General features: G+C 61.7%; 56 protein-coding genes. 17 read left to right on the top strand and 39 right to left on the bottom strand.

What is annotated here, in order from left to right:
• Window positions 1-113 precede the first annotated feature (113 nt).
• The 6 genes from fabG to OOZ63_RS25260 form a co-directional block, all read right to left on the bottom strand.
• Window positions 114-851: a 3-oxoacyl-ACP reductase FabG gene (fabG, locus tag OOZ63_RS25285; RefSeq protein WP_266008434.1), complete on the bottom strand. Its 738-nt coding sequence runs from the start codon at window positions 849-851 to the stop codon at window positions 114-116.
• A gap of 4 nt (window positions 852-855) precedes the next feature.
• A complete protein-coding gene (gene fabD, locus OOZ63_RS25280; protein WP_266008433.1) occupies window positions 856-1,797 on the bottom strand; it encodes an ACP S-malonyltransferase in 942 nt (313 codons plus the stop codon).
• A gap of 22 nt (window positions 1,798-1,819) precedes the next feature.
• On the bottom strand, window positions 1,820-2,815 hold the full coding sequence (locus tag OOZ63_RS25275) for a beta-ketoacyl-ACP synthase III (RefSeq protein ID WP_266008432.1): 996 nt from the start codon (window positions 2,813-2,815) through the stop codon (window positions 1,820-1,822).
• On the bottom strand, window positions 2,812-3,921 hold the full coding sequence (gene plsX, locus OOZ63_RS25270) for a phosphate acyltransferase PlsX (RefSeq protein ID WP_266008431.1): 1,110 nt from the start codon (window positions 3,919-3,921) through the stop codon (window positions 2,812-2,814). The genes OOZ63_RS25275 and plsX overlap by 4 nt, the downstream gene beginning before the upstream one ends.
• Window positions 3,922-4,130: 209 nt before the next feature.
• A complete protein-coding gene (rpmF, locus tag OOZ63_RS25265) occupies window positions 4,131-4,313 on the bottom strand; it encodes a 50S ribosomal protein L32 (protein ID WP_137943039.1) in 183 nt (60 codons plus the stop codon).
• 225 nt (window positions 4,314-4,538) lie between these two features.
• A complete protein-coding gene (locus OOZ63_RS25260) occupies window positions 4,539-5,108 on the bottom strand; it encodes a YceD family protein (protein WP_266008429.1) in 570 nt (189 codons plus the stop codon).
• A gap of 41 nt (window positions 5,109-5,149) precedes the next feature.
• Between OOZ63_RS25260 and OOZ63_RS25255 the strand changes: the two genes are divergently transcribed.
• Both OOZ63_RS25255 and OOZ63_RS25250 read left to right on the top strand, forming a co-directional pair.
• The gene (locus OOZ63_RS25255; RefSeq protein ID WP_266008428.1) at window positions 5,150-5,764 is read left to right on the top strand and encodes a Maf family nucleotide pyrophosphatase; all 615 of its coding nucleotides are present in this window, start codon (window positions 5,150-5,152) and stop codon (window positions 5,762-5,764) included.
• Window positions 5,761-6,534, top strand: coding sequence for an SAM-dependent methyltransferase (locus OOZ63_RS25250; RefSeq protein ID WP_266008427.1), 774 nt, complete (start codon window positions 5,761-5,763; stop codon window positions 6,532-6,534). Before OOZ63_RS25255 ends, OOZ63_RS25250 begins: the two co-directional genes overlap by 4 nt.
• A gap of 4 nt (window positions 6,535-6,538) precedes the next feature.
• Here the strand turns inward: OOZ63_RS25250 and OOZ63_RS25245 are convergent, their stop codons facing one another.
• The 3 genes from OOZ63_RS25245 to OOZ63_RS25235 all read right to left on the bottom strand — a co-directional run bounded on the left by OOZ63_RS25245 (window position 6,539) and on the right by OOZ63_RS25235 (window position 11,262).
• Window positions 6,539-8,026, bottom strand: coding sequence for a DEAD/DEAH box helicase (locus OOZ63_RS25245; RefSeq protein ID WP_266008426.1), 1,488 nt, complete (start codon window positions 8,024-8,026; stop codon window positions 6,539-6,541).
• A gap of 57 nt (window positions 8,027-8,083) precedes the next feature.
• Entirely contained in the window at window positions 8,084-9,178 is a 1,095-nt protein-coding gene (locus OOZ63_RS25240; RefSeq protein ID WP_266008425.1) for an MraY family glycosyltransferase, read from the bottom strand.
• A 95-nt stretch (window positions 9,179-9,273) separates the two neighbouring features.
• Window positions 9,274-11,262, bottom strand: coding sequence for an SLBB domain-containing protein (locus tag OOZ63_RS25235; RefSeq protein ID WP_266008424.1), 1,989 nt, complete (start codon window positions 11,260-11,262; stop codon window positions 9,274-9,276).
• A 721-nt stretch (window positions 11,263-11,983) separates the two neighbouring features.
• Between OOZ63_RS25235 and OOZ63_RS25230 the strand changes: the two genes are divergently transcribed.
• The 10 genes from OOZ63_RS25230 (at window position 11,984) to OOZ63_RS25185 (ending at window position 21,738) form a co-directional block, all read left to right on the top strand.
• Complete coding sequence (locus tag OOZ63_RS25230; protein WP_266008423.1) at window positions 11,984-13,099, top strand: Wzz/FepE/Etk N-terminal domain-containing protein; 1,116 nt, start codon at window positions 11,984-11,986, stop codon at window positions 13,097-13,099.
• Between the two features lie 64 nt (window positions 13,100-13,163).
• On the top strand, window positions 13,164-14,300 hold the full coding sequence (locus OOZ63_RS25225) for an NAD-dependent epimerase/dehydratase family protein (protein ID WP_266008422.1): 1,137 nt from the start codon (window positions 13,164-13,166) through the stop codon (window positions 14,298-14,300).
• Window positions 14,300-15,643 (top strand): lipopolysaccharide biosynthesis protein, encoded by a 1,344-nt coding sequence (locus OOZ63_RS25220; protein WP_266008421.1) that lies wholly within the window; start codon window positions 14,300-14,302, stop codon window positions 15,641-15,643. Before OOZ63_RS25225 ends, OOZ63_RS25220 begins: the two co-directional genes overlap by 1 nt.
• Window positions 15,640-16,284 carry an acyltransferase gene (locus OOZ63_RS25215; RefSeq protein ID WP_266008420.1) on the top strand — a complete coding sequence of 215 codons (645 nt, stop codon included), beginning with the start codon at window positions 15,640-15,642 and terminating at the stop codon, window positions 16,282-16,284. The genes OOZ63_RS25220 and OOZ63_RS25215 overlap by 4 nt, the downstream gene beginning before the upstream one ends.
• Window positions 16,281-16,877 (top strand): acyltransferase, encoded by a 597-nt coding sequence (locus OOZ63_RS25210; protein WP_266008419.1) that lies wholly within the window; start codon window positions 16,281-16,283, stop codon window positions 16,875-16,877. Before OOZ63_RS25215 ends, OOZ63_RS25210 begins: the two co-directional genes overlap by 4 nt.
• 19 nt (window positions 16,878-16,896) lie before the next feature.
• The gene (locus OOZ63_RS25205; RefSeq protein WP_266008418.1) at window positions 16,897-17,808 is read left to right on the top strand and encodes a glycosyltransferase family 2 protein; all 912 of its coding nucleotides are present in this window, start codon (window positions 16,897-16,899) and stop codon (window positions 17,806-17,808) included.
• Window positions 17,805-19,085 carry a hypothetical protein gene (locus OOZ63_RS25200; RefSeq protein WP_266008417.1) on the top strand — a complete coding sequence of 427 codons (1,281 nt, stop codon included), beginning with the start codon at window positions 17,805-17,807 and terminating at the stop codon, window positions 19,083-19,085. Before OOZ63_RS25205 ends, OOZ63_RS25200 begins: the two co-directional genes overlap by 4 nt.
• Before the next feature lie 61 nt (window positions 19,086-19,146).
• Window positions 19,147-20,172 carry a glycosyltransferase family 4 protein gene (locus OOZ63_RS25195; RefSeq protein WP_266008416.1) on the top strand — a complete coding sequence of 342 codons (1,026 nt, stop codon included), beginning with the start codon at window positions 19,147-19,149 and terminating at the stop codon, window positions 20,170-20,172.
• Window positions 20,173-20,200: 28 nt separating this feature from the next.
• The gene (locus OOZ63_RS25190; protein WP_266008415.1) at window positions 20,201-20,746 is read left to right on the top strand and encodes a serine O-acetyltransferase; all 546 of its coding nucleotides are present in this window, start codon (window positions 20,201-20,203) and stop codon (window positions 20,744-20,746) included.
• On the top strand, window positions 20,746-21,738 hold the full coding sequence (locus OOZ63_RS25185; RefSeq protein ID WP_266008414.1) for a hypothetical protein: 993 nt from the start codon (window positions 20,746-20,748) through the stop codon (window positions 21,736-21,738). Before OOZ63_RS25190 ends, OOZ63_RS25185 begins: the two co-directional genes overlap by 1 nt.
• A 1-nt stretch (window position 21,739) precedes the next feature.
• Here the strand turns inward: OOZ63_RS25185 and wecB are convergent, their stop codons facing one another.
• The 5 genes from wecB to OOZ63_RS25160 all read right to left on the bottom strand — a co-directional run bounded on the left by wecB (window position 21,740) and on the right by OOZ63_RS25160 (window position 27,233).
• Window positions 21,740-22,864 carry a non-hydrolyzing UDP-N-acetylglucosamine 2-epimerase gene (gene wecB / locus OOZ63_RS25180; RefSeq protein WP_323055787.1) on the bottom strand — a complete coding sequence of 375 codons (1,125 nt, stop codon included), beginning with the start codon at window positions 22,862-22,864 and terminating at the stop codon, window positions 21,740-21,742.
• Window positions 22,865-22,868: 4 nt separating this feature from the next.
• A complete protein-coding gene (locus OOZ63_RS25175) occupies window positions 22,869-23,879 on the bottom strand; it encodes a polysaccharide biosynthesis protein (protein WP_266008412.1) in 1,011 nt (336 codons plus the stop codon).
• 10 nt (window positions 23,880-23,889) lie between these two features.
• Window positions 23,890-24,780 carry a dTDP-4-dehydrorhamnose reductase family protein gene (locus tag OOZ63_RS25170; RefSeq protein WP_266008411.1) on the bottom strand — a complete coding sequence of 297 codons (891 nt, stop codon included), beginning with the start codon at window positions 24,778-24,780 and terminating at the stop codon, window positions 23,890-23,892.
• A gap of 75 nt (window positions 24,781-24,855) precedes the next feature.
• A complete protein-coding gene (locus tag OOZ63_RS25165; RefSeq protein ID WP_266008410.1) occupies window positions 24,856-25,779 on the bottom strand; it encodes a glycosyltransferase family 2 protein in 924 nt (307 codons plus the stop codon).
• Window positions 25,776-27,233 (bottom strand): flippase, encoded by a 1,458-nt coding sequence (locus OOZ63_RS25160; RefSeq protein ID WP_266008409.1) that lies wholly within the window; start codon window positions 27,231-27,233, stop codon window positions 25,776-25,778. The genes OOZ63_RS25165 and OOZ63_RS25160 overlap by 4 nt, the downstream gene beginning before the upstream one ends.
• A 164-nt stretch (window positions 27,234-27,397) precedes the next feature.
• Between OOZ63_RS25160 and OOZ63_RS25155 the strand changes: the two genes are divergently transcribed.
• Genes OOZ63_RS25155 through OOZ63_RS25145 form a run of 3 tightly spaced genes read left to right on the top strand, consistent with a single transcriptional unit; the run spans window position 27,398 to window position 30,520 of the window.
• Window positions 27,398-27,601: a hypothetical protein gene (locus OOZ63_RS25155; RefSeq protein WP_266008408.1), complete on the top strand. Its 204-nt coding sequence runs from the start codon at window positions 27,398-27,400 to the stop codon at window positions 27,599-27,601.
• Between the two features lie 32 nt (window positions 27,602-27,633).
• Window positions 27,634-28,977, top strand: coding sequence for a class I SAM-dependent methyltransferase (locus OOZ63_RS25150; RefSeq protein ID WP_266008407.1), 1,344 nt, complete (start codon window positions 27,634-27,636; stop codon window positions 28,975-28,977).
• Between the two features lie 4 nt (window positions 28,978-28,981).
• A complete protein-coding gene (locus OOZ63_RS25145) occupies window positions 28,982-30,520 on the top strand; it encodes a sulfatase-like hydrolase/transferase (protein ID WP_266008406.1) in 1,539 nt (512 codons plus the stop codon).
• On the opposite strand, the gene OOZ63_RS25140 is transcribed toward OOZ63_RS25145, so the two are convergent.
• From OOZ63_RS25140 to OOZ63_RS25030, 25 genes are all read right to left on the bottom strand, one after another.
• Complete coding sequence (locus tag OOZ63_RS25140) at window positions 30,497-31,714, bottom strand: type II secretion system F family protein (RefSeq protein WP_266008405.1); 1,218 nt, start codon at window positions 31,712-31,714, stop codon at window positions 30,497-30,499. The genes OOZ63_RS25145 and OOZ63_RS25140 overlap by 24 nt on opposite strands.
• Window positions 31,711-33,423, bottom strand: coding sequence for a GspE/PulE family protein (locus OOZ63_RS25135; RefSeq protein WP_266008404.1), 1,713 nt, complete (start codon window positions 33,421-33,423; stop codon window positions 31,711-31,713). The genes OOZ63_RS25140 and OOZ63_RS25135 overlap by 4 nt, the downstream gene beginning before the upstream one ends.
• A complete protein-coding gene (locus OOZ63_RS25130) occupies window positions 33,420-35,651 on the bottom strand; it encodes a secretin N-terminal domain-containing protein (protein ID WP_266008403.1) in 2,232 nt (743 codons plus the stop codon). The genes OOZ63_RS25135 and OOZ63_RS25130 overlap by 4 nt, the downstream gene beginning before the upstream one ends.
• Window positions 35,644-36,090, bottom strand: coding sequence for a hypothetical protein (locus OOZ63_RS25125; RefSeq protein ID WP_266008402.1), 447 nt, complete (start codon window positions 36,088-36,090; stop codon window positions 35,644-35,646). Before OOZ63_RS25125 ends, OOZ63_RS25130 begins: the two co-directional genes overlap by 8 nt.
• Window positions 36,087-36,707 carry a hypothetical protein gene (locus OOZ63_RS25120; protein WP_266008401.1) on the bottom strand — a complete coding sequence of 207 codons (621 nt, stop codon included), beginning with the start codon at window positions 36,705-36,707 and terminating at the stop codon, window positions 36,087-36,089. Before OOZ63_RS25120 ends, OOZ63_RS25125 begins: the two co-directional genes overlap by 4 nt.
• Window positions 36,704-37,741 (bottom strand): hypothetical protein, encoded by a 1,038-nt coding sequence (locus tag OOZ63_RS25115; protein WP_266008400.1) that lies wholly within the window; start codon window positions 37,739-37,741, stop codon window positions 36,704-36,706. Before OOZ63_RS25115 ends, OOZ63_RS25120 begins: the two co-directional genes overlap by 4 nt.
• A gap of 76 nt (window positions 37,742-37,817) precedes the next feature.
• Window positions 37,818-38,801, bottom strand: a complete 984-nt coding sequence (locus tag OOZ63_RS25110; protein WP_266008399.1) for a general secretion pathway protein GspK — start codon at window positions 38,799-38,801, stop codon at window positions 37,818-37,820.
• 56 nt (window positions 38,802-38,857) lie between these two features.
• On the bottom strand, window positions 38,858-39,502 hold the full coding sequence (locus OOZ63_RS25105; protein WP_266008398.1) for a prepilin-type N-terminal cleavage/methylation domain-containing protein: 645 nt from the start codon (window positions 39,500-39,502) through the stop codon (window positions 38,858-38,860).
• On the bottom strand, window positions 39,492-39,935 hold the full coding sequence (locus OOZ63_RS29320) for a PulJ/GspJ family protein (protein ID WP_416234785.1): 444 nt from the start codon (window positions 39,933-39,935) through the stop codon (window positions 39,492-39,494). The genes OOZ63_RS25105 and OOZ63_RS29320 overlap by 11 nt, the downstream gene beginning before the upstream one ends.
• Before the next feature lie 5 nt (window positions 39,936-39,940).
• The gene (locus tag OOZ63_RS29315; RefSeq protein WP_416234784.1) at window positions 39,941-40,330 is read right to left on the bottom strand and encodes a prepilin-type N-terminal cleavage/methylation domain-containing protein; all 390 of its coding nucleotides are present in this window, start codon (window positions 40,328-40,330) and stop codon (window positions 39,941-39,943) included.
• Window positions 40,331-40,349: 19 nt separating this feature from the next.
• Window positions 40,350-40,826, bottom strand: coding sequence for a type II secretion system major pseudopilin GspG (gspG, locus tag OOZ63_RS25100; RefSeq protein WP_266008397.1), 477 nt, complete (start codon window positions 40,824-40,826; stop codon window positions 40,350-40,352).
• A gap of 135 nt (window positions 40,827-40,961) precedes the next feature.
• A complete protein-coding gene (locus OOZ63_RS25095; protein ID WP_266008396.1) occupies window positions 40,962-42,359 on the bottom strand; it encodes a hypothetical protein in 1,398 nt (465 codons plus the stop codon).
• A 271-nt stretch (window positions 42,360-42,630) separates the two neighbouring features.
• Window positions 42,631-44,511: a polysaccharide biosynthesis protein gene (locus tag OOZ63_RS25090; protein WP_266008394.1), complete on the bottom strand. Its 1,881-nt coding sequence runs from the start codon at window positions 44,509-44,511 to the stop codon at window positions 42,631-42,633.
• A 17-nt stretch (window positions 44,512-44,528) separates the two neighbouring features.
• Window positions 44,529-45,122 carry a sugar transferase gene (locus OOZ63_RS25085; RefSeq protein ID WP_266008393.1) on the bottom strand — a complete coding sequence of 198 codons (594 nt, stop codon included), beginning with the start codon at window positions 45,120-45,122 and terminating at the stop codon, window positions 44,529-44,531.
• Between the two features lie 3 nt (window positions 45,123-45,125).
• Window positions 45,126-46,286: a DegT/DnrJ/EryC1/StrS family aminotransferase gene (locus tag OOZ63_RS25080; protein ID WP_266008391.1), complete on the bottom strand. Its 1,161-nt coding sequence runs from the start codon at window positions 46,284-46,286 to the stop codon at window positions 45,126-45,128.
• A gap of 18 nt (window positions 46,287-46,304) precedes the next feature.
• Window positions 46,305-46,736, bottom strand: a complete 432-nt coding sequence (locus tag OOZ63_RS25075) for a TA system VapC family ribonuclease toxin (RefSeq protein WP_266008389.1) — start codon at window positions 46,734-46,736, stop codon at window positions 46,305-46,307.
• Window positions 46,736-46,987: a CopG family transcriptional regulator gene (locus OOZ63_RS25070; RefSeq protein ID WP_266008388.1), complete on the bottom strand. Its 252-nt coding sequence runs from the start codon at window positions 46,985-46,987 to the stop codon at window positions 46,736-46,738. Before OOZ63_RS25070 ends, OOZ63_RS25075 begins: the two co-directional genes overlap by 1 nt.
• A gap of 57 nt (window positions 46,988-47,044) precedes the next feature.
• Window positions 47,045-47,755, bottom strand: a complete 711-nt coding sequence (locus OOZ63_RS25065) for a class I SAM-dependent methyltransferase (RefSeq protein WP_266008387.1) — start codon at window positions 47,753-47,755, stop codon at window positions 47,045-47,047.
• Window positions 47,752-48,966: a glycosyltransferase family 4 protein gene (locus OOZ63_RS25060; RefSeq protein ID WP_266008386.1), complete on the bottom strand. Its 1,215-nt coding sequence runs from the start codon at window positions 48,964-48,966 to the stop codon at window positions 47,752-47,754. The genes OOZ63_RS25065 and OOZ63_RS25060 overlap by 4 nt, the downstream gene beginning before the upstream one ends.
• A complete protein-coding gene (locus OOZ63_RS25055; RefSeq protein ID WP_266008385.1) occupies window positions 48,963-50,024 on the bottom strand; it encodes a glycosyltransferase in 1,062 nt (353 codons plus the stop codon). Before OOZ63_RS25055 ends, OOZ63_RS25060 begins: the two co-directional genes overlap by 4 nt.
• Window positions 50,021-50,590 (bottom strand): acyltransferase, encoded by a 570-nt coding sequence (locus tag OOZ63_RS25050; protein ID WP_266008384.1) that lies wholly within the window; start codon window positions 50,588-50,590, stop codon window positions 50,021-50,023. Before OOZ63_RS25050 ends, OOZ63_RS25055 begins: the two co-directional genes overlap by 4 nt.
• Complete coding sequence (locus OOZ63_RS25045; protein ID WP_266008383.1) at window positions 50,574-51,800, bottom strand: lipopolysaccharide biosynthesis protein; 1,227 nt, start codon at window positions 51,798-51,800, stop codon at window positions 50,574-50,576. Before OOZ63_RS25045 ends, OOZ63_RS25050 begins: the two co-directional genes overlap by 17 nt.
• 1 nt (window position 51,801) lies before the next feature.
• Complete coding sequence (locus OOZ63_RS25040) at window positions 51,802-52,896, bottom strand: DegT/DnrJ/EryC1/StrS family aminotransferase (RefSeq protein ID WP_266008449.1); 1,095 nt, start codon at window positions 52,894-52,896, stop codon at window positions 51,802-51,804.
• Window positions 52,897-52,898: 2 nt separating this feature from the next.
• Window positions 52,899-53,477, bottom strand: coding sequence for an acyltransferase (locus OOZ63_RS25035; protein ID WP_266008382.1), 579 nt, complete (start codon window positions 53,475-53,477; stop codon window positions 52,899-52,901).
• A gap of 2 nt (window positions 53,478-53,479) precedes the next feature.
• The gene (locus OOZ63_RS25030) at window positions 53,480-54,547 is read right to left on the bottom strand and encodes a Gfo/Idh/MocA family protein (RefSeq protein ID WP_266008381.1); all 1,068 of its coding nucleotides are present in this window, start codon (window positions 54,545-54,547) and stop codon (window positions 53,480-53,482) included.
• Window positions 54,548-54,633: 86 nt separating this feature from the next.
• Between OOZ63_RS25030 and lysS the strand changes: the two genes are divergently transcribed.
• Both lysS and OOZ63_RS29310 read left to right on the top strand, forming a co-directional pair.
• On the top strand, window positions 54,634-56,157 hold the full coding sequence (lysS, locus tag OOZ63_RS25025; protein ID WP_266008380.1) for a lysine--tRNA ligase: 1,524 nt from the start codon (window positions 54,634-54,636) through the stop codon (window positions 56,155-56,157).
• A 259-nt stretch (window positions 56,158-56,416) separates the two neighbouring features.
• Window positions 56,417-56,692: an AlpA family phage regulatory protein gene (locus OOZ63_RS29310; protein WP_416234783.1), complete on the top strand. Its 276-nt coding sequence runs from the start codon at window positions 56,417-56,419 to the stop codon at window positions 56,690-56,692.
• The last annotated feature ends 166 nt before the right edge of the window (window positions 56,693-56,858 follow it).

Raw genomic sequence — 56,858 nt, 5'->3', positions numbered from 1 at the left:
CCCGGGATTCTAAGGCCTCTAGGGTGACGCGCCTAAGTCAAGGCAAGACATCACATCCAGCGGTCCTTCACCGGCCGGGCAAATCCGGTGGGTGGGTGTCTGAAACACCCACCTCAATTCATGAACATGCCTCCGTTGACATGCAATTCGCTGCCGGTAATGTAGGCGGCTTGGGCCGAGGCAAGAAATGCGACAGCGGCGGCGATCTCCTCGGGTGCGCCCAGGCGACCCACAGGAATCTGCGCCAGCAGCGCGGCTTTTTGCGCCTCGGGCAGGACTTCGGTCATGTCGGTCGCGATGAAACCGGGCGCCACGCAGTTGACGGTGACACCACGGCTGCCCAGCTCGCGGGCCAGCGCACGGGTCATGCCTGCGACGCCGGCCTTGGCCGCCGCGTAATTGGCCTGACCGGGATTGCCGGTCGCACCGACCACCGAAGTGATGTTGATGATGCGGCCGTAACGCTGCTTCATCATGGTGCGCATGACCGCACGGCTCATGCGGAAAACTGCCTTCAAGTTGGTGTCCAGGACCGCGTCCCAGTCCTCGTCCTTCATGCGCATGGACAAGGTGTCACGAGTGATGCCAGCATTGTTGACCAGCACCTGCAGACCGCCATCGCTCTTCACGATGGTATCGACAGCCGCCTCGCAGGCGGCGGCGTCATTGACGTTGAGCACCAGGCCGCGACCGCCCAGCGGCGCCAAGGCCTCGCTGATGGCGGCGGCGCCGGCTTCGCTGGTGGCCGTGCCGATCACGGTAAAGCCTTGGCTCGCCAGATGCAGCGCAATCGCGCGGCCAATGCCCCGGCTGGCACCGGTGACCAGGGCTGTTTGTTGGGTATCACTCATGGGTTCAGGACAGCAAATTCTTGGTTTCGGCCAGCGAGGCCGGGTCCAGCACCGTGGTGCTGATGATGTCGGCATCGATGCGCTTGGCCATGCCGGCCAGCACCTTGCCGGGGCCGCATTCGATGATGGTGTTCAGGCCGCGCGCCTTCAGCGCCTGCACCACTTCGACCCAGCGCACCGGGCCGAAGGCCTGGCGGTACAGCGCATCGCGCAGCGCATCGGCGCTGTCGGTGACGGCCACATCGATGTTGTTGATCACAGGGAAGGCCTGGGCCGCGAAATTCACGCCGGCCAGCTTCTCGCGCAGGCGCTCGGCCGCCGACTTCATCAGGCTGGAATGAAAGGGTGCCGACACCGGCAGCGGCAGCGCGCGCTTGGCCCCCAGAGCCTTCAGCGCCTCGGCGGCCTTCTCGGCACCAGCCTTGCTGCCGGCAATCACCGTCTGCTTGGGGTCATTGAAGTTCACCGCCTCGATCACCTCGCCGGTCTCGGCCGCCACCTGAAGGCAGCATGCACGCACGGTCTCGCCGTCCAGGCCCAGGATGGCGTACATCGCGCCAACGCCCACCGGCACGGCTTCTTGCATGGCCTGGGCACGCAAGCGCACCAACGGCAGCGCATCGGCCAGGCTCAGGGCGCCGCAGGCCACCAGGGCGGTGTACTCACCGAGCGAATGGCCGGCCGCCGCGGCGGGCAGCAGGCCGGTCTCTGCAATCCAGGCCCGGTAACAGGCGATGCCAGCCGTCAGCATCACCGGCTGGGTGTTGGTCGTCAGGTCCAGTTGCTCCTTGGGGCCGGCCTTGATCAGGGCGCCGATGTCCTCGCCCAGCGCGGCCGAAGCCTCGGCCAGCGTGCGAAGCACTTCAGGATGATCACCCCAGGCGTCCAACATGCCAACGGCTTGCGAGCCCTGGCCCGGGAACACGAATGCGAACTTTGCGCTCATAAGAATCTTGTTACTTCTCTGGTCAGAAATCCAGCAGCACCGCGCCCCAGGTGAAGCCGCCGCCCACACCTTCCAACATCACGGTGTCACCGCGCTTGACCTTGCCGCTGCGCACCGCCACATCGAGCGCCAGCGGAATCGAGGCGGCCGAGGTGTTGCCGTGCTCGTCGACGGTCACGATCAGCTTGTCCAGCGGCATCTTCAACTTTTTGGCCGTACCCTGCATGATGCGGATATTGGCCTGGTGCGGAATCAGCCAATCGATGTCGGCCTCACTGCGGCCGGCTTTCTCCAACACCGAGCGTGCCACCTTCTCCAACACGCCCACTGCCAGCTTGAACACCGCCTGGCCATCCATCTTCAGCAACGGATCGCCCAGGACCTGGCCACCAGCCACGGTACCCGGCACACACAAGATGCCGGCGTGACGACCATCGGCGTGCAGCTCAGAAGCCAGAATGCCCGGCTCTTCGCTGGCACCCAGCACCACAGCACCCGCGCCGTCGCCAAACAGCACGCAGGTCGTGCGGTCCTTGAAATCGAGAATGCGCGAGAACACCTCGGCGCCGATGACCAGGGCCTTGGTTGCAGCGCCAGTCTTGATCATCGAATCGGCCACCGTCAGCGCGTAGACAAAGCCCGAGCAGACGGCCTGCACATCGAAAGCGGCACAGCCAGCCACGCCCAGCTTGTGCTGCAGCAAGGCGGCGGTGGACGGGAAGACCATGTCCGGCGTCGAAGTCGCGACGATGATCAGGTCGATCTCCTCGGCGGCCACACCGGCCGCCTCCAGCGCCGCGCGGGCGGCAGGCAGGGCCAAGTCGCTGGCCGCCACACCGTCGTCGGCAAAGTGCCGCGCATGAATGCCGGTGCGCTCGACGATCCATTCATTGGAGGTCTCGATGCCGTCAAGTGCCAGCTGCGCCGCGAGATCGGCATTGGACAGACGCTTCGGGGGCAGATAGCTGCCCGTGCCGAGAATACGGGCAAACAGTGGCTTCGATGAGGGAGTTGTCATGCGGCTTGGGCGGCGTCGGCCACCTTGTCTCCTGCATCGCCCTGGGCAGCGGCCGGCATGGCCTGCAGCGTGGCGATGATGCGATCATGGACCCGGTCCAACAACCGGTTGCGGGCGGCATCATACGCCCGGTTCAAGGCCTGCTCGAAGGCGTAGGCATCGGCCGAACCATGGCTCTTGAACACCAGACCGCGCAGGCCCAGCAGCGCCGCACCGTTGAAGCGGCGATGATCGACACGCCCCTTAAAACGCTTGAGTACCGGCATCGCCAACACTGCCGCCGCCTTTGTCAGCCAACTGCGGCCAAACTCTTCCTTGATGATGGTCGAGATCATGGTCGCCAGACCCTCGGCCGTCTTCAGTGCGACATTGCCGACGAAGCCGTCGCAGACCACCAGATCGGTCGTGCCCTTGAAGATGTCATTACCTTCGACATTGCCGTAAAAGTTCAGCTGCCCGGCGGCATCGGCCTGGCGCAGCAAGTCGCCGGCACGCTTGATCGTCTCGCTGCCCTTGATCGCCTCTTCGCCGATGTTGAGCAGGCCCACGGTCGGCTCTTCGCGCCCCTCGACCGCAGCAACCAGAGCCGAGCCCATCACCGCGAATTGCAGCAGATGCTCGGCCGTGCAGTCGACATTGGCCCCCAGGTCCAGCACAGTCGTGTAGCGGCCGGTCTGGTTGGGCATCACGGTCGCAATGGCCGGGCGATCGATGCCCTCCAGCGTCTTGAGCAGATAGCGGGCCACCGCCATCAAGGCACCGGTATTGCCGGCCGAGACACAGGCTTGGGCCCGCGGCGAGGCGCCGTCAATGGCCTTGAGCTGGCTGATCGCCACGCGCATCGACGAGTCCTTCTTGCGGCGCAACGCCACCTCGACAGGATCGTCCATGCTGACCACCTCGCTGGCCGCCACCAGATGACAGCGCGGCCATTGCGCAGCGGCGGCCAGCGCCTCGGGGCGCCCGACCAGCAGCAACTCGGCCTCGGGATGCTTGTCCAGAAATGCCCGGCAAGCCGGCAGCGTCACCGAAGGGCCATGGTCGCCGCCCATGCAGTCGACGGCCAGGCGAAGGGGCGCACCAGCGCTTGAATCAGTTGGAAACATCGAGGCAGGAGGAGGTATGACAGCAGGCCTCAGGCCCTTGCTGCGAATGTGCGGACCTTACGCGAGCCCAGGCCTGCGGACAAGCGGGCGCACCCGGGACGATAAAGCCACACACCAACACAAAAACCCGGCACTGCACGGAACAGGCCGGGTTTTGCGCTTATCACCTGTTCGGGCGCCGCGGCTCAGGGCCGGCGGCACAAGCCGATTCAGGCGTCAGCCTTGGTCTTCAGGACCTTGCGGCCACGATAGAAGCCGGTCGGGCTGATATGGTGACGCAGGTGCACTTCGCCGGTGGTCGGCTCGATCGCGGTGCCCGGATTGACCAGTGCATTGTGCGAGCGGTGCATGCCACGCTTGGAAGGCGACTTCTTGTTTTGCTGAACGGCCATGAAAATTCTCCTAGAGCTGCGGTGATGGAAGGCATGCAGGCCAGACTTGTTCAAGCCTGCTACCACTGCCGCTCACTTCCAATGTAAGTACCGACGCCCGGTCCATTCTTGTCATGCGCACCACGCGCCAAGCACAGGCCCCTGCCATGCGCAAATGACCCCTGAACCGGGAAAGCCCGCGATTCTAGCACGCACCTGAGGTTTCTCCCAAGTGCTGCTTCGACATCACTTCTTCTTCAGCGCCGCCAGTACGGCAAACGGATTCGGCCGCTCCTCCTGCTCCCCGTGCTCGGCATCATCCGAGGGCATGGGGAGCGCCTGCGGGCAGACCTCGTGGCGGGGCACAAGCGGCAGATCCAGCAAGAGCTCATCTTCGACGAGCTCCCGCAGATCCAGGCTGCGCGGCAATGCCAGCACATCCTCCTCGCTCTCGGCATCCAGGCTGGCGGCCTCGTTTTCATCGCGCGCAAAGCGAAACCAGCGCTCGAACTGGACGGATTCATGGACCGGCTGCAAGCAGCGCTGGCAGGTCAGCGCCGTCTGCGCCGAAGCTTCCAGATACAGCCAGGTCTGCGGCTCGCTGCCACGCGGCTTGCGCTGCTCGCCGCGCGCTGTCCATTGCACGTGCGGCCAGTTGCTGGCCGGCGCCTCGGGCGCGGCGGCATCAGCCAGCCGAATGAGCTCGGCGGCCAGCCATTGCCCCTGCAGGCTGGCGGCGTCGCGCGCAAAAGCGGCGACATCCAGTTTGCGCGGATCGAGTTCGCGCGCGGGCTTGGAGCTGGAACGGATAGTCATGGCGCAAGTGTACGAGGCGCGGCAATGGGAAAATCGCGCCCATGCCCATCCAAGCCCCCCATGAGCGCCGGCTGATTCTCGGCTCCAGCTCCCCCTATCGCCAAGAACTGCTGCGCCGCCTGCGCATTGCGTTTGATGTCGTCAGCCCCGACGTTGATGAGACAGCTTTGCCTGGCGAAGCACCGGCAGCGCTGGCAACACGGCTGGCCTTGGCCAAGGCGCAAGCCGTGGCCAGACAACACCCTGAGGCCGTCGTGATCGGATCCGATCAGGTGGCCGATCTGCACGGCCAGGCCCTGGGCAAGCCCGGGACCCACGAGCGCGCGCGCGATCAGCTCCAAGCCATGAGCGGTCAGCCGGTGGTTTTTCATACGGCGCTGGCCGTGGTCTGCGCCGCGCAGGATTTCTCCGCACAAGACCTGGCCCCGGTACGGGTGCGCTTTCGCACCCTCAGTGCCGCGGAGATCGAGAACTATCTGCGCGCCGAACAGCCCTATGACTGCGCCGGCAGCGCCAAGGCCGAGGGCCTGGGCATCGCGCTGCTGAGCAGCATCGAATCCGACGACCCGACAGCCCTGATTGGCCTGCCCTTGATACGCACCTGCCGGCTCCTGCGCCTGGCCGGCATCGAGCTGCTGACGGGAGCCTCAGCATGAGCGGCAAACTCTATCTGGTGCCCAACACCCTGGACTTCGGCGTCGCTGACGCGGAAGTCGATCTGCAGACCGTACTGCCGCTGCACGCCATCCAGATCGCGGCGCGGCTGGGCCATTGGGCCGCAGAGAACGCCAAGACCACGCGCGCTTTTTTGAAGCGGGTGGATGCCGTCATACCGTTGACCCAGCCCCTGCAAAGCCTGCAGATCACCGAGCTGCCCCGCCCGCCCAAAGGGCAGCCGGCCGGAAAAACCGCCGGCGACCAAAGCAAGGCCTGGAGCGAGTTGCTAGCACCGGCACACGACGGCCATGATGTTGGCCTGATCTCGGAAGCAGGCTTGCCGGCGATCGCAGATCCCGGCGCCAATCTGGTGGCGGCCGCCCACGCCGAAGGCATCGAAGTGGTGCCGCTGAGCGGCCCGAGCTCGCTGCTGCTGGCGCTGGCGGCCAGTGGCCTCAATGGCCAGAGCTTCGCCTTCGTCGGCTATCTGCCGGTCGATGCGCCAGCACGTAGCGCACGGATCCGCGAGCTCGAGGCCCTGTCGCTGCGACAGCAGCAGACGCAACTGATGATCGAGACGCCCTATCGCAACGAGGCACTGATGCAAGCCCTGCTGACCCAGTTGAAGCCGCAAACACGGCTGTCGGTCAGTTGCGGCCTGAGCCTGGCCCAGGGCTGGACCCGCAGTACCACGGTGGCGCAATGGCGGGCCAAGCCGCAAAGCCTGCCGGACAAGGTGCCGGCCGTGTTCGCCTTGCTGGCCGGCTGAGGACTCAGGAGTCGGCGGTGGCCGACTGCGCCGGCTTGGCGCCGAACAGCGCGGCAACCCGCTTCTTCGGCTTGATATAGGGCGACAAACCCTTGCCGCCACCCATGCCCGAAGCGGGCGTGGACTTCTCCCAGGACGGCGACTCGCTCGTGGCGCTGGGCTCGTAAGGCTTGTCGAAGAAGGGATCGCGCGAGGACGGACGGTGCACAGGGCGCGACGCAGCAGCGTAGTCCGAGCGCGGGGCGGCCGGGCGATCATCGCGTTCGCTGCGCTCAGGCCGCTCGGCACGCGCTGGGCGGCGCGGGCGCTCCTCTTCGAGCTCAATCGCGTCCAGGTCGATCTTGCGCTTGATCAGTTTCTCGATGTCGGCCACCAGGCGGGCATCGGACTTGTTGACCAGGGTCACCGCGATGCCCGAGGCGCCCGCACGGCCGGTGCGGCCGATGCGGTGCACATAGTCCTCGGCATTGAAGGGCACATCGAAGTTGAACACCGCCGGCAGGTCTGCGATGTCCAGGCCGCGCGCCGCCACATCGGTGCACACCAGCACATCAACCTCGCCGCGCTTGAACGCGTCCAGCGCCTTCAGCCGCTCATCCTGCGACTTGTCCCCGTGCAAGGCATTGGTGCGCAGTCCGTCGCGCTCGAACGAGCGCGCAAGGCGCGCACAGCCGAGCTTGGAATTCACAAAGACGATGGCCTGGCGGATCTCGCGATCCTTCAGCACCTTCAGCACCGCCGCACGCTTGTCCTCGTCGGCCACGCTGTAGAACAGCTGCTCGACATTGGTCGCGGTTGCATTCGGGCGCGCCACCTCAACCAAGATCGGCGACTGCAGATAGCTCTCGGCCAGACGCTTGATCTCAGGCGAGAAGGTCGCCGAGAACAGCAGGGTCTGGCGGGTCTTGGGCAGGAAGCTCAGGATGCGCTGCAGATCCGGCAGGAAACCGATATCCAACATGCGATCGGCCTCGTCCAACACCACGTACTCGACCTGGTTGAGCACGCAATTCTTGGCCTCGATATGGTCCAGCAGACGGCCCGGCGTTGCGATCAGCACCTCGACCCCGGCCTTGAGCTGCAAGGTCTGCGGCTTCATGTCGATCCCGCCGAACACCACTGCCGCACGCAAATTGGTGTGCTTGGAGTAGGCCTTGACGTTGTTGGCCACCTGGTCGGCCAGCTCCCGCGTCGGCGCCAGCACCAGAGCACGCACCGGATGGCGCGCCGGCGAGGCGCTGGCGTTCTCATGCTTGAGCATGCGCTGCAGCAACGGAATCGAAAACGCGGCCGTCTTGCCGGTGCCGGTTTGGGCCGCGCCCATCACGTCCCTGCCCTCCAAAACGATGGGAATCGCCTTGGCCTGAATCGGTGTCATGCTGGTGTAGCCGGAGTCGGCGACGGCGCGCAGGAGCTTGGGATCCAGGGGAAGGGTGTCGAAGCGCGCCGGAATAGGTTCAGGAGCAACTTCGGGGATTTGGGTGTCATTCATCCCCCGATTATCGCCGGCTTCAACACGGACCGGGCCGGACACCCTTATTCGGGCAATCTAGCGCTTGAGAACCAGCCAGTGTGGCGTCCGAAATCGCACGATGCGCCAGTACATGGTGACATAGCCGGCCGCATAGACGCCCAGCGCACATGCCAGAGCAAAACTGTCATTCCACCAAAGTACGGCGGGTATCGTCGACAAAGAACAGACCACCCACAGGTACGGCGCAGTGAGTGAATTGCGGCGCGTCAACGCACGCGCATCTCGGCTACCAATTGCCCAGCGCATCAAACGGCGGTAGATCAGGCTGTGCAAGTGCACACCGTCGGGCATGCCCATTGGCCGCCCCCGCAGCACCTTACGCCGATACATCGAGAACACGGTCTCCACAACAGGGTAGGCGCACAGCAGAAGCGGAAACAATGGCGACACCGAGGCGTTGCGCCCAATCAGCAAGATGCTCAACTCGGCGAGCAAGAAGCCCAGGAAATAGGCCCCGCCGTCACCAAGGAAGATCAGCCCCATCGGGTAATTCCAGACAAAGAAACCCATCGTCGCAGCCACGGTCAGCAAAGCACATCCAGCGACCCAAGTGTCGCCCACACTGTATGCAACGAATGCCACGCCGGACAGCATGATCATGCTGCACATCGAGGCCAGACCATTGAAGCCGTCAATGATGTTGACCGAATTGGCGACCCCGGCGACAACAAAAATTGCTAGCAACCCAGCACCCAAAGGCCAAGCCGCAAGCCAGTCAAGACCAGGAATCTCGGTCCGATGAATAGAGGCACCCAGAAGCCATACACCGAGGAGGGCTGCAGCCGATATGGCCAACATGCGCCGCAGAGGGCTGACCCTCTTGGTCACGTCTTCGATCATTCCTGAAGCGAACGCAGGCAGACTGCAAAACACCAGCAGCAAAACCGACGTTCGCATTTCAGGCGAACGATAGGCCCAGGCCAAGCCGCCCAGGACGAATCCCAGAAAAATTGCCAAGCCACCGATGCGCGGCACCGGGCGAGCATGGAATTTCTGCGGCCCAGATAAGTCATGATCAGCCGAAAGCTTCGCATGCAAACTCGCTGAGCGGATGATCAACAAGGTTACAACCAGCGCAACCGAAAAACCAAGCGAGAGAAAAGAGAGCATGGAGCGGGACTAGATGAGCGTGGCCCGAGACGGAGTCTCACCAACTTGTACACAAGCACTCGATAGCGCGCGCCGGCAGTGCAGTTCAACCCAACTCATTTCAGATTCTGCAGCGCTACAGCCCCAAGCCCAAACTGGTAGAGGATCTGAGCCCAGTCCTTAAGGTCCTGCGCGAACTCGGTGCGATAGATTTCCTCCGGCACGAAGACGGTATCACCGGGCAGGGCCTGCATCGACTCAACCAAGCCACCACCAAACCCCCAACCGCTTCGAGTGCCGCGATTGCTGATCACCGTGCCGTTGGCACGTAGCACGAATACGCTGGTCTTATCAGCCGTGCGAGTCAGCCCACCGGCGAGACTCAGGTACTGATCCAAAGTGCGGTCTCGGGAGAACAGATAGCTACCGCTATTGAACACGCTGCCATAGACATTGACGGTCGAGGGCCTGGCCGGGACGTACAAACGATCACCGTCTTCCAGTGCAAGTTCGGGAATCGTGGTGTCACTCTGGGAAAATTGCAGCACGACCCGGCCGGTTGGCTGGACAGCACGAAGGCGCTCAATCAGCTTGAACTGGCCCGTATTGCGGGCAGCCGTGAAATCCACATTTGAAGGAGCGGACTTCTCCTTCTGAGCCAAAGCAGCGCGATTGAACTCCGCTTCTAGATCACGCAACGCCCGGTCGTAATTCTCGATCTGACGCAAACGCACCGTCTCACGGTTGAACTCCACACCGAAGAGGAACGCTTCCGACGTCAGCCCCCCTGCCGCACTCAATGCGTCACGCAAAGTGCTGCCAGCCGGCAACACATAGTCGCCCGGACGTTGAACCTCGCCGTCTACACGAACCCGCTTGCTTTGACGCAAGGCCGGTCTTGCCACGTCAGCCATGCTCAGCACGCGCAGCACATCACCATTGTTCAATGGCTGTGTTGCGTCCTTTGCCAAATTCACGTCTCGCACGGCTTGGCCCGCACGTTCATCCAGTCGATGAATCACAGCCGAGTTGCGATTGGCGACGGTAGAGAGGCCGCCTGCCATGCTCAACGCATCGCCAAGCGTCTCGCCGGCCTTGAGCTCGAACACAGCTGGATGATTGACACTGCCGATCACACCGATCTGAGGGCCAACGGCTGCAACATGAACCACGTCATCATTGCGAAGCGAGCGATCGGCACTCCTGTCGCCCTTCAGCAGCAAGTCATACAAGTCCAAAGTGCTGATCACTGCGCCGCCGCGGCGAACCTGGATCACCCGGTAGCTGCCTACAGCCGTCGGTCCACCAGCGGCCATCAACGCATGCAGCACGGTCGACAGGCCACTGATGGACTGCGCACCCGGCTGTTGCACAAAGCCAGTTACATAGACCCGAATAGCGCGCACTTCGCCCAAAGCCACAGACAGGTCAAAGTTGCGAAACTGCGTCGCGACTCGCTGGCGGATCACATGGCGAAGATCGCCAAACCGCACCCCCACCAAGCTGACGGTGCCAATGCGCGGAATGGCCAGTCGACCGGAACGGTCGACAGTCAGGCGCAGGGTGGCCTCCAAAGAGCCCCACAAATTCAACAGCACCTCGTCGCCAGGGCCAAGGACATAGTCGTCCGGCACCAAGTTTGGGCCTTCGTTGGGATCCTCACTCTCGCGGTCATCGTGTTTCTTGGTCACCAACTCCGCACCAAATCGACGGATCAGTTGATCCTCCTCTTCGATACGCTCACCGGTCGAGTTACGGGCAACACCCGCCAGTTGACGCACCAGCAGCTCAAACTCGCTAGGGCGGTAAAGTGGACGCGACCCCAACAGATCTGCGTCACCGTCCACGCTGCTGCCATCCGACCTCTGTGAGGAACTCCTGCCCTTACTGCGCTCGCTTCGCGCCTTGTTGTTCGTTTGCTGGCCGGGCTGCGGTTGCTGCAGGCGAACCACGCCGCCCCCCGACGGCAGTTGATCATTCGAGACACCGGGAATGGCCTGGGCGGTTACAGCGGAGGCACAGACCGTGCCAAAAACAATGCACAGCCCCTGCACTAGGCGACGCATCAGGCGATTGGCAGAGACTTGGTGACGGATCAAGATCATAGGAGGAACGCGCTCGTTGAGCCGGTATGTGGCGCAGCCATGAGGGGAAGCACAAAACCGCCGCCTCGCTGGCATCAAGTGGCCGCGATTCTAGCGGCGCGCAGCGCGCATGCCGATTGACAGCTTCTGCGTTTCGAAGAAACCCCACGGGCCGAGCGCCCCTCGGCCAGGTCTGCACAAGCAAAATGCACACAATTCAGGAGCCGAGGCCCGCTTAGAATCCGCCCCCACTCAATACTGCAAGAGCCGTCGACTGACACCCGGGGCGCCAATACCGCTATTTGCACCGAGCATAGTGACCCGATGCAGCGCCACTTTGGCGCACCAGCTTCGAAAACCAGACTAGCGCCCGGCAGTCGCCACGCAACGTGACACGATCCGCCAAATCTCCGGTCGATCATCGGCTCTGCCCGGTGCCATTCGCCACCATTGGTCGCAAAAAGCATCAAACGTCCGAGTTCGGCACCCTCACTCTCTTGGCCAGCCAAATCCCTAGGACGTCCACTCCAAGCAGGGCGCAACCCGGAACTCCCGTCCAAATGACTCAGAGCCTGCCGATAGAATGCCGGGCTAGGCTGATCGTGCGGCCAAAAAAGCTAGCGCGCGTGGGCACACGAGACAGAGCCTCCTCCTGCAGTCGCGCCAGCCTACAGCACGACTCAATTTTCTCAATGCGCGACCACCGAGACGCACCAGTCAGCAGCGCCAACGGAAATCCAACGTGATCGATCAACCCGCACTTCCCCTATTCGATGATGACGAGCAAGCCCCTTCCGGCATGGGCACGGCGGAGGTCCTTCGCGTGTTGCGACCGCGCTGGCGTACGCTTGCCGGCGGCGCGGTCGCAGCCGGCTTACTAGGCTTGGCGATCAGCTTCCTGATCCCGCCCACCTACACTGCTCGCACCAGCTTTCTCAGCCCCCAACCTCAGCAGAACTCAGCAGCGGCGGCGATTGCATCGCTCGGAGCGCTCTCCGGCCTTGCTGGCGCAGCGGCCGGCGTCCGGAGTCCGGCCGATCAGTATGTGGCTCTTCTGCAGAGCACGACGATTGCTGATCGCATCATCGACCAGTTCAAGCTTCTCGAAGTCTACGACGACAAGTACAGAGCAGACGCCCGCAAAGAGTTGGCGCAACGCATGCGAGCCTGGGCCGGCAAGAAAGACAACCTATTGACAGTCGAGGTTGACGACCACGATCCGCAACGTGCGTCGGACATGGCCAATGCCTTCATCCTCGAACTTAGGAAATTGTCTAACGGATTGGCGCTGACCGAGGCCCAGCAACGTCGTGCGTTCTTCGAGCAACACTTGAGTCAGACACGCGACAACCTGGCCAATGCGCAACTCACGCTTCAACGGTCGGGATTCAACCCGGGATTGCTGAAGAACGAACCCAAGACCGCCGCCGAAACCTATGCGAAAGTCAAAGCCGAGGTGGCCTCGGTGGAAATTCGCGTTCAAACAATGCGAAGTGTGCTGGCCGAGGCAGCTCCAGAATTGCAACAGCAGCTGGCAAATCTGGCCGGCCTGCGGTCGCAATTGGCAAAGCTGGAAAAACCCCTCGATCAAGTCGGAGGGGAAGACTATGTCGGCGCCTACCGCGAGTTCAAGTACCAGGAGACTCTTTTCGAGATTTTCGCCCGGCAATTTGAGCTGGCAAAACTCGATGAGAGCCGTGAAGGCACCTTGTTCCAGGTGATCGACAAGGCGAGCCCGCCGGAACGCAAGAGCAAGCCGAAACGGCTGTTCATTGCCATCGGAGCGGCTGCAACTGGGCTGCTTCTTGTTGCGCTCTTACTGCTTCTGCGGCACTCCAAACGCGGTCAACAAGCCTGACCCAGGGAACAGTCTGGTGGTAGCCGACCAGACTCTTGCAACAAGTAAATTATTCAAGCTCCTTATGAAAATTCTCGTTACCGGCGGCGCCGGCTTCATCGGTTCGTGGCTAGTGGAGTCACTGCTGGCAGCCGGGCATGGCGTGACGGTCGTCGACAATCTGAGTCCGCAAATTCACGGTGCGTTGCCAACCCCAGACGTCGGTTGGTTGCAGCGGCCTGACAGTGGGGTGGAGTTCATTCGCGCCGATGTCCGTGATCGCGACGCCATGGATCAGGCCTTGGCTGGCGTGGACGCGGTTGTACATCTGGCTGCGGAGACTGGCACTGGCCAGTCGATGTATCAGATTTCGCACTACTACGACGTCAACCAGCAGGCCACCGCCAGCTTGTTTGAAGCGATCGTCACGCGGCACCGCCATGTCCGCCGCGTGATCCTGGCCTCAAGTCGCTCGGTCTACGGCGAAGGCGCATACCGACTGCACGACCAACTCCTTGTCCCGCCCTCACGAGCACTCTCGCGCCTAGAAGCTGGACAATTTGAACCGGTTGGGCCCAATGGTGAGCCTCTGGAGCTCGTTCCCACCCCAGAGAGCGCCCTTGCCCTGCCGGCTTCTGTCTACGCCGCCACGAAGCTCGCAAACGAGACCCTGGGCAGCGTGATGGCGAGCACCTATGGATTGAAGGTCGTCGCCTTGCGCTTTCAGAATGTCTACGGTGAGCGCCAGTCGCTGCGAAACCCTTACACCGGCATTCTCTCGATCTTCTCGAACCGGATGCGGCAGGGGCTGCCCATCAACATTTTCGAAGATGGGTTGGAAAGTCGGGACTTTGTGCACGTCAGTGATGTCGCACGGGCAATACGACTCGGCCTTGAAGCTGATTTGCCCCCCTTCACGGTGACCAATGTGGGTAGCGGTGTCCCGACACCTGTCCTGCACGTGGCTGACTTGCTACGGCAGCAACTCGGAAGCACATCGGAGTTGCAGGTCACCGGCGACTATCGCGCGGGCGATATCCGCCATTGCTACGCCGATTTGACACAAGCCCGTGCAGTGCTTGGTTTTGCGCCCGAGATTGGCTTGGAACAGGGCCTGCAAGCCTTCTGCGACTGGGTCATGACTCAGCCTGTGCTGGTTGATCGCTCGGCTCAAGCCTTGAAAGAGCTGACCCAGGCCGGCCTGGGCAAGTCCTCTAGCTGATGTGGCGCCGGGTTGGATCGAACGCGCTCGCCAACCTGTCCGCGGGCGTCAGCGGCACCCTGCTCCAAATCGGTCTGACGGCAATCGCCACACGTAGCTTCGGCAAGGAGGGCTTTGCCGTCTGGGCCGTGGCGTTGTCGATGGCCGCGTTGGTGCCGTTGTTCGCGGCCAATTTATCGACCATCGTCACCCGCCGAATCGTTGAGTCCCTGCCTGACCAGGCTGCAGCCATCATGCGCAGCGGTCATCAGTTGGCACGCGGGCTGAGCGCAGTCTCCGTGTTTGGGATACTGCTGTGCTCGGTCATCTTGCAGCGCTACTCACAACCGCTGCAAGACATGGCGGCCTCGAGCTTTGGCTTGCTCATGGCACTGCTGGTCATGGCCCAGCTATGGCAGATTCTTCTTCAACCTCGCTTCGGTTGGCACTATGCGCACGAGTCCAACTGGCAGGTTGCGCGCAGCATTGCATGTACGCGTCTCGCTGGACTGGCAGGCTTCGGCTTGCTGTGCTGGTTGCAGCCCGGTCAACTTGTACTCGCAGCACTCGGCCTTCTGCTTGGCACCACTCTCGGGGTGGCTTTGTGTCGCAACACGGAGCCCGTTATCTGCAAGGCTCCCGAAGACGAGGTCCACGACGAGTTGGCCGTGATGCGACCACTGCTTAAGGCCTTCGCCATCTGGTCTGTCGGCTCAGCAGTCATCCAATATGGCTTGCCCGCCATCATGTCCTTGCTCGCACCGGCGCAATTCACCCCCTTCTACTTGGCCTACACGCTCAACCTCATCGTGATCGGCACCGTGGGGACGGCTGCCTCGGCCATGCTCGCACCGCTGACACGCCAGCGCTTAGCAGGCCATACGGCGGCGTTGGAGAGGCTGATGGCCTGGGCACCATTGGCCACTGGCCTGCTATTGGTCGTGCTGATGCTGGCGATATGGCATCTCCTGCCCAGTCTGCTCACCGTGTGGTCGGCCGATATCGCCTCAGCCGAAGAGGTGCGCCTCCCACTGTTTTGGCTGGCAATACAAACCATTGCACGGTCCATGACATTGATCTATTCGGTGCTGCTGTCCTCAGCCGGGCGTGCCCAACAGATGAGCCGTCCCATCCTGTTGGAGCTGGGGCTAACCTGCATGGCCGCCCTCCCGTTTGGCTGGGCTTGGGGGCCCTCTGCCTTTTTGGCCGCTCTGGCCGCAGCCGGCATCCTCACGGCCCTCTACACTGTGTGGACCACGCTGAATCTCGGCATCTGCGCAGCCACATCCCGCATCCGCCTCGGGCTCGCATTTGTCGGCTCGCAGGCCCTATCGCTAGGCATCTGGACTCTGGCAAGCCAATGACCACATCAAGCAATCGGTTTGCTGCGCACCTCAGCGCAGGCCCGCTGCGCTGGCTGCGCCAGCTGCGCTGGCAAATGCGCCGGCCTAGAGACCTGAAGCGACTCGGGGCGGCCTCGCGCATCATGCCTCCGCTGCGACGAGTCAACGCGCACTGCATCGAGATCGGCGACCGGGTTGTGATCGGCCGCAATTGCCTGCTTCAACCCCTCACCGCCTATCTGAACCAGCGCTTCTCGCCAAGACTGCTAATCGGCGACGACTGTTATGTCGGCCCCGACTGCCAGTTTCATTGCATCGACCGCATCGAGCTGGGTCGGGGCTGTGTCCTGAGTGACCAGGTCTATGTCTCTGACGTTGGCCACGGCATGGATCCACGCGCTGGTCTGATCATGGACCAAGCCGTCTATAGCAAAGGACCGGTCGTGATGGGCGATCACTGCTTCGTTGGCTTTGGTGCAGTCGTACTGTCTGGCGTCAGGCTCGGTGACCATTGCGTGGTCGGCGCGCGCAGCGTTGTAACTCGCTCCGTACCCGCACACACGATGGTCGCAGGCAATCCAGCGCGGGCCATAGCGCGCTTTTCAACCGACAGCGGGCGCTGGGAGCGCATCTCCGGCAACCTCGAAGCGCCCTTGTCATGAAGCTCAAGCATTACTACCGCCGCCTGCTGTCATTGCTTTGGTGGCGCCGGCGCTTTGCTCAGTTCGGCGATCGCTCGCTGCTGTTTACCCCACTGCTTGTCACCGAACCCAAGCGCATTTTCATCGGCAACCAGGTCTGCATCCGGGACCAAGCCCGTCTGGAGATCGTCAGGGCGCCTGGAGCGGATTGGCAGCCCAAGCTGGAGATAGGCAATCGCGTCAATATCGAACAGGGCGTGCACATCGTGTGCCAGTGCAGTGTCGTGATCGAGGATGACGTATCTATCACGCCGTACTGCGTCATCGTCGACACCTATCATCCACACGATCCACCTGACGGCGGGCCCAAGATCGGCTCTCGCCTGCCCAATCGCCCCACTCATGTGCGAATCGGCGCAGGCACCTTTGTCGGCACCCACAGTGTCATCCTGCCCGATGTGACCATCGGCCGTGGCTGCGTCATCGGCGCAGGCTCAGTCGTCACCACAGACATTCCCGATTACTGCATCGCCACCGGATCACCGGCTCGCGTGGTCAAGAAATTTGACACGGTCAGTCGCCAATGGCTGACAGCGCCGGGATTCAAGGGCTGATCAGGAGAAAATCCATTCCATGAGCCCCCCCTTCCCCAAAGAGCCACTGATCGGCATTGTCACGGTCCTGTACAACAGCGACGACGTTCTGCCGGACTTCTTCGCCAGCCTCGCGCTTCAGCAGGGCACGCGATTCCGTCTGTATGTCATCGACAACAGCGCGAACGACAGCGGCTGCACTCTGTCGCGTGAACTTTCCGACCGCCATGGCGTGGATGCGCAGATCCATTTCAACAATGCCAATGTGGGCGTTGCGAAGGGCAACAACCAGGGTATCGAGATGGCTCTGGCCGATGGCTGTAGTCATGTGCTGCTGGCCAACAATGACACCGCATTCGGCCCACACACCTTGCAGCGCCTGATAGCCGCGCTGGCCGATGGCCAAGATCGCGTGGTGACGCCCAAGATCATGTACCACGACGAGCCACACAAACTCTGGTACGGCGGCGGCGCGTTCAATGCCTGGACCATGCGGACGCCTCACTACGGGATGAAACAGACAGATCGGGGTCAGTTTGATCACCTCGCGCATGTCGGCTATGCGCCCACTTGCTTCATGCTGCTCGATGCCCGGGTCTTCGCCGACGTGGGGCGCATGGACGAGCAGTACTTCGTCTATTACGACGACACCGACTTTGTCTGGCGCATGAAAAACCTTGGGGGACGCATTCGCTACCTGCCAGATGCCGTCGTTCTGCACAAGGTCAGCTCATCGACCGGCGGTGATCGCTCGCCGTTCAGCATCTACTACACCAATCGCAACAGGCTGTACCTGATCCGAAAGCACCTGCGGGGCCTACAGAAACTGGTGGCCATCAGCTACTTTTTGGTCACCCGCCTGCCCAGGCTCTGCTTTCTGCCGCACGCCCTGGCACGCAAAGGCTGGTCCGGCGTGGCGGATGGGTTTCGGATGAGTGTGCCCAAGACATGAGCTCAAGCCTGCCCGTTGGGCTGCCCCCTTCCAGCGCGCCGATTCGACGATCAGGCTATTCCCTCACGCCTTTACTGATCTGCATTGGGGCACTGCCCTCTTTGCTGATGTACTTTGGCATCACCACCTCTCTCTCGATAGGTACGCTGCTGGCCGGTGCCATCGCGCTCGCGATGCTGCCGAACCACCGGCTGGGGCGCTTCCCTGAGCGGTCCTTTGCCAGCTATCTGCTGATTCTGTGCGCCGCACTGTCTGCGCACCTGCTGATTGCAAGTGCCCTGGGCCCTGTAGACTTTGTACGCGCCTTCGGATCCATGGCCATGCTGGCAGTCGGTCTGGCGGGTGCTGTTTCGGTTGCAATGCTGCTCGCCGGCACCCAGGACGAACAGATCCGCACCGGCGCGCGCAAGTGCCTTCTCGCATTAGGCATTGTCGCCGCGCTGGGAATACTGAAATGGTTTCAGCCCGACACCGTGACCTGGGGCAAGTCGGTCTTCCCGTTCACAGAGCCTTCGCATCTGGCTTTGTTTGCGGCGCCAATATTGATCTTCACTTGCGTCATCTCCAAGCCCAGCACTCGCATTGGCTACTTGGCTGCCACCTTGTTGATCACCGCGCTGTTGCAGAACATCACGCTGGTGGCAATCTGCGTCGTGACAGCCGTGCTGTGCTTGCGAGTCAGACACTTGGTCCTGATGTCGGCTATCGTTGTTCCCGCAGTGCTGGGCACCGACTTAACCTATTACCTGGACCGGCTTGATTTCAGCGGCGACTCGCAAAACTTGTCCAACCTGGTCTTCTTTCAGGGGTGGCAATTGCTGATCGAGTCTATGGAAGCGACCCAGGGCTTCGGTCGCGGCTTTCAGCAGTTGGGCGTGTTTGGCACCGACGCTTCCGCCGCAGAACTGATCTATGTCCTCATGCAGGACTATCTCAATCTGCTGGACGGAGGCTTCACCCTGTCCAAGCTGGTCAGCGAGTTTGGCGTCTTCGGTATCGCGCTGTTGGGCATCTATGCCAAGTATGCGTGGCAAGCTGCGGTGCTTTTGCGTCGCGTGGCATTTGGTCGCGCCCGGCCACCTGCCGTTCTCGCTTTGGCGGCAAGCAGCATTGTTGCCTTCGCCTTTGAACTCCTGTTGCGCGGATCTGGCTACTTCACGCCCACCACTTTGCTGCTGGCTGCATCTCTCGTGATCTGGCATCGCTACCACCGCCAGGCCAAGCCACCTGCGACCAAGCGCCGTGCCGAAGGCCCCAGCCCGGCGACTGTCAGTTGACTCCGGCTGCACCCACTGATTTTGTGTGGGCGAAAGCTCATCACCCACTCTGTACCTCCAGATGATCTCTGTCGATTTCGACGACCTGATATTCAGCATCCAGAGCTTTGGAGGCGCAAGCACCTATTGGCGAGAAATGACGAGCCGTGTAGCCCGGGATCCACGCTTTAACGCCCGTCACCTGACACCATCCAGGCGTTGGCGAGGCATCCCGGCGGCCAGCCGAGCTCAGGTCTTCCATTCGTCCCATTTCCGCGTACCGTTTGGAAGCCGGAAAACCGGCATTGTGTCCACCGTGCACGATCTCAACTATGAACTCGGCTACGTCAAGCCGTCCTTCGGTGCCCAAGTCAATATTCTCGAACGACGCATTTCCTACTTCACCGCAGACGCACTGATCTGCATCTCCGAAAGCACGAAGCGCGAACTGCTGGATGTCTATCCGCAGCTACAAGCCCGTTGCCCCATCCATGTCGTTTACCACGGCATGAGCGAGTTGAAGAGTTCGCCGGAGGCCAGAAAAACAGCCGCCGCCCATGGCAGATTCGTTCTCTATGTCGGTGGCCGAAGTGGCTACAAGCGATTCGACGATGCGCTCGCCGGCTTCCACGCCTCAGATCTCTGGAAACAGGGCTATACGCTACTGTGCACAGGCCAGCGTTTGACCATACAGGAACAGGCCACGATCGAGAGCCTTGGCCTGAGCGGCGCCGTCAAATCCGTTGGCAATGTCGATTCACCCCTTCTCTCTGCTTTGTATGCTTCGGCGCATTGTCTTCTCTACCCCTCGGTTCACGAGGGCTTTGGCCTGCCGCTGATCGAGGCCATGCAATGTGGCTGCCCCGTGGTCTGTGCCGACATCTCCTGCATGCCCGAGATCGTCGAAGATGCAGCGCTGCTTGTTCGCCCTCAGTCCCCCCCAGACATCGCTCGGGCACTGAAGTCCCTACTGATGCCTGGAGTCCGGGAGATGCATGTCGAGCGCGGAATTGCACGCGCGGCTCAGTTCTCTTGGGACCGCTGCGCTGCCGCGCATGCTGACATCTATCAGCAAGTCTCACTTGCATCCAAAAGTGCTCCAGCCTAGCCCGCACCCTACGAAAACCATGCCCTCCTTGTCCCAACTGCTGTCCGCGGATCTCGATCGGCTGCGCACACCAGCGCCGGGCCAATTTGCCACCGGCTGGCGTGCGCGACTCGCCGTTCTGAATCCCAGGTTCTTTCCGGTGCTGATCATTCGCCTGGCGCGGTTTTGTCATCTGCGTCCCTGGCTACGACCCCTCGGGGGACTTCTCACCTGGATGAACGTCATCTTGTTTGGCATCGAATGCACGCCCAAGTGCAGCATTGGTCCAGGCCTGTTTCTCCCGCACACGGTAGGCACGGTCATTGGTGCGATGGAGATTGGTGCTGGCGTCACGATCTTCCAGGGGGTGACCTTGGGCGCTGCAGCAGCGGACATGGGATTCAACGCTGACTTGCGCCCAAGAATCGGCGATCGCGTCTGCGTTGGGGCAGGTGCCAAAGTCCTTGGCGGCGTGGTGATAGGCGCGGACTCAAACATCGGCGCCAATGCCGTGCTTCTCCAATCAATCGACGCCGGATCGACTGCCGTCGGAATTCCGGCCCGAGTGGTTAGAACCATCACAGATCCGCTGTAATGAAGTCCCTCACCAACAAGCGCGTACTCCTGTGCGCCCCCAGCTTCTTTGGCTACGAGCACGAGATCAGCAAGGCGCTGCAAAGCAGCGGCGCACAGGTCGACTACATCCCAGATCGCCCCTTCACATCGCCCTTCTTGAAAGCCGTCACTCGGTATCAGAGGCGTTGGGTACTCGGCTATGCCGATCGTCAATATGACAAAGCGCTATCGAGTTTCGGGCGCCAACAATACGACCTAATTCTGGTCATTCAGGGAGAGGCACTCTCCGACCGTTTCCTCACAGCGTTGCGAGCCAGCTCGCCGAACGCGACTCTGGTTTTGTACATGTGGGATTCGTTCAAAAACAAGCGCCAACTAGTTGGCAACCTGACACATTTCGATCATTGTCTGAGCTTCGATCCGCTAGACGCCAAACAGTACGGGATGACGTTTCGCCCCTTGTTTTACTGTCCAGAGTTCGTCAGCGCTGTGCCCCCACCGCAAGCCTACGAATATGACGTCAGCTTCATAGGCACCGCTCACTCCGATCGCTACAGCATCGTTCATCAACTCGCCGCAGCCCTCCCTGAAGGCAGCCGCACCTATTGGTATTTGTTCCTGCAATCCACCTGGATGTTCCACATCCAGAAGTTGGGGAATCCGTCGTTTGCCGGGTCAACATCGACCGACTTCCAATACAGCCCCTTGGCCAGGGCGGAAGTGCAACGCGTTTTCAGGGCATCACGGTCCGTGCTGGACATTGAACACCCAGCCCAAACCGGCCTGACGATGCGGACGTTTGAGGCGCTTGCCGCTGGCAAGAAGTTGATCACCACGAATCGGAACATTCTGGAGTACGACTTCTTCGACTCCCAGAACATTCTCTACATCGAAAGAGATCAGGCGCCGGCGATTCCGACAGAGTTCAGTCAAACGCCGTACCGTCCCGCGTCTCGGGCCTTGATGGAAAAATACTCATTAAATGGCTGGCTCAACGACGTTCTGAAGTAGTTCAGAAGGTCGGTTTATTCCACACCCTGCGGTTAACGAAGTCCGTGTAGCTGACAATTATGCGTAACACCTTGTCTGACACATTGTCCGCGGCGTAGTCAGAGACAAGGCGCAGCAGACGGGTTGATCCTCGAGGCTGCTGCTCGAGGATGCGCAGCGCATCCAGCACCCGCTCTTGGTTCAATCCGACCATCATCACGGCGGCCTCCTCGAAGCCTTCAGGGCGCTCGTGAACCTCGCGCAGGCTCAGGGCAGGAAAGTTCAGAATGGACGACTCCTCAGTGATGGTTCCGCTGTCCGATAGCACTGCCCGCGCACAAGTCTGCAAGCGGACATAATCGTGAAAGCCAAATGGCTTCATGAAGCTAACCAGCGAATGCATGGGCTGCGCCTGGGCCTGCTCGTCCAAGCGCTTGCGAGTCCTCGGGTGTGTCGAAACTACCACCGGAAGCGAGAACCGCTCTGCCAGCGCGTTGAGCACACCCAGCAGTCGCGTCAGATTCACCGTCGAGTCCACATTCTCTTCCCGATGCGCGCTCACGAGAAAATACTGCTCCGAGGTTAGCCCCAGGCGCTCAAGCACAGATGACGCATCAATTGCCGGCCTGTTGTGCTCTAGGACCTCCCGCATGGGGCTACCGGTGCAAATGATCTGATCTCCGGGCAGGCCTTCGCGCAGCAGGTAGTCCTTGGCAATATGACTGTAAGTCAGGTGGATATCCGCCGTGTGGTCAACGATGCGACGGTTTATCTCCTCCGGCACACGGAAGTCAAAGCAACGGTTGCCCGCCTCCATATGAAAGATAGGGATCTTGCGTCGCTTTGCGGCAATGACTGACAAGCAACTATTGGTATCACCCAAAACAAGCAGGGCATCAGGCTGCACCACCTCCAGCACCTGGTCCACAGCCGCTATCACCAGAGCGATAGTTTGCGCCGCTGTTGACCCCGCTGCCGACAGGAAATGGTCCGGCTTGCGTATGCCAAGATCCTTAAAAAAGACCTCATTCAACTCATAGTCGTAATTCTGGCCGGTATGCACCAGCACATGCTCGCAATACCGATCCAGTTGGGGGATGATGCGCGACAGCCGAATAATTTCAGGGCGCGTACCCACAACTGTCATTACCTTAAGCATTATTCCGCCCCGCTACCAAACCCAGCCGCAACATCAATTGCTTCACTTCCTCCACAGACAGGCGTTGAGTATTGTGCGACGTATAGTCATCGAAAGCGGACAAGCCAGTCTGCCCCTCGACAAAATACTTGTTGTAGTTCAGGTCACGGGAGTCAGCCGGTATCCGAAAATAGTCACCCAGATCTTCCGCTCGCGCCATTTCCTCACGGGAGACAAGGGATTCATACAGCTTCTCGCCGTGCCGAGTACCAATCACTTTGATCTCGTGATCAGTACTGATCAATTGGCGTAACGCCTCCGCGAGGTCTCCGACGGTTGAGGCCTTGGCCTTCTGCACAAAAATATCACCCGGCTTAGCGTGCTCAAAAGCGTACAAAACCAAATCCACCGAATCTTCGAGCGACATCAGGAATCTGGTCATATTTGGGTCCGTCACGGTCAATGGATGCCCGTCCCGCAATTGCTGAAGAAACAGGGGGATCACCGAGCCGTTGGACGCCATCACGTTTCCATATCGGGTCGCGCACAGAATGGTTTTGCGCGAGTCGCAAAGTCTCGCTTTGGCGACCATCACCTTTTCCATCATGGCTTTGGACATGCCCATTGCATTGATGGGGTAGACCGCCTTGTCCGTCGATAGGACCACGACTCGACTCACCGCTTGGTTCATCGCCGCTCGCATGACGTTCTCAGCCCCAATGACATTCGTCTTCACTGCCTCCATGGGATAGAACTCACACGACGGCACCTGTTTCAATGCCGCGGCATGAAAAACGAAGTCCACACCACCCAAGGCGTCATGCACGCTGTCATAGTCCCGCACATCGCCGATGTAGAACTTGACCTTATCGCAGTTGAGCGCTGCTCGCATATCAGCCTGCTTCTTTTCGTCTCGACTGAATATCCGTATCTCTGCCAGATCGGATTTCATAAAACGACTGAGCACAGCATTCCCAAAACTGCCCGTCCCACCCGTAATCAATAGTATTTTGTCAGTAAACATCTGAGTTTTCTCAGCCCTTCTCGGCCGTGTTCCAGCCAAAGTCTCGCATGCGACGCACAAGTTCAGTCCAGTCAGGCGGCGAATATCCCGTCGCCTCCTGGAATCTCTCAGAATTGAGAGATCGATCAATCACCAGACGATCATTTGGCTCGACGACCAGCAAGTGCCCATACTCTTGAGCGACCAATCGAAGCAGATCGAACTTGCTGATGGGGCTCGCCGAAACATGATACGTGCCTCTCAACTCAGGGCGGGGCAGAACATGCTCCTCAATCACGCGCGCGAGCTCGACCGTCGGCAGGCCGGAGAAAATCGCCCGCGTATATCCCTGAACAACACCCTGCTGCGACAAAAACCAAGCGACCAAGCCGTGCCGGCTGCTAAGTTCATGCCCGATGATGGACGTCCGCAGCGTGATTGCATGCTCAGCATCGACCTCACCCATGAATTTGCTCAGCCCGTAGAGATCACGTGCATCTGCCGGGTCATGCTCGCGATAGCCGCCGATTGCGCCCGAGAAGACACAGTCCGTGCTGACGTGGATGAGCCTTGCGCCCGCCAGATGGCAAAGCTTGACCAAACGATGGGGCAGCAGCGCATTGATGGGCAGAGAAATCAGAGGGTCGTCCGCAGCCGCCAGCTGCTTGACTACGCCGACGCAATTGATGACAACATCAGGCTTTACCTGTGCAAGAACGCCGGCCAATTGATCGGAGCATCCGACATCGACGCCATCAATGAGCTCGGCCCGCGGCGCGGCCAACTGAAGCTGGCGCCTCGCGCCCGCTGCGCGCATCACACCGCAAACGCTGTAATTGGCATCTCGCGCAAACCAGCGCAGCACGGCATGACCCAGCATTCCATTGGCACCGAGCACCAGCAATCGGTACGGCTTCGTCACAAAAAACTCCCTGACTGTTAAGCATTGGAGGTCGGAGCGCACCCTTGCTCACGCGCAAGGGTTGAACGATATTGCTCAGACCAAACGTGTCGATCCTTTGAGACGAAAGAAGGTGCGCCGCACAAAGCCGACAACCAACTGACGCCAGATACCCGCATCCAGCGCCAGTGCGGGATGACGGATCAAAGCCTGCAAGAATCGACGCAGGGCCACAATGACTCGGCCTGACTGTGCATGATGCTTCGACGCAATGGCCAGAGCCCGAGCGATCGCCCTCTCGCCTTGCAATGCGCCTGCCTGCGTAGACCAGAAGGCTTCCATCACCCCTACGATCTCTTCGGCCCGGGCATAGGGGATGATGGCAAAAGACGCCTGCCCTTCGTGGATGCGGTACTCCGACAAGCGCTCCGGCACTCGCACGAACTCTCCCATACGCACCGCACGCAGCCAAAATTCGAAGTCTGGGACCTGATGCAAGCCAGGCTGCCACCCTCCAACCTGCTCGAACACGGTACGCCGGAACAAGGCACCAGCGCCAGGTTGGCAGACCAAATCAACACAAAGCCGACGCTCGTCAAAGTTCTCGGTACGGACTTCGCGCAAACGCACACCCTTGGCATCGATCAGCCAGAAGTCGCAGTACGCCACCGCGGCAGATGGATGGTCGTCCAGCGCCTTGACCAAAGTACTTACTGCTGTCGGGCACAGGCAATCGTCCGAACTCAAATATGCGAGGATCTGCCCTCGAGACATCGCCCAGCCACGATTCAATGTCGTGGCCTGTCCGACATTGGCCTGCGTATGAACACTCACCCTACCGGGGTAAGCAGCCGCATACCGTTGCGCCACCGCCAACGATTCGTCGCTCGACCCATCGTCGATGACGATGTATTCCAGCGCTGGGTAGTCTTGCGCCAGCACGCTCTCTATCGTTGCCCCTAGAAACTCGGCCTGGTTGTAGACGGGAGTAACGATGCTGACGAGTACGGGCTCATTCATGACTGAAGCATGGGGACGGGAGACGGGCGGCGTAGGCGCCACCAAACAGAAAGCACGATTGCTATAACCAGTATCAACCAGGCTGCACGGATCAGCATTGATGGAATTACTGCACCGGCAAATGAAAGTGCCGCAAATACAGCAGCTAACGAAATCGCAACGCGGTTTAGGTCAATTGCATGGCCGGTTGCAGCACCCCGATGTCGATACACAAGGTAAAACAGCGCCGCAGAGTCGGCGCAAATCCTGATCAACCAGGCCACTGCCGCCCCCTTCAGGCCCATGCTCGTGCACAAGCACCATAGCATTACCAAGAAAACCGGCAACTCAATGCAATAGAGCAAGGCCGGAGCCCGGTAGTAACCCGCGCCGTGCAGCCACGTCAGCGGAACGTGGGCCAAGCAATTGATCAGGATGCCGATGGCGAAGATCTGCAGAATGGGCGCACTTTGCCGCGCAAACCCCTCCCCGACCCACGCTTGCAGCAACTCGCTGGCAAACAGGAAGAGCCCGGATGCAATCGGCAGCACACAGAGAAATAGGACCCCGACAGCACGGTCGAAGATCCGCCACCCATCCGGGTCCTGCCTAGCAATTGTGGCGGCGAACGCAGGAAAAAGTACGGAGGTCATCGCCGCAGGAATAATCCAGATCTTCGTCACAAGTTCATGCGGGATGGCATAGAGTGCCACCGCCGCAGCGGATATCGTCGCTCCGATCAGGAATCGGTCTGCATAGCCCATGAACGGGCTGATCAAATTGCTCAGTGTCAGCCACCCTCCGGACACCAAGAATGGGCGCAGCCACTGACGTTGCAGCAGCATACGGCCACGCAACTGTGGCACGGCACGCCACACGAGTGCCCCGTGGACTGCACAGCCGATCATCCGCCCACCTGCGAGGGCCCCTGCTATCCAGACCAAGTCCGGGCCGACGAATACCAGTACCAACCATGGCCCCGCGAAAGTCCACAGACCTATCGGTAGGCGAACGCAGTTCAGGGCAAAGAAGGCGTGACGCGCCTCCAACATGCCACGCAGCCCCGCCGTTAGCACGATGAATGGCATTGCCAGCCCCATGACCATCGCTGCCTGAATCGCCTCCTTGGGGTGGGCGCTTATCTTCAGCATGCCGACGCCCCAAGGCGCCAGCAACAGCATCAGACAACCTCCAATACTGCCAAGAACAGCCATCAGCGCCAATGCAGTGGCACTTGCCGGGCCTACCTCGTCATCACGACCTTGATCAAACAAGATAGACAACTGTTGCGTCAGGGACCGCCCCAAGCCGAGGTCGAACAAACCGAAGTAGCTCGTGACGGCCCAGAGCAGCGTCAATAGACCAAACCGCTCGCTCCCGAGAGCCGCCAAGAGCGCCGGAATTGCCCCGGCTGCGAGCAATAGAGGAGCGCCAAGCCCAATCAGATTGAATAGTGTGTGTCGGGCGAGCTTCAAAGGCGTGCGTGGCGCAGCTATACGTCTCGCATTGTACAAGTCGGCCCTGGCTCCTAGGACTGCCCCCCGGAGGCTGCTGGTAACATCGCTCCTTGTTCCTGAACTGTGCAGCGCTTGCCCAGCGGCAGGATGCGAGACCATCATTGCCGCCAAGATTCTTTGCCATGTCCATCGTTCGACATCTTTCACTGGTTCTTCTTATGCTCTGGGCCACCTTAAGCCCGGCCTACGCATACATTGATGGCGGTTCCGCACACCTCTTGATCCAGGGCTTGATTGCTGCGGCCGTTGGGGCGCTGTACTACCTGCGCAATCCAAAGGAAATCTGGAACGCCATCAAAAGGCGCTGGAAGCGCGACCGCTCCTGATGAGGGTGAGCTTTCGTGACCCCGCTGGGCACTTGGAAGACAACGGTCAGCGCATTCTTCGCCACGTCCATGCCAGTGCGCGCGCGCAAACCGAGCGTTTACTGGACAGCGATCTCTATCGTCAGCTGACCCAAGAGGGTCTGCTTGTCGGTGCCGTCAGCGTCGAGGTGACACCGGAGGGTGGCCTGCTGCTCGAGCATCCTCGGATTGCTCTGCCCAGCTATCCATTCGAGTGGACGCCCGGCATGCTGGCCGATGCCGCAACGTTGACGCTGGATATTCAACGTCGAGCCTGGGCGCAAGGCTGGACCCTGAAGGATGCAGCCGCCAACAATGTGTTGTTTGACGGTACAAGACCCGTGTTTTGCGACTTGCTCTCATTGCGAAATCGGCAAGCGGACGACGCGCCTGGCTGGCAGGCCTATGGCCAGTTCGTGCGGCACTTCATCCTGCCGCTGCTCGCAGTGACTGAACTGGGGCGCACTCCTAGGGACATTTTCCTCGCGCACCGAGACGGGTTGCGAGCCGCGGAGATTTCACCGTTCATCCCGTGGTACTCGCAGATGAATCTGGCTATGTGGCTGCATGTGAGGCTGCCTGCTCGGCTGGAGCGCCGCCGGATCAGCAAAGCCCTCCGCCCCACCGCGACCCACACATCACCAAGCAACGCCAGCGATGGAACTCCCTGGCTGCTGAACAATCTACAAGGCTTTGTCGCGCGACTGAATGGCCGCAGTCATCAACTCAGCGCGTGGAGCGCCTATACCGGCAATCGAGACCACTACGCGGACGCAGAGCTTGAAGCCAAGCGCACTGCCGTTGCCAGCATTGTGAGCGAGGGCCGCTACGCTTCGGTATTGGACGTGGGCGCCAACAGCGGAGAGTTCTCTCAGCTTGCTGCGCAGCACGGTGCTCGCCAGATCGTTGCGTTGGACGACGACCTCAACGCATTGAATGCACTGTATCGCCATAGCCGCACGTCAGGGCACCCCATCCAATGCCTTCACGCCAATATGGCCCGACCCACACCGGCCACCGGTTGGCAACTGGCCGAGACACTTCCCCTTCCAGAGCGCTTCGCGCAGCGCTTCGACCTGGTGCTCATGTTGGCCGTCGTCCATCATTTGGTCGTTACCGAGCGTTTGCCGCTGCCACAACTGTTCATCGTTTTGTCGAACTACTGCAGCGATACGCTGCTGATCGAATTCGTGCCACGCGACGACCCTCGATTCATCGAGATCGCCGGACCCAATATCGCCTTGTATGACCATTGGGACCTGAACTATTTCCTGGCGTCGGCTCAGCCCTGGTTCGAGCTGCAGCAGGAAATTGTTATTTCCACTCAACGTCGCCTGTTGCGCCTGCGGCGGCGGTGACACGATGACTCACTGGCCCTCTCCCAGCGCCCAGGCGCTCCGTTACGCGCTGCTAAGCCTGGCTGCACTTGCCGCCATCGCACTCAGCGAAACAATTCTTCAAAGCCCCAGTTCGCTGTATGTCGCGTTCCAACCCGCGGCATTCGTCCGCGAGGGCTGGGCACTTCTGTGCATCGTTTCCGGCATGGCCTTGGCGGGAGCTTGTCTGGACCAGCAGCGACGGCCACCTTGGCTGGCCGCTGCAACGCGCGGACTGCTGCTTTTGTTGCTGTTCGTCGGCCTGTTTCAGATCTTCAGGCGTTCGCTGGCCTCGACACTTGTCCTGAACACCTTGCTCAAGGCGGGCCTTCTTGGATTTTGCTTCGTGGCGGCCATCGCAGCCGTTTGGCGTCTCAAGCCGATGACACAGTGGCGACTCGCTTCGGCCTGTGGCGTCACGGTGCTTGTCATCTTCGCACTACAACCCGGCATGCCGGGTTACCTGTTGAACATCCTGCGGCCACAGCCTGCAGCAGCAATGATCAGCGCGACACCTCCCGAGGGCACGCCACGCCGCACAGTCGTACTCATTCTCGACGAATGGGATTTTGAGGTCTCGACGAAAGAGCAACTCTTTGAATCCGAGCCGATGCGCGAACTGCTGGCTCAGAGCTTTTTTGCCGAGCGCGCCATGCCAGCCGGACCGAGCACTCTCAGCTCCATACCTGGCATGCTCACCGGCCAGCGATTCGGAAAAGTCGACAGCGGCGGCTCTGGCTTCTTGCTCAACGAGCGGGGAGAGCGGTTCGATGCCTCAACGCCGATGCTCTTCACGGACTTGGCATCCACGGGACGATCGCATGCAGTGGTCGGCTTCTATCACGACTACTGTGCCGTGGTTCGTACGGCGCGCGCCTGTCATGCCGAGCCCGTGCAGTTCTTCCCGGGCTGGTGGTCATCACTGTCACGTGCATTCAAGCGCCAACAAGAGTTCGACTCACCCTATTCGGACTTCCTGCAGCAATGGAGCGGCACTTACCAGAAGTTGAGTGAGCATGCCGTCCACGAAGTGGCGGACCGACGCAACAGCATGGTCTGGCTGCACCTGAACGTTCCGCATCCCCCTGTCGCCGCCGCCGGCGCCGTGCCGCGTTCGCTGGCTGAGGACTACCGGGCAAACCTACAACAGATGCAGTCCCTGATTGCGGAGCTGCGAGCTACCCTGGAACGAGCCGGAGGTGACAGCGCCTTGGTGCTCACGTCAGACCACTGGTTGCGCGAGAAGGAACTTTGGGCCGGTGTCTACGAGCGCCAGCGCGGCCCTGGCAGCGGTAGCGCCGGGAAGAGCGACGACCAGCATGTCCCCTTCATTGTCTGGTTCAGCGGCGCCAAAGCACAAGGGATGAGCGGCGCTCCTGCCTTGAGTACGACGGCGCTTCGCGAGCTGGTGCCTGCCCTGATGGAACGCCGGATCAACAGCCCCGCTGGTGTCGCGGAGTTCTTCGCCGGGCGCAAGGATCTCGTCGAGCCGTTCAGGAGTTCAAACGGCGCCAGTGTTCATTGATGTGATGGCCATCATCACTGACACCATCAAGACACCAATCACGGCCCCGATCAGCAAGATGGCCACGGGCTCGATCAGGGCCATAGCCTGCTTCTGACGTTGGCGCGCGGCCTCGGTCTGCATGCTGCCCAACGACAGCAGCATCGCATCCAGCGTGCCAGAGCGCTCGCCCACCTTGATCAGGTTAAGTCGGGCAGGCGGTATCCAGCTCGAGTGCCGAAAGCACTCGTAGAGGCTGCGCCCATGCTCCAGCTCGCGGGCCGCGGAGGTGATCAGCCGCGCAAAGTCGCGCAGACCGGCTGCACCATGGGACAGCCTCAATGCCTCCAGCAACGGGACACGGTTGCGCAGCATCGTCCCCATCAAAGTCGCCCAGCGCCCAACCTCGGCATCGCGCAGCCATGGCCCCAGCACCGGTGCCTGAGCTAAGCGGTCCATCAGTGTTTGTCGAAGGCCTGGGCGGGACAGTGCCACAACGACCCCCATGACCAAGGCCGCAGCCACCAAACCAAGCACCAGCAGATTCGCCTTCATCGCGACAGCAGTCTCGATCACCCACATGGAAAACTCAGGCACATTGGCGCGCGAGCCTTTCAGCAGCGGCGCAAAGCGCGGAATCACGCCAATGAAAATAATCAGCACAGCCGCCGTACCAGCAGACACGAGTACGGCCGGATAGATCAGGGCATTGCGCAGCTCCTGCGTGATGCGCAGACTTTGCTCCATTTGCTCAGCCGCGTCATTCAGGGCGCTCGCGATCTGGCCGCTTGCTTCACCCACACGCACCAGCGTCAGCAAATGATCGGGCAAGACAAGGCCGCTATCCAGCACCGCCGCATGCAAGCTCTGACCGGCCCGCACCGAGGTCAATGCCCGAGACAAAGCTGCGCCGAGCGCCGAACCAACGTGGCCAGCTGCCAATGATGACAAAGCCTCCTCCAGGGCGACACCAGCTTTCAGCAGCGTGCCGAGCTCACGCAGCGCCACCACTTTGTCGGCCGCCGTGATGCTGCGCCGACCACGCACCGCAGGTGCGGGCAAAGCCGAACTCTCATCGAGGGTTTGCAACTCCAGCGGGCGCAATCCCTGGCGCATAAGCTCGCGCGCCGCCTGAGCCTGATCGCGCGCCTCCAGTTGTCCGCTGACCTCGCGGCCAGCAGCGTCCTGCGCACGATATTTGTAGCTGGCGTTCATTCGGCAGGATCGTCCTGGGCGCTGGCGGCGCGCAGCACCTCGTCCAGTGTACTTAGACCCCGAGCCGACTTGATCAGCCCGTCATCAACCATAGAGCGTCGGCCATCAGCATTGGCAAGCTGCGTCAGTCGGTCAATGCCAGCACTTTGCGCAATCTCATGCTGAAGAGACGGGGTCACCGTCACCAGTTCATAGATGCCAACTCGCCCTCGGAAGCCCGTGCCTGAACATGCAGGGCAACCCTTGGCTTGCAGCCACCCTGGCCGAGCAGGCACATCGGCCGAAGCCAGCAGTCTGGGCCTCAGGCGCGCCCAGCGCTCGTCAAGCGGCCCGCGGTCGGAATGGGCCACCGCACAGTTGGGACACAGCCGGCGCACCAGCCGCTGGGCCATCACTGCACGCAGCGCTGCCGCAACCAAATAGGGCTCAATGCCCATATCGACCAATCGGTTGACCGCGGACAGCGCATCATTGGTATGCAAGGTCGCCAACACAAGATGCCCTGTGAGGGCTGCCTGCATAGCGATCTCAGCGGTTTCTCGATCGCGGATTTCACCAACCATGATGACGTCGGGATCGTGACGCAGGATAGAGCGCAGCGCACGCGCGAACGTGTAGCCGATATCCGACTGGGTTTGTATCTGCACTACGCCCGGCAAGCGCAACTCGACCGGATCCTCCACCGTGATCAGCTTGCGATTGCCATCATTGATATGCGAGAGCGCGCTATAGAGCGTCGTACTCTTGCCGGACCCGGTCGGGCCGGTCACCAGCACCAGTCCATTGGGCCATTGCAGCCACTCCTGGAACTGGGCCATATGATCGGGCTCCATGCCGATGCGGTGCAGACCCACATCACCACGCTCTTTGGGCAACAAGCGCAGCACGAGCGATTCACCGTAAACAGCCGGAATCGACGAGATACGGATGTCGACCTCACGCCCAGCCACCCGCGTCGAGATGCGACCATCCTGCGGCAGCCGCCGCTCGGCGATGTCGAGACCGCCGATCAACTTGATGCGCGATGCAATGGCAGGGTAGCGGTCCATTGGCATGCTACTGCGGGTGTGCAGCACACCATCGATCCGAAAACGCAGCACACATTCGCGCTCGCCGGGCTCAACATGAATATCCGATGCGCGGGCTTCAAGCGCTTGAGCCATGGTGTTGTTGACGAAGGCCACCACGGGAGCGTCCTCAGCCAGCTCTCGCAGGGTGCGTGCATCCAGCCCGCCCCCCAAAGCGTTGAAATCGATACGAAGGCGCTGGGCCCAGGTCTCCGCATCGTTGGGCAAGATCAGGTGCCAACGCAGGCTACTTGCCAGCGGCTCGTCCTCCAGCGCCTCGCGCACGTCGATATCCAAGGGATCTGCACTGGCTACCAGCAGGTCACCGGCTTCTTGCCAAAGAAGCACCTGCCGATCGAGCCACCACGACATCGGCAGCCGCATCGATGACATTGCAGCGCGCAACGCACCCTCATCGAGTTGCTCAGTGTTCAGCAAAGGATAAGACAGTTGCTCGGCGAGCGCAGCGTACAGCGTTTGGGTCGAAATCGCACCGAGCCGTACCAGCACCTCACCGATGCGGCCACCTTGGCGTTCCTGCACCAACAGGGCATTCTCAATCTCAGTGGGCTTGACCAAGCCCTTGGCCTGCAGCAGTTCGCCAATCAAGTGAGCGTTCATGGGCAGCACATCTGCAATCACTTACCCGGCTGCGAAGCCCCGCTTGCCGGCACCGGCGCGGGTACGGTTGCGGGCACCAACGAATCGGCAGGTGTCGGCTTACCCTGCCTTGTTGCATCCTGGAGTTGCTGGACGTCAAGCGTAGCAGGGCGGGCCGTCTGTGCCCAAGGCCCCAACATCTTACGAAACGCATCGGTCATCGACTCGGCATCGTGACTGTCGTTGAGGATGTAGGGCGTGATCAGGATGACCAATTCACGACGGTTGCCGGTCACGGTCTGTGTGCTGAACAACGCACCCAATCCGGGGATGTCTTTCAGCAATGGAATCCCGGCACTCCCCTGAGTGTTGTCGTTAGAAATCAAGCCGCCCATCAACACCGTAGCACCATTCTTTAGCGTCAGCTTGGTCTCGAGCTTGCGGGTGCTGAAGGTCGGTGAATTGTTCACCCCTGTGTTTGTTGATGCTGCAGCGCTCACCTCTTGCTGCACTTCCAGATCCACCTGATCACCGGAGTGAATCACCGGCTTCACCTTGAGGATCACGCCGGTATTGCGATACTGAATGGTCTGTAACACGGCCGACTGATTTGGAAGGGTCACCGAGCCCGTGGTGGTCTGCTGGCTGGTAATTATTGGAACTTCCTGACCCACCTGAATCGTCGCTGTTTCACCATTGCGCGCTTGAACACGCGGACTGGAAAGTATGGTCGCCTGGTTGTTAGAAGCTAGGGCGTTCAGTACCGCCCGCACCTGCCCGACGGTGTCAAATACTCGAAAGGTTGCCCCTCCCGACCCGATCGACAAACCACCTGTAGTTCCGCCAATGATCTGAGCACCGTTACTCATGGCATGAGTTGCAAGCCATTCGACACCCAACTGGCTGCTATCGATCAAAGAAAGCTCTGCCACAGTAACCTCGATCAGGGCCGCTTTGGCCGGGCGATCGAGTGTCTGGAGCAGCGCACTAATCTGCGAGTACTCATCCGCATCGGCTTGGAAGATGAGCATGTTGGAGGACTGATCCACAACCACCGATGTCAGTCGACTACTCGTGCTGGAAGAAGCACTGCCTGCTGCAGGTGTAGTGGTCGTTGGACGGGCACGGCTGCCTGTCAGCAACTGCTCCAGTGTCTTTGCAAGATCAGCCGCGTCTTTGTGCTTGACCTGATAAGTGAAGTAGTTCTTCCCAATGCCGCGCTCGTTGGGCTTGTCTAGCGTGCGAGCCCAGTTGGTGACATGCTGGAGAACCTCGTCGCTGGCAGCGAAGACGAATACCTGATTGACAGCCGAAACTGGCATCAGCACGACGGGATATCGAATTCCACCCTGCTGCCCCAACTGCCCCAAAGGGGCCACTGCATAACCTTGCGCAGTGAGCACCTCGTTGAGTCGGCGTGCGAGATCATCAGCTGACCAGTAGGCTGGCGACAGTGAAATGCTCTTTCGCCCACTCATGAGAGGCTGGTCGAGAATGCGCAAAGCCTCCAGCGCCGCCTTCATGTTGTCCGGCGTGCCACTCAACAGCAGTGCATTGCGCCCGATATCTTCTTGAATGGTCAGGCGCGTGCCGAACAGCGTCTTCAACCAATTGGCTACATCGGTTTGCCGCACTACCTGCAACTCCACCAGATAGAAGACGGGCCGCAGCGGAAGGGGGGTATCTGGCGATGCCTCACCACGACGTAGCTCGGGAAGATTCCCCAACTGAGCATTGTCAGGCAGCACACGGAGCAATCCACCAACATCGACAACGGCTATGCCGTAGCTCTTCAGCAGCAACTTGATTGCGTTGTCCAACTGCTCAGGCGCTTGCGTAGCGCCGGTCCGAAAGGTCACCAACTCCTTTCTCGAGAGGACTGCAGGATCAATGTTGAGATTGCGCTTCAGTATCTCGGCGTAAACGATCTGGATGAACACCGGCAAGGGGACTTGCTGCAGGTTGATCGTGGCAACTTCGCCTTGCATAGCAGCAGTAGTTGCACGGAGTTGTGCATCCTGCGCGGCGAGATCTTTGGACAGGTTTGAAGGCTTGGCTACAGGCGGCTGCGGCAACGTGCCGATCTTCAACTCCCTGCTCCCGGAACCATCACTTCCGCCGTCCACACTGCTCTGGGACGTGTTAGGCAAAGGAAGACTTGGCGGAATGATGGGCGCCAGCGGTGCACACGCCGCGAGCAAGCCTGCGCTTAACAGCACATTCAGGGTGTGGGGGCGCAATGGTGAACGCTCAGACAGATTTTCATTCACGACGTTCAACTCCAAAGCGATAAAGCTTCTTTTCAATTCGTATACACACTTGATTTCCGTCAACGGCCTCAATGACATGGCCGCTGGGCAATTTTTCACCGACGCTGAGTCGTTGCGGCGCCTTGCGTTCATCTTCGAACAGAACCAGCACTCCCCCGACCTTGCCTGACCCATAGACCCCCGCCAAACGCCACCGCTGGTTCTCGATCGGAGCTTCCTGCGCGGCTTTGAGCTCCGGTCCCCAGAGGTTGGAAGTAGCCACTCTCAACGCCAACGAACTGGCATCGCTTTGGGTCGGCAGTGCGGCCAACTCCCAGCGATCGGTACGCGCGTTGATCAGAGCCGGGGCCGGCTCGGTCTGCGGGTTAGAGAACCAACCAATCAAGACAGCGGCCAGCAGCAAGAAAATCCATTGCCCGCGTTGCAAGGGCCTCATCATGGTTTGCGCTCCTCGCTACGGTACAGCACGCGAACCTCCAGTTCTGCGCGCCCCGGCTGCATCACTGGACGTAATCGCAGACTCTCGACGAGCATCACTTTGGGTGAGCGCCCCAATTCTGAGAGCAAGCCCATCATCCCAATCCGGTTGAAGTCCACAACCAAGCGTGCACGCAGAGGTAGGCCCTCCACAGCCAACGCAGGATCCCCTCCAGATGTTGAACTGACACTCAGCTCGCGTATGGGTAACCCAGCCTTCTCTGACCAAGTCCGCAATGTATCCTGGAGGGCGGCCTCAGCCAGCCCCTGGCTAGCTGCGGGCCACATCATGGCCCTGGCCGCCTCAAGGTGCTTGCTGGCATCGTCCGCTCTTTGCGGCCACTCCTTGGCTGACTGCACAGGCTTGAGCCGTTGGACTTCAGCCAACGCTTCGTCTGCTTCGGCTCGCCAAATCTGCGCTTGGTCCTGAAGCAGCAAAAGAGACCAAACCCACAAAGTGATGCAGATGAAAAACAGCCCCCACCGAAGGCGAGCGTTGGCTCGCAGCTGACCCTGCAACTGCCGCAGCCCATGGCTCAAGCCACTGCGTTCAGAGGCGCCGTCGATGATCGCGCTCATGACTTTCCTGACGGCTTGGGAGCTATCAGCTGCGGTCGTTCAGGCAGCAACGGCGGGGCGCCTCCATCGGCCGCACCACGAGTCAACCCTGCGTCGTTGCTGCTTCGACCAGGTGCCTGAGCCCCTGAGAGTTTCATCTCGAAACTCACCCAGCTGCGATTTCCGCCATCCTTGACTTCGCTCACCTGGGTGAACCACCCACCAGACTCCAATTCATTGACCACTCTGGCTCTCGTTACATCGGCAGGAAGTTCCAAGGCCACCCGCAGTGATAGCTGTGCCAAGTCGAACTCCTTCAGGGTGACGCCCTTGGGAAGTAATCTCGCCAGTTGATCCATTACATCAAGCGGCAAAGGCGCCGTCATTTGCCGGATCAGTGCAGCGCTTTGATCAGCTGCGGCCAAAGCCTTCTCCCGAGCCATCAGCAGTGGCGAGGCCTCCTCCTTGATCGCATTCAGAGCGTTCCGCGCGTCATGACTTGATTGGCGTGAGTCCCAGCCATCGTGAGCGACCGACGCGGTGATTGCGACGAGCACAACGGCCACTGCACCCATCAGAAGGCGCTCATTGCCTTGGGCGACATCAGCCCACTGGTCCGCTCGCCGTACAGGACGCGAGGGCTTCAACCAACTGAGGCGCTCTAGGCTCGGCACGAATTCAGACAGCGCACTGCCGTCCATCGCGCCCAAGCGACTCTGGCGCACAAAGGTCTGCCAATCGGAGGCCTCCGGGATCTGCGCCCACCAGCGACTGGCCATAAGCACGCCATCGCGCCAGGCTTGTCCCTCATATCCCACCAGGCACTCAACGAGGCGCAGACCTTCAGTACCGAACTGATGGAGTAGCGTCTCCGGCCACAAGTCTGATGGGACGGGCTCCTCGCGATCGATTGCCTCACGCTCAAGCGCGAAAACCTGTGCATGGTCGCCCACCATATCGACCAAGAAGACGCTGTCCGGAAAAGGCTGCCACGCGGCAAGTTGAGCCTGCAGTGCACCCTGCCGGTCTGCCGCAGGCACACCGACCAAGCTCACGCAGCGATACCGTAGCATGGCGCGGGCCACCAGCCATGGGGCATGGCCGCGCGACTTTTCGGACCGACTCAGACCTTCACGGCGTAGGTTGGGCAGGCGATCTGGGTCCAGCGACGGTCGAGCTTGGGACCGGAAATTTCGCAACAGGGCTTGCAACGGCAGAAGTGGCATGGGCTGGGTCAAGACGGTCTGTCTGGCGAATCTCTCGGATCAGCCAAGGCGCGGCGGCCCCCGTCGGAAGAATCAAAAGATTGTACTCAAGCGCTTGCGGCAACCCAGAAGCCCAAACTTGCAAGCGCAAAACGTTGCTGCCATGAAAAAGAAGCTGGTCGCCAACGAAGGGGATCCCCGTGGCCGCTGTAGCCGACGCTGCATCGACAAATGGCGAGTTCTTTCGCAGAGTCTCAAACAGGCCCCACTGCTCCAAAGAAACTTTTGGCCAGATGCTCTTCAGCAACTCGAGCGGCGCCGTGTTTGGATTGAACAACTTATCACGTCTCACCCCCACCCAAGGGAGCAACTTCGAACGCAAAGCTGGCTCCGACTGCCAGATCGGCATACGGCCCAACTCGTCAACGGACAACAGCCAGTCATTGCGCGGCGGCGGCAGCCCAAGCGCCGAATAGTCCTGAGCTTCTGCACCATTGAGCCTGCGCAGGCTGTCGCTATCCGCATAGTCCTCGAGCACATCCATCAAGGAGCTGAGCTGATCTGCTCGAGCGCCTAGACTGATTAGCACATTGCCCAAGCCGTCGCGGTCCAAGGTATTCAGCGATAGTAATCCCCGCTCATCCTGCACACGGACGATCGCGCCCTCCTCGGTTCGAAGACGACGACCATCTAAGGCTAGCGGCTGCTCGTCAACAAAGCCGGCAGAAGCATGCCCGATTGGACGAGTGCTCAGCCAGTACAAGGCTTGGGCACGCGCACTATTGGCCACTAGTCGCGCGTCGGCATAGGCCTGCAAAGTCTGGGCTTGTTCCCGCAATCCATCGATCCGTAGTGCGAAGCGGGCCGCGACAAGAGCAACAACAGTCAATGCAACCGTGACAAAAAGCAATACGTAGCCACCCTCACCGGGGCGACTGCGCCGAGACGCCCATGAGCGGGGCGCATTCAAGGCAGCTTCTCCAGATCGATACGCCCACCCAAAGGCTGTGCCGAGGCAGAAGGCCGTGCCACTACCAACCAGCCCCCCCCTGCCCCTGGGTCTAGAGCAATGAGTCGAGGCAGCGCTTGGGTCTGTACACCCATGGCTGGGGGCCACTGAGGCTGCCACTCGCCCGCGGCGTCCATATAGCGCCAAGCACCGCGCTGACCAGCCCAATCGATCAACACCACCGACTCCACACCATCGGCACCAACCGCCAATCGAACCTCGCTGCGTCCATTCTGATCATTGAAATGAATGAACATACGCAGGCGCGTTGGCCCCACGCTGTCGGCCAATGGCACCAGCGAACTGATACCCGACAGCTGACGTTGGTCACCACGAAAACGATCAGGCGTCTCCTGGAGGCCTGGCATCAGCCCTTCAAGACATTGCTGAACCCATATTCGGCGCAGTGTTTCCATCTGGCCCACAAGTTGTTGCCCTTGGAGCAGCACCTCGATACGAGCAACTTGGAAGAGGCCTTGCGACATCAACGCAGCAACGATTGAGACCAGCACCAGTGTCACCAAGGTCTCAAGCAATGTGAACCCAAGCACGCTGGCGCGAGCCTGTGCACGACCGCATGCACCACCAAGACTATGGCTCATCAGGACGTCTCGACTGGGTTGCTGGAGCCAAGAGTTCAAGGCCTGGCTGCAGGTACGCGAATTGATTGCGTATGGTCCCATCCAGATTTGTAGCCACCACCTGAACTCGGTACAAGCCCACACGCCAGCGCGGAGACTGGGTCGCTCTGGTTGGCTGACTCGGCCTCATTGGACTCACCATCTGTGATTGCCAGCTCAGCTTCACGCCCCCCAGAGTGCGCTCACCACTGGGCTCAACGAAGGGATTCAAGTCAGCTAGCAGATTCTCTGCCAATAGCTGCTGCTCAACTTCGGCCTGACGTACCTTGAGTCGAGACGCCATTTGTAAGCTCTGGTTCAACCAGGTGAACAGCGCAGCGCCGCTCGCAGCCAAGATGGTCAGCGCAACCAACGCTTCAAGCAAGCCGAAACCAGAAGCACGCCGAACCTGCATACTCCTCAAGGCAGCACACGCCCGCTGACTGGCTCAATCCGCCACCGCTCTGCTCGAGACGAGCCCTTTCCACGGAAGCTCAGACTGCCACCGGAGGCAACCCCCACGGCGCTGTACCGCAAGGGGCGATCCAAGGTCAGCTCAATATCTGCGGGCAAGTCAGGCTGCAGTTGGCGCAGTGCCGACTCATCCAGCTCCAAGGCTTCCCCTCGTTGAAATGCGCGGACGGGCAGGCCTTGGAGTGTCACGCGCAGGTCATCGCGCCACCCGCGCTCCTGCACAGCAGCAATCCATCGGACGGCGGAAGGCAGAGCGAATCCGATACTTAGTGCAGCAATCGTGAGCACTACGAGCAGCTCAAGAAGCGTAAAGCCGCCAGCAATCTTCGGGGGCATTGCTAGCCTCATGTTCATCTTATTGAGCCAACGGCAGCACGCCCAGATCAGAGGCATCGCCTGTGCCACCGCGCTTGCCGTCGGCACCCAGGGAGTAAAGAGCAAACGGCTGGCTGTCCGCACCTGGCACAGCGTACTGATAGGGATGAGCCCAGGGATCATCCGGCAAAGCGCCATCAAGATAAGGACCGCGCCAGCGAGAGGCCAAGGCCGGATCTGCAGGCGCTTTACCCAACAAGGCCAATCCCTCCTCTGCCGTGGGGTAGCGACCAATATCCAGCCGCAGACTCTCCACGGCACCGCGCAGCATCTTGACCTGTGTGTTCGCAGCGGTGATCTTGGATTGATCAACTTTTGAAAACAAGCGAGGGCCAACCAGGCCGGCCAAAAGCCCAATGATGACGAGCACCACAAGCATTTCCAGCAAAGTGAAGCCCAGGCCACGCTTGGGACGGTCCAAAGGACGGAACTGGCACAAGTTTCGAGTCAATTGCATTGTGTTTTGGCGAGGTCTACGGCATATGCCGCCGGACACATTGTAGGCAAGCTCAGCAAGTATCGAGATGCGGCCGGTTAGCCAATGAAAAAGGGCGCCTTGCGGCGCCCTTTCAAACCTCACACCTTACGGTGATCAGTTCGTACCCGGACGGAGCAGCGGGTAGGAGATCAGCGAGTCGGTAGCACCGGTCGTCTGGTTGTAGTTCATCACGTTGTACACGCCAGAGATCGACGAGCTCGGAGCAACCACGTCCAGCTTGACAGCCAGGCGGGTAACACCAGTGCTCAGCGACGGGCAGATGTCCTTCGTATTGATGAACAGCTGCTTGCCGGCCTTCAGCGTGAACGAAGTCGTGCCAGCTGCGCAGCTGATGCCATCTTCAGTGATGACAGAAGCAGACACAGCAGCATCAACACCGTAGGTGCTGGTCAGAACCACGCGCGACAGGTAGTCAGGGTGGATCGTAGCGAACGGAGCCTGCAGGGTCGTGCCATCGTGCAGGATGGTGCCCAGGGTCGTGCTCGCCGTGTCGGCCGTGGTGGAAGCACCAGCAGCAGTCACGTCGTACACAACCGAAGCGACTTGCTCAGGCACGGCGGTGTCGCCGGTCACGGTGTAGCACACGTTGCCCAGCACTGCAGCAGCGCCGGTAGTGATGCTAGCGGTCGTGGTGTTGCCAGTAGCGAACGTAGCCGCCGTTGCCGAGGTGGCGCAGTTGTCGTCGCCATCCAGGAACACGGAACCCTTGGCACCGAAGTCACCAGTCACAACCAGCTTGGTGCCAGCTGCAATCAGGTCTGCATTGGCCACTGCAACACCAGCGGCCGTGAATGCCGTGCCAACAGTGTTGTCAACCTTGCCCAGCTTTGCCGTCTTGGCCAGAGGAGCAGAGTTCGTGCCAGTAGTCGTGAATTCCTTGAAAGCCTTCTCGACCGAAGCGACTTGCGTGCCCGGAGTCACGACGAAGCTCAGTGCCTTGCCGAACTTGGCGATAGTTTCGCTGTAACCAGCCAGCTTGACATTGGCATCGTTAGCAACAGCCTGACCAGCCGTTTCGAACATGGCGTAGGTCAGGGCAACCGGCGAAGCGGTGCTAGTGACCTTGACACCAATCGTGTTCAGAGCCAGCGACAGTGCGTCGCCTTGGTCATAGTTGACGTCCGCAGTCACTTGGAAAATGACATACGAGTCAGCCGTGGTGCCGCCGGCAACAACGGCCACATCCGGCGTGTACGACGTACCAGCAGCAGCAACGCCGGCATCCAGACGCGCGGGCGTCACGGCAGTGTTCCACTTGGCGTTGGTCAGGTCAAAACGCACATAACGCGTTGCGGCAGCCGAAACACCAAAACCCAGCTTGCTCGTCGTAGCCAAGTTGGCATCCGACAGGTTGTCGCCGCTGGCAACCAACTCAGTGGCGTAGGTACGCGCATCAGCAGTCGTATCCGACAGCGTAATAGCAGCGAACGCACTACCTCCAACCAGCGCACCGATCGCCAGAGCGGTCGCCTTAAACACAAATTTTTTCATTCGGTGAACTCCACAAGGGTTATGGATAAAAACTCAATGATTCGCGAATCACACGTACCAAATTGCACGCCCGAGGATTCTAGGGCAAGCAATCGTTACAGGGTCAGCGGACCGATGCATATTGCGGGTAAACACTTTATTTTTGCGCCTCCCACAACACTGGCAGACGGATAGTAATCGCAGCGCAAGCCCCGGATCGAAGGAACAAGGGGATTTGTTGCAGGTTCACGACACCTTCTATCACCAACAAGATGACTTAGTGCACAGGAGCTTAAGTCCGCGACGTGCCGCTGCTTCGAAATTCACTGAGCAGGCTCTGGAGAGCATGCCTCACTGTCGGATGCGGACTACTGGCTGACGCCGCACTGGCAGCCGCCATAAGCCAGGGCAACACAGGCTGCGCCACAGTCAAGTCACTCAGCTTAGCAATCCGCAGCATGCTAACTGCCGTGGGCACACTGGTATCACTGTCCGCCAGCAGTTCCTCGTACAACTTCTCCCCTGGCCTCAGTCCACTGAACTCGATGCGTATCTCTTGCTGGCTGCGGCCGGACAGCCGAATCATGTCTCGTGCCAAGTCGACAATGCGCACAGGCTCGCCCATGTCAAGCACATAGACCTGACCCGTCTCTCCGATGGCTGCCGCCTGGACCACCAAGCGTGCCGCTTCGGGAATGGTCATGAAGTAGCGGGTGATGTCGGGATGGGTCACGGTGACGGGGCCGCCTTTGGCAATCTGCTCCTTGAACTTCGGGATCACGCTGCCGCTGGAACCCAGGACATTGCCGAAGCGCACCGCCATGAACTTCGTCTTGTTCTCCTGACCAGCCATATGACTGATCACCAACTCGGCCGCGCGCTTGGTCGCCCCCATCACGTTGGTCGGGTTAACGGCCTTGTCGGTGCTGATAAGCACAAATCGCTCGGCTCCATGCTCAGCTGCCGCCAGCGTCGCGTGATAAGTTCCCAGGGTGTTGTTGCGCAAACAAGCCAGCGCGTTTTCCTCCTCCATCAGCGGCACGTGCTTGTATGCCGCAGCATGGAAGACGATCTGCGGCTTGTACTTGCCGAAGACGTAGCGCAGGTGCTCCAGGTCCTTCACATCACCGACGAGGCGCACCAGCGGGATGCGGGGGAATTTCTCTGAGAGCTCTTGCTCGATCGTGTACAGGGCGAATTCGCTGAGTTCATACAGGACGATCGTGGCTGGGCCGTAGCGCGCCACCTGGCGGCACAGCTCGGAGCCGATCGAGCCCCCGGCGCCGGTGACAAGCACGACCTTGCCGTTGATGCACTCGCTGATGCCTCCCTCATCGAGCACCACGGGCTCGCGGCCCAGCAGGTCCTCAGGCTCGATATCGCGCAACTGGTCGACCTTGCTGCCCTGCATCAGCTCGGCGCTGCTGGGCACGGTCAGCACATGCAGCCCTGTGCCTGCTGCCAGATCCAGCGCACGCCGGCGTCTGTCTGGGGCAGCCGAGGGCATCGCGACGATCAGGTGGGTGATGCCGTGCATCGCCGCCAAGTGGCCGACATCTTCAAGACTGCCCAGCACCGGGATGCCAGCCACGCGAGAGTCGCGCTTGGCGTCATCGTCATCGAGCCAGCCGACTACCACCCAGCCCTGGTGCTGGATGCCGGCCACCAGAATGCGACCAGCCTGCCCTGCGCCCATCACAAGCACACGGTGCGATTCGACCGAGCTGCCGCTGATGCGTCCACGCATATGCTCGTACAGCATGCGGTAGCCCAGGCGCATCATCGCCAGGCCAATCAGGCAGAACACCGGGTGCAGCGCCAGCACCGCACGCGGCACCTTACTCAGCTGAGCCATCAGCACGATCACGGCCGCAATCCCGCCCGCCACCGCGCAGGCCAAGGCCAGGCGTTTGACCTCGCCAAAGCCGCTGAAACGCCACATGCCCTTGGGTACGCGCAACGCCCACAGAACCACTGCATAGAGCATCACCAGCCCCAGCAACACCCAATGGTCGTAATTCGGTCGCGCCGAGATCCAGCGCTCGAAGCCCAGACGGAACAGATAGGTCGCCTGCCAGGCCAGCGCGACCACAGCCGCATCCAGCAGCAGGGACAGCCCCTGGCGATATGGGCGGATGCGGGTCAAAAAACCGTCAAGCGACAACCAGAACATCGGATCTTTCTCAAACCTCAGCGCCGCAGCGCTGACAGGGTGGCCAGTATCAGGCGCAGATCACCAAGCAGCGTGGCTTCGCGTACATAGCGGCTGGAGAGCGCCAGCTTGGCCGGCAGCACCTGCTCCACATAGGCGCGCTCGGGATCGGCGGCTGCCGCCAGCACGGCGCTCTCGTCACGGTACTGCAGCGAGGCCAGGTCGGTGATGCCGGGTCGCACCGACAGCAGCAGCTCGCGCATCTCGTCGGGATACAGCGCCACATACTTGGGCACCTCGGGCCGCGGCCCGACCAGGCTCATCGCCCCGCGCAGCACGTCCCAGAGTTGCGGCAGTTCGTCGAGCTTGCTGCGGCGCAGGACCTGGCCCGCGCGGGTGATGCGCGGATCAGCACCGACGGTGATTTGCGGGCCGCGAGCCGGCGCGTCCACGGCCATCGTGCGAAATTTGTGGATCATGAAGGGCCGGCCGAAACGCCCCACCCGCTGCTGGCGAAACAGCACCGGCCCCCGAGAGTCAAGCTTGACCCACAGCGCGATCGCCAGCAAGGGCAGCGCCAGCAATGCCAGGCCCAACGTAGAGAGCAGGATGTCGACCAGCCGTTTGAGCACGTGTCAGCCCAGCACGATCTCGCGCACAGTGCGTATCACCCGCTGCACATCGGCATCCGTCATCGCCGTGTAGAGCGGGATGCTGACCATGCGCTCGAAGGCCTTTTGCGAATGCGGGAACTGCTCGGCCCTCAGGCCGTACCGGTCGCGCCAGTAGGGGTGCAGATGCAGCGGAATGTAGTGCACGCTGCAACCGATGCCGGCGGCATACATGCGCTCGATGAAGACATCGCGCTCCATCTCCAGCTCCTCGCTCAGGCGCAGCACATAGAGATGCCAGGAATGCGTGTCGCCCTCGACGGCCTGTGGCGGCAGGATCAGCGGCAGATCGGCGAACGCGTCGTTGTAGGCCTGTGCGATCAGCTCGCGGCGCGCCTGGAAGGCCGGGATCCGCTTGAGCTGGTGCAGTCCCAGCGCTGCGGCGATGTCGGTCAGGTTGTACTTGAAGCCGGGCGCGACGATTTCGTAGTACCAGCTCGGCACTTTGGCGGTAAAGCGATCAAAGGCATCGCGGTTCATGCCGTGCAAGCGCATCACCTTGGCGCGCTTGGCCAGCTCGGCATTGCGCGTCACAAGCATGCCGCCCTCGCCGGTGGTCATGGTCTTGTTGGCGTAGAAACTGAACACGGTGGCATCGCTGCCCATCGTGCCGATCAGCTCCTTCTCCAGGGTGGTCGGCAGGGCGTGCGCCGCGTCCTCGACGACGCGCAAGCCATGCTTGCGGGCGATGTCCAAGATTGCGATCATGTCCACCGCCAGGCCGGCATAGTGAACCGGGATGATGCAACGGGTCTTGGGCGTGATCGCAGCCTCAACCAGTTTCGGGTCGATGTTCAGCGTCTTCGGGTCGATATCGACCAGGACCACATCGGCACCCAGATAGCGCACGACCTCGGCCGTCGCCGTGAAGGTGTGGGTCGTCGTGATGACCTCGTCGCCGGGACCGATGCCTAAGGCCTCCAGCGCCAGATGCAAACCGGCGGTCGCCGAGTTGACCGCGATGCACTCGATCTGCGGCTCACCCAGGTACTCGGCAAAGGCCTGCTCGAAGCGGCGGGCCTTCGGGCCGGTCGTGACCCAGCCCGAGCGCAGGGTGTCGACCACCTCGGCGATCTCGTCCTCGCCGATCTCGGGCAGGGCGAAGGGCAGGAAGTTGTCGCTCATCGTCATATCAATCGCTTCTCAGCTCACAATCAAAAGGTGCTTCTTCTGCGCACCGGGCACCGCTTGAAGGGCTATGCCCTGGTCAAGGGTCACCAAGCGCCCACCCTGCTCGACGGCCAAGGCCAGCAGGTACAGATCGGTCACCTGGCGCGAACTCAGCACCCGGTCCCAGTTCAGGCGGCCACCATCTAGCAGGCTGAGGCTGTCAGGCCAGAACTGGTGCGCCTCGTGGGCCACCGCCTGGCCCAAGCGCTGAGCCACCAGGGCCGCGGGCTGGCTGTTGGGGTAAGCAGGCAAGGACATGATGCGCAAACAGCCGTTTTGCGTCAGCGGACAGGAAGCCCAGCCCTGGTCCTGATGTTCGGCCAGCCAGCGCATCGCCAAGCCATGGTGCAGATGGCCGGCATCCAGCAATGCCACCAGCATGTTCACATCAAGCAGGGCCCGCATCAAATACCTTCGGCCTCGCGCAAAGCGTTGACCTGCTCAAGACTCGTCACCACACCGGGTCGGGCCGCGAAGGGCGCAAAGCCTGCAACAGGTTTTGCAGCCATGCCGCGCGCCGCCGCGCTACCTTCACCGCCGGTCAATGAAGCGCGCAGGAGGCGCGAAATCACGGCGCCGGCGCTCGACCCCTCGCGGCGCGCCAACTCCTTGGCCGCCATCAAGAGGTCGTCGTCAATATCCAGTGTGGTTCGCATCGAGAACTCCATCAAACCGCGTCGAACGCATCTGATGACTTGATGCGCTGATGCGAATTATAGAACGAGGGGCTTCTCGATCACGGCCAGCACATGCGTGCGCAGCCACGGGATGCTATTGAACACGCGGTAGGCGCCGGGGTGCAGCCGGCATACGGCCCGCGCCAGCGGCGGTGCCAGGGTGAGCCGCTGCTGTTGCACTCGCCCTTGCGGGAACAACCCGCGCACGCGTCGTAGCGGCACGCCGCGCACATCGCGGTTGCGCGGATTGTCGACGATGAAGTCGTACCAGAGCACCGCGCCGCCCGGTTTGAGCCAGCGCCACATCGCATCCGCCACGCCCTGCTGCACGCCGTCGTCCAGGATGGACGAGAACACCGTGGACTGCAGCACCAGGTCCTGGCTGGCGGTCGCCATTGGCGCCTGCGAAGCGTCGCCCAGATGCAGGGCCACGGTGGCTGGCAGCAGACGGCGCGCCGCCTCGTAGCGCTCGCTCAGCAGCTCGATCCCGCTCAGATGCTCCGGCGCCAAGCCCAGGCGCAGCATCTCCAGCAGATTGCCGCCGGCGCCGCAGCCCACCTCCGTCAGCCGCCAGTCGGCCGGTGTGCCGGGACGCCGGGCCAGCTCGCGCCACAGTGCGCGCTGGCGCTCTTGCAGCATCTGCCAGACCTCGGGGCGCAGCAGGCTGTAGCGGTCCGCCACCTGGCGCCGCGCATAGCGCTCGGCAATGGCGTCGAGTTCACGCTGCCGCAGCTCTGGGTTGTTCACGCCAGCGCCTCAACAAATCGTTGGGCCAAGACCGGATAGGTGTGGTTGTCCAGCACGAACTCGCGGCCGCGTCGGCCCATCGCCGCTCGCTCCTCGGGCGGCAGCGCGGCCAGGCGACGCACACCCTCGGCCACCGCCTGCGCGTCCTCGGGGGGCACCGTCAGCCCGGCTCCGGCCTCGGCTACCGGGTCGTTGCCGGCCTCGACCGAGTGCAGCACCGCTCGCTGGGCCATCATGTAATCCATCAGCTTGTTCGGCGCAATGCCGAAGCGATAGATCGGCGTGCGCTGCCAGCCGATGTAGGCGATGTCGAATGCGGCCAGCAGGCTTGGGATCTGCCGCTTGGGGATGGGCGCGAACATCGCCACATTGTCCAGGCCTTCATCGGCCACGCGCTGCTGCAGGCGCTGTTTTTCATGGCCGCCGCCCACCATCACGATGGCGATCGGCTGGCCTTTGAGCAACTTGGCGGCGTCCAGGAGCACGTCCAGCGCATTGGGCAGGCCGTGCGAGCCGGCATAGCCCAGCACCAGGCGCCCGGCGGCGCGTTGCTCCGCGAGATGCGCGGCCAGCTGAGAATCCAGCGCTTCACCCTCACCGGTCCACTCGTCCAGCGTGATGCCATTGGGCACGATGTGCAGCTTCTTCAGGTCCAGCCCATGGGTGGCCATATGGCCGTGCACCTTAGGCAGCATAGACACGACGACATCGGCATCGCGGTAGGCATCGTTCTCGGCCCTCTGGCAAAGCAGTGCGAACGGGTGGCGCGGGCTCATGCCCGACAGCTCGATCGGCGACAGCGGCCACAGATCGTGCACCTCGTAAACCAGCTTGGCGAGCGCCTTCCTGGCCACGCGGCGTGCGACCCAGATGTCCATCGGGTAGGTACTGGAGGCGATCACCGCGTCGGGTGCAAACGCCTCGGCCAGCGCATCGGCATCGGCCCAGACCTGGCGGCAAAACGAGAAGATATTGCGCACCCGCCCCAGGCCATTGCCCTGGTAGGCCGGCGTCTCGTACCAGCAGTAGGACACGCCCTCTATCGTCTGCCCGCCGGCCTGCGGCTGGGTGCTGCGCACATGGGAGTGAGAGGCCGCCAGCACCAGCACCTGGTGGCCGGCACGCACCCACTCGCGCGCCAGATAGAAGGGCCGGTACTCCATGCCGTGTTGCGGCGAGCCGGCGTAATGATTGATCAGCAGCAGCTTCAAGACGGGAGCTCTTCTTTCAAACGGGACAAAAAACCCTGGACGGCAGGCGCGAACAGGCCGTGCTGGGCCACCCAGGCGCGGTTGGCCGCGCCGGCAGCCTCGGGCTTGAGGTTTTGCAGCAAGGCAGGCAACTGCGCGATCTCAGCGTCCGACAGGATCACGCCACGATTCGCATCGACCAGTTCGTGGTTGGCCGGCAGCTCCGACAGGATGGGCACGCATTCATGGGCCATTGCTTCCAGCACCGAAACCGCCACCGAGTCGCTCTGGGGCAGGCTCAGATACCAGCGGGCGCGGGCATAGAACCCGGCCTGCGCCTTGGCCGCCAGGCGGCCGACAAATTCGATCCGATCGGCCAAGCCCAGAGTCTTCACCTGCTGCTGCAACACTGACTTCAGCGAGCCCTCGTTGGCCACCACCAGCCGCGCTTCGGGACGCTGCGCCGCCACCGCGGCAAAGGCCGCGATCACCCGCTCCGGCCGGTAGATCGGCTCCAGTCCGCGGTTGGCGAAAAACAGCCAGGGCTCCTTGCGCGCGTCCTGCTTGGGCAGGCTCTCCAGACCGAAGGGAAAAGTCATTACCTCGCGTGCACCGAGTTCCCTCATCCGCGCCGTCATGTACTGCGAGTCGGAGGTGCACACCGTGCAGGCGCGCAGCACACGCTGCGTCAGCCAACGATAAGCCCAACTCTGCTGCGGCGTGACAAGGATGTCGCTACCCCAGGCGGAGCCGGCGATGCGAGCGCGCAGTCGCCAGCCGCGCTTGGCGGCCCAGGCCAGGGTGCCGTGCGAGGTCAAGTAATGGGCGTTGATCCAGTCGGCGTCGATGCGGGCCAGCCAGTTGCCCAGCGTCGGCAGTTTCTTCAGCAGACCGACATTGCCGCCAGCGTGAGCAGGGTCGGTTTGCAGCGCCAGGCGCCGCTCAGCCGGCAGCAAGGCCTCGAACTCGGGCGTGAAACCACGCGAGGACGCTGCCCATAACTCGACACTGGGGCTCAGCGCTCGCGCCCACTTCAGCAGATGCGGGCTCTGGGCGTCGCCGATCAGCACCAGCTTCACTTGGGCAACTCCCCAGCCCAGGCCCGGTAATGCGGGGCGAGTTCGGGATGCAAGGCCAGCAGCTTGGCGTCACTCTTGCGCACGTCACCGATCTGGCACGCCGGTTGACCCGCCATGATGGCAAAGTCCGGGACTTCGCCGCGCACCTGGCTGTAGGCGCAGACCACCGCGCCGCGCCCGATGCGGCTGCCGGCCTCGATCAGGCTGTGCGGGCCGATGAAGCTGTAGGCGCCAACGCTGATCGGTGCCTTGACATAGCCCGGCACAGGGCCGCTGTGCGTCGCGTAGCTGCGACCCAGCAGCCGGATAGCGCGGTGCGAGCTGTGCGTGACGATGCTGACGAAGTTGGTGATCTGCACGCCCTCGCCGATCGTCAGGCCGGCCGTCGCATCGATGAAGTTGAACTGGCCGATGAAGACATGGTCGGCCAACACCAGGCCCGCCTCGCCTTCGATACAGCTGCTGGGTGCGATGCGGCTCATCGGCGCGCCGCGCTCGCCGAAGACGATCCGAAAAAACAGCGCGCGCCACACCCGGCGCCGCCAACGATTAAGCCAGGCTCTCATCGGGGAAGGTCTTCCAATTTGCCAGGGCCCAGAAGAAGTAGCTGAAATACGCCAGCATAGCGGCCGACACCCCCCAGGCCGCGCCGATCAACCCGCCCAAATGCAAGCCCAGGGCCAGGCCGGCAACAAACAGCAACTGCCCCACCAGAGCCAAGCGCAGCGCCCAGGCCTGGGCACCCCAGGCCATCGTGGCGACCGACAGCGGCGAGGCAATGAAATGCAGCGCGATATAGGGCGCCAGCGCCTGGGCCAGCGCGCCGGCGTCGACCCAGCGCTCGCCGAACAGCCAAGTGAACAGCTCGGGCCCCCACCACAATAGCAAGCCCATCAGAGGCAAGGCCAGGGCCATCAGCACCGCCATACTGCGCCTGACCACGGCCAAGGCCTCCTGCGGGTCGCGCGCCTGCACCAGCCGCGGGTAGAGCGCCTGCGACAAGGCCCCGCCGATCAGCCCAGCCGGCGCCTTCAGGTAGCGCAAGGCCAGTGCCCAGTAGCCTGCCGCCGCCTCGCCGCTGGCGCTGACAATGATCAGCAGTGCCAGGCTGTCCTGTAATGCGCCGGCAAAGGCATGCGGGGTGTTGAGCAGGGGAAAGGCGCGATGCTTGGCCGCCATGGCCTTCAGTGCCGTCGCGCGCCACAGCCCGGCCCATCCCCCGGCGGGCGCCGGGCGCGCCAGCAGTGCCGCCGTCGCCAAACCGGCAGCGATCGGTCCCAGCACCAGACCCAAGGCGCCGAGCTGCAAAAGCCCGAACAACAGTTGCAATAACGCGCCGCCGCCATACTGCAACACACGCGCCACCGACAGCAGCTCAAAGCGCTGCGCCCGCGTGGCCCACAAAGTCAGCCACTGCGTTGCGCCACCGGCGAGCACGGCCAGCGGCAGCAACCAGGCCAGATCCAGCGCTTGCCATTGCAGCAACACCCAGGCGACCACCACCGACACGGCCGTCACAGCAAGCAGCACGCGAGCGCACAAGCCCATCAGCCGAGCCGCCTCACCCTCATCGCGCTCCAGCGGTAGCGCGAACTCATAGCGCGCGCAGCCGACCACGGCCAGATTGGTGGCCACGGCCCACAGCAAGGAAAACTGGCCGAACTCGGTCGGTGAGTAGATTCGCGTCAGCCAGGGGCCTAGCAGCAACGGCAAGGCCTGCGCCAGCGCACCGCCCGCCAGCAGGGTCAGTGTGGACCGCAACAGGCCACGCGGCATGTCAGCGGGTCAGCGCTTGGCGCAGCGCAGCAAGCACCGCATCCTGCTGCGCCTCGCTCAGATCGGCACTCATCGGCAGACTCATGACCCGCTGGGCGGCGGCCTCGGCACCAGGAAAATGCAGATCGGGCCGGGCATAGGCCGGCTGACGATGCAGGGGCTTGGGGTAATGGATGGCGGTCGGAATGCCGGCTTCGCTGAGCTTGCGCTGCACCTCGGGCCTGTTGTCGAGCTGCAGCGTGAACTGGGCCCAAACGCAGTCGCGATCCTCGCGCACGGCCAGCCGCTGAACACCGAAATCAGCGGGCAGATCGGCCAGCAACTGCTGGTAGCGGGCGCCGATCTTCAGGCGCTGTTCGATCTCCCAGTCAAAACGCTCCAGCTTGGCCAGCACCACCGCACACTGCAGCGTGTCCATGCGGCCGCCGACCCCTACCCGCGTGTGCGTGTAGCGCGCGCTCTGCCCATGAACACGGATCTCGCGCGCGGCCTGCGCCAGCGCGTCGTCGTCGGTGAACAGCGCGCCGCCGTCGCCATAGCAGCCCAGCGGCTTGCTGGGAAAGAAGCTGGTGGCGCCAAAGGTGGACAGGCCGCAGCTCTTGCGGCCCTTGTAGCTCGCACCGAAGCTCTGTGCAGCATCCTCGATCACCGGGATGCCATCGGCGGCGGCCTTGATCTCGTCGATGTCGCATACCTGGCCATACAGGCTCACCGGCATGATGGCCCGCGTCCTCGGCGTGATCGCAGCCTTGATCAGGCGCGCGTCGATATTGCAGGTGTCGGGCTCGATGTCTACATAGACGGGCACCGCACCCAGCAGCGCGATCACCTCGACCGTTGCGGCAAAGGTGAACGGCGTGGTGATGACCTCGTCACCGGGCTTGAGGTCCAAGGTCATCAGCGCGATCAACAGGGCCTCGGTACCGCTGGAGACGGTGATGCAGTGCTTCACGCCCACATAGGCGGCCAGCTTGTCTTCCAGCTCCTTGACCTCGGGGCCCATGATGTACTGGCCATGGTCCAGCACCCGCTGGATGCGGGCATCAATGCTGGGTTTGAGCGCCGCGTACTGGGCTTTCAAATCGATGAAGGGCAGGCTCAAGAGATCAGCTCCACGGTTTGTTCGTCACTGGCCAGGCGATATTGCTCACCCGTTGCCGGGCAGACAGCCTGACCGGCCGCGTCAAAGCGCAGGCGCTCGCCATGTCGGCTCATCCAGCCAATGCGTCGTGCCGGCACACCCACCATCAGCGCGAAATCGGCAACATCTTTCTGCACCACGGCACCGGCGCCGACAAAGGCATAGCGGCCTATCGTCGCGCCGCAGACGATGGTGCAGTTGGCGCCCAAGGTCGCGCCGCGCTTGACCAGCGTCTTGCGGTACTCGTTCTTGCGCGCCACCGCAGCGCGCGGGTTGTAGACATTGGTGAATACCATGCTGGGGCCGCAGAACACATCGTCCTCCAAGGTCACCGCGTCATAGACCGAGACGTTGTTCTGGATGCGGACGTTGTCGCCGATGCTCACATCGTTGCCGACATAGACGCCCTGCCCCAGTGAGCAGCCGGCGCCGATGCGCGCGCCTGTGCTGACATGGGCGAAGTGCCAAACCTTGCTGCCCTCGCCCAGCTGCGCGCCTTCGTCGACGATGGCGCTGTCGTGTTTCCAGTAGCTCATACTCAGAAGACCAGAGGCAGGCCGACGCGCTGGCCATCGCGCGCCGAGCGGTAGGCGGCGATCAGGATCTCCAGCGAGCGCAGACCCTCATAGCCATCGACCTCGGCGCTGGCCTCGCCACGAAGCGTCTTGATGACATTGTCGTAGTAGAGCGGGTGGCCGGGGCCGTAGACACTGCCTGCGTCACCGAGTTGATAGCTCGCGGCCTTCACCGCCTCGTCCTCGGGCCGCTGGTCGGCGAACTGCCAGTGCTCGATCTTGTTGACCGCGGTACCGCCGATCTTGACCGAACCCTTCTCGCCGAGGATCGTGATCGAGCCCTCGAGGTTCTGCGGGTAGGTCAACATCGTGACATTGATCGAGCCCAGGCCGCCATGGCGCAGGCGCACGCTCATCACGCCGGTGTCCTCGGCCTCGATATCGCGGTCCAGGGTGGCGGTATAGGCGTGGACGCTGTCGACCGGGCCGACCAGCCAGTCCAGCAGGTCGACATAGTGGCTGGCCTGGTTCATGAACGCGCCGCCGTCCAGATCCCAGCGACCGCGCCAGGGTGCGGCGTCGTAGTAGCTTTGCGGACGGGTCCAGAACACATTGACGGTGCTCAGGAAGATGCGCCCGAAGCGACCCTGGGCTATCGCCTGCTTGACCAGTTGCACCGTAGCGTTGAGCCGGTTCTGCTTGACCACGAACAGCTTGACCCCGGCATCGCGGCAGGCCCGCACCATCGCCATGCCCTCGTCAAACTTGGTGGCCATCGGCTTCTCGCTGAGCACGTGACGGCCCGCGCCAGCCACGCAAATGGCCTGCTGCGGGTGCAGGCCGCTCGGGGTGGCCAGCACGACGATGTCTGCATCCGAACCCGCCAGCAGCGCATCCAGTGACGCGAACCCTGCTGCGCCGGTGGTGGCCACTGCCGCCTCAAGCGCCTGGGGTCGGGTGTCGCAGACCGCGACGATCTCGGCGCGCTGCGCGTGCATGGCCAAGGCCTCGATATGGTTCTTGGCGATGCGGCCACAGCCCACCAGGGCGAAGCGGATCTTGCGGTCGAGGATGGGCAGGCTGGGCGGCATGAATGGCCAGAATCGGGCGAAACTCGGATTCTACGGGGGCGCTCCCGCGCAAGCCCTAAAATCGCAGCAAATTCAACGAGTTGACGATGACCCAGCACACCCCCGCCACGCCGCACACCGCGCCCGCCGCTGCCGACGAAAACCAGCTCATCACCGAGCGCCGCGAGAAGCTCGCTGCCATCCGGGCCAAGACTGCGGTCCCCTTCCCCAACGATTTCAAGCCCCAGCACCGGGCGCTCCCCCTCTCGACCCGGTACGGCGAGCTGGACAACGAGACGCTGGAGCCACAGGCCGTGGCCGTTAGCGTCGCCGGCCGACTGATGCTCAAACGCGTGATGGGCAAGGCGAGCTTTGGCACCTTGCAAGACGCCACCGGCCGCATCCAGCTCTTCGTTACCAAGGACGGTATCGGCGAGGAGGCCTACGCCGACTTCAAGCACCTGGACATGGGTGACATCGTCGGCGCCGAGGGTACGCTGTTCAAGACTAAAACCGGCGAGCTGTCGGTGCGCGTCACGAATTTGCGCCTGCTGACCAAGAGCCTGCGCCCGCTGCCGGACAAGTTTCACGGCATGGCCGACCAGGAGCAGAAGTACCGCCAGCGCTATGTCGATCTGATCACGGACGAGGCTGCTCGCACGCGCTTCGTCGCCCGCTCCAAGGCGGTGTCGTCGATCCGCAGCTTCATGGTGGACAACGGCTTCCTGGAGGTCGAGACGCCGATGCTGCACCCGATCCCCGGTGGCGCCAATGCCAAGCCCTTCATCACCCATCACAACGCGCTTGACCAGGAGATGTTCCTGCGCATCGCGCCCGAGCTGTATCTCAAGCGCCTGGTGGTGGGCGGTTTTGAGCGCGTGTTTGAGATCAACCGCAACTTCCGCAACGAAGGCATCTCGGTGCGCCACAACCCCGAGTTCACGATGATGGAGTTCTATGCGGCCTACTGGACGCACCATGATCTGATGGACTTCACCGAGAACGTGCTGCGCCATGCGGCCATCGCCGCCACCGGCAGCGCCGCGATCAGCTATGCGGGCAAGCCCGTCGCGCTGGACGAGCCCTTCGCCCGCCTCTCGGTGCGCGACTCGCTGATCGCGCACGCCGGCCTGACCGCCGAGCAGGCCGACGACGCCGAAGTGCTGCGCGCCGAGCTGAAGAAGCACGGCGAGGAAGCCCCGAAGCACTGGAAGCTGCCCGAGCTGCAGTTCGGCATGTTTGAAGCGGTGGTCGAAGAAAAACTCTGGCAGCCAACCTTCATCATCGACTACCCGGTCGAGGTCTCGCCGCTGGCCCGCGCCTCCGACACCAACCCGGCCATCACCGAGCGCTTCGAGCTCTTCATCACCGGCCGCGAATACGCCAACGGTTTCTCGGAGCTCAATGATGCCGAGGACCAGGCCGCCCGCTTCCAGGCCCAGGTGGCCAACAAGGACGCCGGCGACGAAGAAGCCATGTTCTTCGACGCTGACTTCATCCGCGCGCTGGAGTACGGCATGCCACCGACCGGCGGCTGCGGCATCGGCATTGACCGGCTGATGATGCTGATCACCGACAGCCCCAGCATCCGCGACATCATCCTCTTCCCTGCTCTGCGCCGCGAAGCCTGAAGCCGGGCGGGCATAAACAGACAAGGTGGCCCGCAGGCCCAATGCCAGTCAGCTAACGCTGACTGGCATTTTTTTCGTTGGGAACTTGCGCGCGGTTCATGACGACTCAGGGGAAACTCCAGTCGGCGCGGCGAGTCGGCAGCACAAAGTGCGAGACAGCTCCAGCACGGCCGCCATGTGCTTGGGCAAGCTGCCTGCGGATCCCAGGCTGTGCGCCCGCAAAAGGCTCACGATGGCGTAGCTGGCGTTATGCAAGCCGATGCGCTGGGGTTTGACCTTGACGCGCGCAGCCAGCGTTTCGCATGGGTGCGCAGGCGACAAGCGCCGCCACGGCGACTACCTGAAGGCAAAAGCCAAGCCAGATCGAAGATGCCTGCCCCTGGTCCTTCGTGCGACCGGGCTGGGTCGATCCACAATCTATCGCATGATCACCAAGAAGCAGTTTCCTCGACCTTGCGGTATCGGTGACCGGGCGCTGGCCCGGCGTCAGATCGACATCGATGCTTGGATCGATCGACGGTCCACAGCGCCTTGACGCTGCGCTGTCCGGACGGCGGCTTGCCAGCGGCTTGGCTGCCGCGCCGGCCCATTACTTGGACAGAAGCTCCACCCCATCCGCGCGCTCGCGCACGGCCAACCCATGCAGCTCGGCCACTGCCCGCGCGAAGCCGACGTTGTCGCCGGTCTTGAACACCCCGCTG

It is taken from the genome of Paucibacter sp. PLA-PC-4 (assembly GCF_026241155.1).
GTDB lineage: Bacteria > Pseudomonadota > Gammaproteobacteria > Burkholderiales > Burkholderiaceae_C > Roseateles_E.
The sequence above is the reverse complement of the archived record's forward strand: the minus strand, read 5'-3'. Positions and strand labels throughout refer to the sequence as shown.

Excerpts from the sequence above, each read along its gene's own strand:
- OOZ63_RS25105 (WP_266008398.1), bottom strand. The coding sequence starts at position 39,502 with ATGAGCCATAGTCTTGGTGGTGCATGCGGTCGTGCACAGGCTCGCGCC.
- OOZ63_RS25200 (WP_266008417.1), top strand. The coding sequence starts at position 17,805 with ATGAGCTCAAGCCTGCCCGTTGGGCTGCCCCCTTCCAGCGCGCCGATT.
- OOZ63_RS29315 (WP_416234784.1), bottom strand. The coding sequence starts at position 40,330 with ATGCCCCCGAAGATTGCTGGCGGCTTTACGCTTCTTGAGCTGCTCGTA.
- OOZ63_RS25185 (WP_266008414.1), top strand. The coding sequence starts at position 20,746 with ATGAAGTCCCTCACCAACAAGCGCGTACTCCTGTGCGCCCCCAGCTTC.
- OOZ63_RS25245 (WP_266008426.1), bottom strand. The coding sequence starts at position 8,026 with ATGAATGACACCCAAATCCCCGAAGTTGCTCCTGAACCTATTCCGGCG.
- OOZ63_RS25035 (WP_266008382.1), bottom strand. The coding sequence starts at position 53,477 with ATGAGCTACTGGAAACACGACAGCGCCATCGTCGACGAAGGCGCGCAG.
- OOZ63_RS25255 (WP_266008428.1), top strand. The coding sequence starts at position 5,150 with ATGCCCATCCAAGCCCCCCATGAGCGCCGGCTGATTCTCGGCTCCAGC.
- OOZ63_RS25080 (WP_266008391.1), bottom strand. The coding sequence starts at position 46,286 with ATGAGCGACAACTTCCTGCCCTTCGCCCTGCCCGAGATCGGCGAGGAC.
- OOZ63_RS25175 (WP_266008412.1), bottom strand. The coding sequence starts at position 23,879 with ATGTTTACTGACAAAATACTATTGATTACGGGTGGGACGGGCAGTTTT.
- OOZ63_RS25250 (WP_266008427.1), top strand. The coding sequence starts at position 5,761 with ATGAGCGGCAAACTCTATCTGGTGCCCAACACCCTGGACTTCGGCGTC.
- OOZ63_RS25215 (WP_266008420.1), top strand. The coding sequence starts at position 15,640 with ATGACCACATCAAGCAATCGGTTTGCTGCGCACCTCAGCGCAGGCCCG.
- fabD (WP_266008433.1), bottom strand. The coding sequence starts at position 1,797 with ATGAGCGCAAAGTTCGCATTCGTGTTCCCGGGCCAGGGCTCGCAAGCC.
- OOZ63_RS25030 (WP_266008381.1), bottom strand. The coding sequence starts at position 54,547 with ATGCCGCCCAGCCTGCCCATCCTCGACCGCAAGATCCGCTTCGCCCTG.
- OOZ63_RS25145 (WP_266008406.1), top strand. The coding sequence starts at position 28,982 with ATGACTCACTGGCCCTCTCCCAGCGCCCAGGCGCTCCGTTACGCGCTG.
- OOZ63_RS25155 (WP_266008408.1), top strand. The coding sequence starts at position 27,398 with ATGTCCATCGTTCGACATCTTTCACTGGTTCTTCTTATGCTCTGGGCC.
- OOZ63_RS25050 (WP_266008384.1), bottom strand. The coding sequence starts at position 50,590 with ATGAGAGCCTGGCTTAATCGTTGGCGGCGCCGGGTGTGGCGCGCGCTG.
- OOZ63_RS25275 (WP_266008432.1), bottom strand. The coding sequence starts at position 2,815 with ATGACAACTCCCTCATCGAAGCCACTGTTTGCCCGTATTCTCGGCACG.
- OOZ63_RS25045 (WP_266008383.1), bottom strand. The coding sequence starts at position 51,800 with ATGCCGCGTGGCCTGTTGCGGTCCACACTGACCCTGCTGGCGGGCGGT.
- OOZ63_RS25235 (WP_266008424.1), bottom strand. The coding sequence starts at position 11,262 with ATGATCTTGATCCGTCACCAAGTCTCTGCCAATCGCCTGATGCGTCGC.
- OOZ63_RS25210 (WP_266008419.1), top strand. The coding sequence starts at position 16,281 with ATGAAGCTCAAGCATTACTACCGCCGCCTGCTGTCATTGCTTTGGTGG.
- OOZ63_RS25075 (WP_266008389.1), bottom strand. The coding sequence starts at position 46,736 with ATGCGGGCCCTGCTTGATGTGAACATGCTGGTGGCATTGCTGGATGCC.
- OOZ63_RS25195 (WP_266008416.1), top strand. The coding sequence starts at position 19,147 with ATGATCTCTGTCGATTTCGACGACCTGATATTCAGCATCCAGAGCTTT.
- plsX (WP_266008431.1), bottom strand. The coding sequence starts at position 3,921 with ATGTTTCCAACTGATTCAAGCGCTGGTGCGCCCCTTCGCCTGGCCGTC.
- OOZ63_RS25220 (WP_266008421.1), top strand. The coding sequence starts at position 14,300 with ATGTGGCGCCGGGTTGGATCGAACGCGCTCGCCAACCTGTCCGCGGGC.
- OOZ63_RS25120 (WP_266008401.1), bottom strand. The coding sequence starts at position 36,707 with ATGAGCGCGATCATCGACGGCGCCTCTGAACGCAGTGGCTTGAGCCAT.
- fabG (WP_266008434.1), bottom strand. The coding sequence starts at position 851 with ATGAGTGATACCCAACAAACAGCCCTGGTCACCGGTGCCAGCCGGGGC.
- OOZ63_RS25240 (WP_266008425.1), bottom strand. The coding sequence starts at position 9,178 with ATGCTCTCTTTTCTCTCGCTTGGTTTTTCGGTTGCGCTGGTTGTAACC.
- OOZ63_RS29320 (WP_416234785.1), bottom strand. The coding sequence starts at position 39,935 with ATGCAGGTTCGGCGTGCTTCTGGTTTCGGCTTGCTTGAAGCGTTGGTT.
- rpmF (WP_137943039.1), bottom strand. The coding sequence starts at position 4,313 with ATGGCCGTTCAGCAAAACAAGAAGTCGCCTTCCAAGCGTGGCATGCAC.
- OOZ63_RS25090 (WP_266008394.1), bottom strand. The coding sequence starts at position 44,511 with ATGTTCTGGTTGTCGCTTGACGGTTTTTTGACCCGCATCCGCCCATAT.
- OOZ63_RS25260 (WP_266008429.1), bottom strand. The coding sequence starts at position 5,108 with ATGACTATCCGTTCCAGCTCCAAGCCCGCGCGCGAACTCGATCCGCGC.
- OOZ63_RS25225 (WP_266008422.1), top strand. The coding sequence starts at position 13,164 with ATGAAAATTCTCGTTACCGGCGGCGCCGGCTTCATCGGTTCGTGGCTA.
- OOZ63_RS29310 (WP_416234783.1), top strand. The coding sequence starts at position 56,417 with ATGCGCTGGGGTTTGACCTTGACGCGCGCAGCCAGCGTTTCGCATGGG.
- gspG (WP_266008397.1), bottom strand. The coding sequence starts at position 40,826 with ATGCAATTGACTCGAAACTTGTGCCAGTTCCGTCCTTTGGACCGTCCC.
- OOZ63_RS25095 (WP_266008396.1), bottom strand. The coding sequence starts at position 42,359 with ATGAAAAAATTTGTGTTTAAGGCGACCGCTCTGGCGATCGGTGCGCTG.
- wecB (WP_323055787.1), bottom strand. The coding sequence starts at position 22,864 with ATGACAGTTGTGGGTACGCGCCCTGAAATTATTCGGCTGTCGCGCATC.
- lysS (WP_266008380.1), top strand. The coding sequence starts at position 54,634 with ATGACCCAGCACACCCCCGCCACGCCGCACACCGCGCCCGCCGCTGCC.
- OOZ63_RS25125 (WP_266008402.1), bottom strand. The coding sequence starts at position 36,090 with ATGATGAGGCCCTTGCAACGCGGGCAATGGATTTTCTTGCTGCTGGCC.
- OOZ63_RS25070 (WP_266008388.1), bottom strand. The coding sequence starts at position 46,987 with ATGCGAACCACACTGGATATTGACGACGACCTCTTGATGGCGGCCAAG.
- OOZ63_RS25140 (WP_266008405.1), bottom strand. The coding sequence starts at position 31,714 with ATGAACGCCAGCTACAAATATCGTGCGCAGGACGCTGCTGGCCGCGAG.
- OOZ63_RS25205 (WP_266008418.1), top strand. The coding sequence starts at position 16,897 with ATGAGCCCCCCCTTCCCCAAAGAGCCACTGATCGGCATTGTCACGGTC.
- OOZ63_RS25165 (WP_266008410.1), bottom strand. The coding sequence starts at position 25,779 with ATGAATGAGCCCGTACTCGTCAGCATCGTTACTCCCGTCTACAACCAG.